The sequence below is a fragment of the Chloroflexus sp. genome, assembly GCF_034434295.1.
GTDB lineage: Bacteria > Chloroflexota > Chloroflexia > Chloroflexales > Chloroflexaceae > Chloroflexus.
The window spans coordinates 1-57,671 of the sequence record NZ_DAOTZQ010000050.1; the positions used below are offsets into that span (position 1 = coordinate 1).

The following is a 57,671-nucleotide window of genomic DNA, read 5'->3' on the forward strand; positions in this document are numbered from 1 at the left end:
CATCGATGAAGAGGATACAGCGCGACTCCTTGATCTCATCGATCACGCGCTTGAGCCGCTCTTCAAATTGACCACGGTACTTGGTACCGGCAACCAGCGCACCCATGTCGAGGGTAACAACGCGCTTGCCCTTAATGCTATCGGGCACATCACCCTGAACAATGCGTTGGGCGAGACCCTCGACGATGGCCGTCTTACCGACACCTGGCTCGCCAATCAGGGCCGGATTATTCTTCGTCCGGCGTGAGAGAATCTGAATGACGCGCTCAATCTCGTGTTGGCGGCCAATGATGGGATCGAGACGACCCTGCTCAGCCATCTCGGTCAGATCGGTACCCAGTGCGTCGAGGTATGGGGTCTTCGATTGCCGCTGCGTCGGCGTCGTACCGGGAGCAGTCCGTCCTTCAGCAGTTGCACCAGCCGTACCGTGGCGCAGGACGCGCATTACCTGGTTGCGCACCTGTTCGAGGGAGACACCGAGAATGTCGAGGACACCGGTTGCCACTCCCTCGCCATTGCGCACTAACCCCAACAGCAGATGCTCGGTGCCGATATAGTGATGGTTGAGGCGATTCGCTTCTTCGATAGCATACTTAATCACCTTCTGCGCCCGTGCCGTCAGCTCCTGGTCGGTAACCATGGTGCTTTCGCCAGGGCCAACGATAAACTCGACCGCACTACGGGCCTGGGGCAGTTTCACGCCCAGCTCATCGAGGACGCGGGCTGCAATCCCTTCACTTTCGCGGATCAGCCCCAGCAAAATATGCTCGGTACCAATGTATGGGTGATTGAACGCACGTGCTTCCTCGGCTGCCAGTTGCAGCACTTGCTTGGCGCGCTTGGTAAATTTGCTATAGAGGTCAGACATATGGTTCTCCGCTTACTCAATAGGAGGAAACGATTATCAGGCTTTGACAGACCGGGGATAGCGAACAATACCCGTTGTTTTATCTGAAACACCGATCAGGAGCGCCACCCTGATCGGTTCGTTGTAGCCGTTAATCGGGATTTTCCTCTTTCTCACTACTCTCAGTTGGTTCGGCGTGCAGGCGCAGACTCAACCCCATCCGTTTACGGGCAGGATCAATCCGAATAATGCGCGCCTGTACGACCTGACCTTCACTCAACACCTCACGCGGGTGCTGAATCCGTTCATCTCCCATTTCAGAGATATGGATAAGCCCCTCGACCCCGTCTTCAATGCGAGCAAAGGCACCGAACGAAGCCAGTTGGGTGATTGTGCCTTCCACAATCTGACCAAGCTGGTAGCGTTCGGCCACTCGCGTCCACGGTTCACTCTGCGTGCGCTTGATCGACAGCGCAATCCGTTTCCGCTCGTGGTCGATGTTGAGAATGGCGACCTTGACTTTATCACCGACTTTCAACACTTCGCCGGGATGCTTGACCCGTGACCACGAGATTTCCGAGAGATGAACCAGACCATCAGCGCCGCCAATGTCAACGAAGACACCAAAGTCGCACACCGAAGAGACGACACCGTCACGCACATCACCTTCGCGCAGCGATGTGAGCAACTCATCCTTCTTCGACTCTCGTGTTTCGACCAGGGCCTGGCGTTCCGACAGGATGAGCCGGTTGCGGTTACGATTAATCTCAATCACCTTCAGCGGTAACTCGACATTCACCAGCCGTGCCATCTCGGATTGTTTTTGCGTCTCCGAGACACGACTAATGCTCGACACCTGGGATGCCGGTACAAAACCGCGCACACCGTCGAGATCGACGAGTAGACCGCCTTTATTATAGTTTTTCACGCGGGCGTAGATAATATCGCCGCGCTCGTAACACTCTTGCAATGCACGCCAGCTCTTTTCCTGACGGGCTTTGTCAATCGAGAGAATTGCCCGACCTTCCTTATCTTCCGATTGCACCACAAAGACCAGGATCGTATCGCCTACTTTAAGTGCGGCCCGATCCTCCTCGCTAAGGGTCTGCATCTCTCGACTTGGAATGACACCTTCGGCCTTGGCACCGATGTCAACCAGTATCTCGTCGCGATTGATCTGCATAATGCGACCATCGACCGTGTCTCCGTGCTTGAGGTTGCGATAGGCGTAGGTCGGATCGCGCAGAATCTGCTCCATTAGTGCCTGATCGCCACGGTCGAGCAGGTCGTTTAGATCAGGTTGGCGAATGTCTTCGTTTGTGTTGTTGCCAGCATGATTAAGCTCTTCCATGAAAAATCCCTGCGCAGAAGCGGCGGTGCGCCATTCGACGGGGCTTGGTCGGAGTGATATGTAAAAATATTATACGTCGGGCTGTTGTAAAACGCAAGGATGCAATCACGATTCTGCGTTGCGTTGCCCGGCGAGTTCAGTGACGGTCAGAGCGTATCCACGGCCAATGGTCGTTGGTTGAAAGGTGCTCAGCGAGGGTAAGCCGAGGCGGCGTAAGTGAAAATAGGCTTCATCATTACAGGTAATCATTCCCGGCGGAGTCTGGCGGATCAGCATGCTTACCTGTTCCAACGGTTCGCCGCTGAAATGTAGACCAAGAACGGGCACGACGCCGATCCGGCCTAGACCACTGCTCAGGCTGAGTGGTGGTAGTGGTAGACCGACAGTTTGCGCGGTATGGACCAGAGCTGAGAGGAACGAGAGCGCATGTTTCATAGGGTCGGTATCGGCTTGCACAACCCCAAAGATCAGAAGGAGATGATCGTGACGCCACTCGATAAGCGCCTGATGTGGCGCGATCTGTTCGCGGATCAGTGCGAAGCGCGCCTGAGCTTCGGCGAGGGGATCGGTGATGGTAAGGCGTCCAATCGCCAGTACTGCGACAGACGTGATCATGCCGGAGACTGGTGGATGCAGGCTGAGCGGATCGATCTGGCGCAGTGCCGGTTGGGTGAGCTGGAGCCGTTGCAGGTGCTGTTCGGTACGCCATTGTTGCAAGAGGCGATTCAACGTATGGCACAATTCGCCCCATATACCGGTGCCTACTTCCAGTTTCGTTTCAATGGGATTGCGGCGCAGGTGGGTGATGAGTGTGTGGGTGGTCTTGACAAAGCGATACCGTTCCCAGATTAGCATGGCGATACAGACCACCAACGCCAGGATGGTGATTGGTGGTGCAACGAAGATGCCTGCGAGTGCAATAACGCAAGTTCCAATGACAATGATTGACGAATCTATCCAACGCATAGGTACGCCTTGCCGATTGCCATCATGCAAACTGGCATGTGCAGCGTACCATATGCGTTGAGGTACGCTTAACGAGCGTAGATTACAGATTGGCGAACGTGGTCTTACAGTGTGTATCGTACCAGTTCGCCGTCACGGCGTTGCAGCAAACCATCGGCAACCATCATTTCGAGGTGGGCGATGGTTTCAGCGATGGCAAAGCGAGCTTCGTGTGGGGTGAAGCGCTCAACATCAAATACCCGCTGCGCCACGGAAAAGGCAGTGTCGGCACCGTTGCGCACTGCGGCGAGCATAGCCGCTAATCGTTCGTGATGATGGGCCTGTAATTCACGAATGCGCGTCTTCCACTCTGTGATCGGTTTCCCATGACCAGGAAGGGCCAGATCGACGTTCAGTGTCGCCAGTTCAGCCAGCGAAGTCAGATATTTCCGTAACGGATCGGGTTCGCTTTCCGGCCAGACGCCGATATGAGGCGTGATTTTGAGTAGTACCTGATCACCGACCAGTGCCAGTCGCTCATCGGCTGCGTAGAAGATTAACTGTCCATCACTATGGCCAGGGGCATGGATAGCGACAAATGAGCGCCCGCCCATCGTCAACTGGCTTCCTGGTAGCAGCGGGGTTAGTGGTGGGTGCGGTCGGGTTGCAGCCCGCAATCCGGCAATGGCGCCGACGACCTTATCGACCAGATCGGCGGGCATACCATGACTGAGAAAATGACGTAAACTAGGGTCGTCGTGATCGGCCCGCTGTACCCAGACTTCCTGCGCCAGTTCGATTTCCCGTGGGGCCAGAAGAACCCGGGCACCGGAATGGTGATGGAGCCAGCCGGCCATCCCAAAGTGATCGGGGTGGAAATGAGTCAAGACAATTGTATGAATGTGAGCCGGGTCGAGGTTGAGCGTAGTCCATGCCTCTTGCCAGGCGGCTTCACCGGCGGGTGTGTGTAAGCCGGTGTCGATGACCGTCCATCCCTGTGGATCACGGAGCAGATATACATTAACATGGTTGAGGGCAAAGGGGAGTGGCAGACGCAACTGGTACACATCGGGTAAAATTGTTGTGAGCATACATAAATCCTGCTGAATGACGCAGCGCGTTGGCGGTATCCTGCTTGCATTATAATACGACAAGAACTAGACAAGGCGATGTTTGACGTATGGATAATTTTGAATCACCAGTAACCAGGCAGGCACCGGCCTGGCAATTACCACTCGTGATCGGTGGTATTGTGGTGCTGGCCGGAATCCTGGCTTTTGTTATCACCGGAAACAGTGCTTCAACGCCAGCAGCCGAGCCAACTATTGTCCCAACGGTAGAGACAGCTCCTGGACACGGCGATCCGGCCAATAGTCCTCCAGCTCCTACAATTTCGGTTGCCGAAGCGTACCAGCGATGGCAGGCCGGTCAGGTCATCTTCGTCGATATGCGGGCCGGCGAGTCATATCAGGCCGGTCATCTGCCCGGTGCATTGAGTCTGGCTACTCCCGATCTCAATCAGCGGCTGGCTGCATTAACTCCAGGTGGGATCATCGTTACCTATGGCGATGCCAGCCGACCAACAGCCGGTCAGCGGGGGGCGCAAATCTTTCGCGATCTCGGTTACGGGCCGGTAGCAGCGCTCGACGGTGGGATTGAAGCGTGGCAGGCAGCTAACTTGCCGATGGAGCAACCATGATCGATTTACACATTCACACAAATGCAACGCCTCATCACGCAACGTGGACACCGGTAGCATTGGCGGTTGCAGCGGCAGCTCAGGGTCTGACCATGATCGCAGTGACCGACCATAACACGACGGCCAATGTCATCACCACGGCAATGGCCGGTATGCATTACGGGGTTCAGGTGGTGAGTGGGGTTGAAATTGATAGTGCCTTCAATGGTAAATTGTGGCATACCCTTGTCTACGCGGTTGATCCAGAGGCACCGTTATTGCTCGATCTGTGCACCGAGGTAGTTCATCGCAATGCTGCCGATGCCGCGCAGTTGTTGCGTGATCTGGCGGCTGCCGGTTTTGTTATGCCTGGGCTGGGTGATCGTGATCGACCACCAACCGTCGCCGATGTGGCATCGGTGCTGGCCCGCCACAATGAATTACCGGGCCGGGTGGCTGGTGAAGGCGATGAAGAGGCTGGTATGCGCTTTATCCTGACTCATTTCGCTGCGGCCTACCGACCACTGAGCGTCCAAGAGGTGATCGGGGTGGCGCACGATTTAGGAGGACTGGCCGTACTGGCGCATCCCGGACGGAGCAAAGGTATTTACGCAATACCGGCGACTGATGAGGATATTGCAGCCATGGCCGCAGTCGGCCTGGATGGGATTGAAGTTTTCTATCCCACGCACGATGCAGCAACCCGTGAGCGCCTGCTAGCTGCGGCGGTGCGTCACGGCTTGCTGGTTTCTGGGGGGAGTGACTCGCATCATCCCCATCAGGCGCTGGCCAACTGGCCGCGAACTGATGTAACGATCATCGATTATCTCAGCAGGTAACCATGAGACACCATTGCAAAGACACACTGGATTGGAGAGAAGCTCTGCCGCGCCTTCCATCCCACCATCAGGCCGAAGTTGTCGATCTCGTTGCGGCGTATGGTGCGCCTCGCTACTGCCATGTATACCTCGATGATGGCAGGTTTGATCCATTGCGCAAGACAGATCGGGTTGGCGAAGTTGGGATGGTCATTCGTCGTCCTGATGGCAACCTGATTGTGGCGCGTAAAACCTTCTACCCACCCAACGTATTTCGGTTGCTAACCGGTGGGATTGGGCCAGATGAGAGTATCAGCGCAGCGCTGGCCCGTGAGGTTGCCGAGGAGACGAGTCTCACGGTGCGTATCAATCGATTTCTGAATATTATCACTTATCAAAGTAATGTTGAGATACCATACTATTTTGTCAGCTATGTCTTCTTGCTCGATGAGCTGGCCGGCACGTTGCAGGCGAGCGATCCCAATGAGCAGGTTGATGAATTTCGCACGATACCGCCTGCGGAGTTGGTGAAGCTGGCACAGCAGTTGCGACAGCTTTCTGATACGTCCGATCCGGCAATCAGGGGGAAGTGGGCAAGCTGGGGCCGGTTTCGGGCGGTCATGCACGAAGAGTGTGCAGTCTGGATGAATGATGGCGTAATTGGGTAATTGCCTGGTGTGCAGCGGCTCTTTCCGGTGAGATGCGTTGTTTCCTGGCTGTGGGCTGGCGTGCCGCATGATCGGATCGAGCTGGGTTTGGTTGGTGGCTTGCTTTTGGGTTGGCCGTAGTCGATACGAGCGTGATCGTGATGGCGGTACAGGGTGTCGTAATACTGCTGTCTATTGATGAAGAGATAAGCTCTGCCTTGTGATGCACCATCAAATCTTGGTGGAGACTGCACACCATTGTTGAGGACACCTTCGCGTCCAGCGCCCTGCGACGTGATCAGCGTAGTGCTGGTGCCGCGCTGCGTGGCACAGGCTTCTAGCCTGCGCTTAAGAATACCTGGCACCAGGCTCACGTACCGGCACGGGGAGACCGCTGCGACGTGCGCCTGCGCGTGAGGGTGGTTGCTGCGGCAGCCACGCTGCCGCACGCTATACTACGCGACACGAGGAATCCGGTCTGGACACAGTATCCCTTTCGGTGTGTGATACGACTGTGCGGGAAGGCTGGTTGGTGCATCCGCACTCAGGTCGCTGGCATGATAGTGCGATCATGAGCAATGATCTCCGTTGAAGCGGACTTGATATTATGGGTAATAGCACCATCCCTGCTCCCGGCTTTTCATTACCCATAACGCTATAGGTGCCATCTGCGCTTCTCATCAGGGGCTATCGCAGCCTGCGTTCCACCGGGCATCACTGCCCGGCACCAGCCCTGTTGTGATGCCGAAGCTATCCGGTTCATCGGTCTGTCGCCGCAGGGATCGCCGACGGCTGCCGGATAGACACCGTGGTGGCGGACGGGGGGGCTTGCTGGATAGGGCAGGACCAGGTGCTCCCCAGAGGGGCGCTCATCCCCGCCATGGGCGCTGCTGCACCCTGATCGGGCATCACCGGGTGTCAGACGGTGACGATTGTTGTCCTGTGGACGGCGGCATCATCCCGTACCGGCAGTGGTAGGGGCGCACGACCGTGCGTCCCTACCGGGCACGGTCAGAACATCCCTGGTGGCCTGTGAAACGACCAATGCATCATACCGGCTACCTGCGACACGTAGGTAATGCATGGCCCGCCGGGGGTTGGGCATCTATGAGAGAACGTCATACCTTGTTGATGGGATTGTTATACCTTTGCAGTATCATGTCGGTGGCAAACTCTTGCAGATTATTTGTGAAAAAACGCACTGCAATCACAAAAGACCCCTCTCCAGATATAGCGTGATGGACAGTTCCGTAAGGGTAACCCCGTCATGTGCTTCGCTTGACATGGTGCATCTTCCATGAGATACTGCGAAAGATTGCTAAGATTTGTGTAGATTTGTGAGGGAATGGTAATGCTACAAACAAGTGGTCTCTGGTTAGCAATCGCAACATTTCTCAGCATCTGGTGGGGGCACGTTGGTGTACGTTGGTTGGAAGCGAAATGTGCCGATATTCGTCCGCCAATGGTCGTCTTGATTATTGCCGGCCTGCTGCTTAACCTGGTGGCCCTTTTCAGCGCGAATGTTACCATCGGTGGCGTATGTAGTGTTGTCGGCATTTCTCTGTGGTGGGATGCGTTCGAGCTGGTGCGTCAGGATCGTCGGGTACGCCATGGCCATGCACCGGCCAATCCTCACAATCCACGCCATGCCCGATACCTGGCCGAAGGCCGGGCGACGATCCACGATCCACTTGACCGTGAGCTGGGTGAAGTATTGATGCTTCCGCAACAACCGGTGCGCGAACGTGAACCGGAGATTGTTTAACCGGTACCATGTGGATGAGATGAGGAGCAAACTATGTATTGGGAAGGTCTGGCCATCGGCCTGTTTAGTCTAGGCATCATCGGTTTTGGTTTCTTTTGGGTTATCAGGATGGAATACTATCTTGGCTATCTCTGGTGGCCGTATCCGTTATTGTTCGGGATCGGGATTGTCGTGTTATCACTGTTTGTCGCTGATGCTGGCTGGTCAGCCTTACTGGGTGTTACCGGTGCTTCATTCATCTGGGGTGCTACTGAGTTGAAAGAACAGGCAGTACGTGCCGAGTTGGGTTGGTTTCCACGTAACCCAAACCCCAAACCACAGCCGCCTTTCGTTGAGATTATCCGGCGGATTAAGGCCCCACACCTGTAGATGAGGTAGACGTGATGATGGAATTTGTTTCCTGAAGCGCGTGCTCTTGAACAGTGTTGTTGTCTGGTGTGTGGAAGTACGTGACTTCCGCACACCAGTTTTGCCGACGACGACCAGGGTGAGGGATGCCGTGGGCAATGGTATAATCCATTGGCAGCAGATTTTCAGGGTATAGGCTGAAGCCGATGCATCAATCGGGCGTCGCATATTCTGTCTGTGTGATAGGCACCATGTGGTGATCAGCGGTTTGTTGTTGTATCGCTGGCGGTACTGCCACTTCAACGATCCGGCTCATTGCATGGCACAATAAGCCGGCGGTTGCGAAGATGCCGTTTCGCAGGAGTAGTCATGACCGACGTTGCCGATCAGAAGGCAACTTTGCGTGCTCTGATGCAAGTGCGTCGCGATACGTTAGCTGATCGCGATCAGCGAAGTGCCCGCATCTGTGCGTTGGTGCAGTCGCTGCCGGTATTTACGGCTGCTCGTGCGATTCACTGCTATGTTCCAATGCGCTCGGAAGTGGATACCCGGCCTCTCATCGCGGCAGCTTTAGCGGCAGGAAAGGCTGTGGCTGTGCCGGTTGTCGAGGGACAACGAGAGCTTCGTCATAGCTGGATCGCCAGTCTGTCTGAAGAGGATTGGGTACCTGGACGATTTGGTACTCGCCGGCCACGCCGGCTCGTACCTGCATACCCTGGTGAATGGTCGCTAACGATTGTACCTTTGCTGGCATTTGATCACGATCTGTACCGCCTGGGGTATGGCGGTGGCTACTACGATGCACTCCTGGCAACAACATCGACCGTTGCTGTTGGTGTAGCCTTTGCCGATCAGGAGATCGCTGAACTTCCCCGTGAAGCCCACGATTACCCGCTTGATCTGGTCGTCTGCGAGGATGGCATTCGTCGCCGAGGTGAGTATCACCGGTAGCGATTTCTTATCTGGCATCGTAAGCTGCTCTGCGGTATCATACATCAGAGAGGGCCTGATTTCCGTTGCCGACCGATGAACAGTTCGTTAACCCCGCTTGTTGCTATACGGAAGCAGTTGCTGCCTCTGGGTCGTATCTGGCAGCGATAGTGTTCGTTTGCCTGTTGTAATGTGTAAGGAGTAGAGATCGATGCGCGCCAGCGATTTGCCGATGATTATTCAGGGTGGTATGGGTGCCGCCGTTTCCGATTGGCAACTGGCACGGGCGGTTGCGGCCTGTGGTCAGCTCGGTGTTGTTTCTGGTACCGGTATCGATACCATTCTGATTCGGCGTTTGCAGGATGGCGATCCTGATGGTGCTATGCGACGAGCAATGGCGCATTTTCCAATTCCTGGCGTGGCCGAACGGGTGTTATCTGCCTATTTCCGGCCTGATGGCCGTGCCCCAGGTGAGCCTTACGATCTGTTGCCAATGTACAATCTGAAGGTGAGTAAGGAACGGCAGCAGATAGCCATTCTGGCGGCATTTGTTGAGGTGTGGCTGGCGAAAGAGGGTCATGATCGCCCAATCGGTATGAATCTGTTGACCAAGATTCAATTACCGAATCTCGCGCTGCTCTACGGTGCACTGCTGGCAGGAGTCGATGTGATCATTATGGGGGCAGGTATTCCTCGCGAGATTCCGGCTGCGCTTGATGCACTGGCTGCTCATCTTCCCGCACGCCTGACTGCTGAGATCGAAGGTGATGAAGCTGCACCTCCTACGTATATAACGTTTGATCCGCGTGAACACTGGTCTAGTGAACCCCCGCCATTACGTCGCCCGCTCTTTCTTCCCATCGTTGCCAGTGTCACGCTGGCAACCATGTTTGCGCGCAAGATCGCCAGTGTTGATGGATTGGTCATCGAGGGGCCAACCGCGGGCGGTCACAATGCGCCGCCACGCGGCGAATTGCAGCTAAACGAACGTGGCGAGCCGTTGTACGGGCCGCGTGATCTGGTTGATCCGACAAAGGTTGCTGCCCTTGGCTTACCCTTCTGGTTGGCCGGTGGTACCGCTTCGCCGGAAGGACTGGCCGCAGCGCGGGCTGCTGGGGCGATGGGTATTCAGGTTGGCACCCTGTTTGCCTTCTGCAATGACTCTGGGCTGGCCGAGCCGCTGCGGCGTTCGGTGCTCGACGCAGCGGCTCGTGGTACGGTTGATGTCTTTACCGACCCGCGTGCATCGCCGACCGGCTACCCATTCAAGGTGGTACGCTGGGATAACGATCCTGCCCAGGGAGTTCCGCGCCAGCGAATTTGTGACCTGGGGTATCTGCGCACGATGTATCGCACGCCAAAAGGGACGATTGGCTATCGCTGTGCCAGCGAACCGATTGCCACCTTTGTGAAGAAGGGTGGTAATCTGTGCGATACCGAGGGTCGGCGGTGCCTGTGTAATGCGTTGATGTCAAACATTGGCGTCGGTCAGGCCCGGGCCGATATTGGTATCGAACCGCCATTGCTTACGAGCGGTGATGATTTGCGGCGGCTACCCACCATCTTCGATGTAACGCAGGGCTATTCGGCAGCCGATGTGATCGCATATCTGCTCGGTCAACGTCCGCCAGTATCTGCCATATCACTGGCAACGAAGCCGGCTGCAACGGTAGCCGATCAGGTCGGTATCTAGCGTGCCCAGGTCAGCCCACCATCGGCATTGATGGCAAAGTCGGTCGAAAGCTGGCGGGGTGTGCCGAGTTGCAGAGTATCGCCAGCGATGGTTATTTCGGCAAGATAGAGATCAAACCCGCGTCCGCCGGGTGGGATTGCCAGAAATGCCAGTGTTTTACCGTCTGGCGCAAAAGTCGGTGATCGCGCAGAACCGATGTCGGTGAGGCGAACCGGCGAACCACCGTTGGCCGGTATTGCGTATAGATCGCTACCGCCATCAATGCCAACGGCAAAAACCAGCCATGTGCCATCGGGACTGAGCGCCGGATCGTATGCCGGGGTCGGTGCCCCCGGTAATGGTGTCGCCTGATTACCGCTAATGCGGAAGAGTTGCTGCTGACCATCACTGCCGAGCGGGGTACGAACAACAATTACATCGCCGGAGGGCAGCATAACTCTTCGGCCTAGATGAGCGTTGGCGTCACTAAACACAACCTGCTGTTGGCCATTCAAATCGTAGCGTACAATGGCGAGGGGCTCGTCGGCTGGCGGATCGCCAACGGGGGGCGCTATTTGGGCGGATACCAGGACGCCACTTCCGTCAGGGAGCCAGGTCGGATAAAATGCCCATTTCGCACTGTACACTCTCTCGATGCTACCGGGCGGTGCTGCTGGCTCGTTGCGGGTTAGTTGCGCGAGAATTGCCCCCGCTGTATCAATAATCACCAGATCACTTGCACCAGCATGCAAGACGATGCAGGCAATCTGGTCGCCAGTTGGATTGAAAGCCGGTTGGGTTACCGGTGGATTGATTAAGCGACGCGCTGTACGATCTTCCCACAACCAGATACCATCGTCACGACTAAAGAGTAGACGACCGCTCAAGGTGTCGCCTTGCAGGGCGGGAGGGGGCGTTGGCGTGCCGGGGCTGGGAGGCGTTGCACACGCGGCAAGCAGGCCAACCAGCAATACAAGGACATAGTGAAGTGGTAGTAGTCGTTGCATAGGTTCGGTTTGTTTTGGTGAATGTAGCGATCAGACATCAATCCGACGACGCAGCCAGGCCAGCAATCGTTGTGGCCAGCGTTTGACCCCAGGTGGTGGCTGCTGTATCAGATCGTCGGGCAAATTGGGTGGTAGGAGTGCACGCAATGCTGATGGAACGACCGTGAAGCGCAGCGGTGTAACCCCAATCGGATCACCATCGACCTGCACCGGCAATGGGCGCTGGGTAATGACTTCGATGGTATGAGCGCGATAATAGGCAATATCGGGATTCAGACTGAACCGACGGCGCAAAATGGCAATCAGGTGGCCAATCGCGTTAATACCGTTATCCCCTTTGATCACGCAGACATCCAGTAATCCATCGTCAATGCTGGCACGATGCGTGATTTTCACCAGCCCACCGTACAATTGGGAATTACCGATCACGATCATCAACACTCGTGCTTTAATCTGGCGACCATCGAGCCAGATACGGGCACGAGTGCCACGAATGCGCATCACCTCTTCAATCCCACGCATCACATACGCCAATGCGCCAAATCGTCGCTTCTCGTCGGGCCGGACATTCGCAGTGATGGCGGCGTCAAACCCAATACCGGCCATGAGCAGAAAATAGCGATCACCGGCACGTCCCAGATCAATCGGACGCGGTGACCATGAGCAGAGTTTCTGGGCTGCGGCGCGTGGTTGAAGGGGTAACCCCAACTCGCGTGCCCACACGTTCATCGTGCCTAGTGGTAGCGTAGCCAGAATTGTCTGGCTACCTGCCAGCCCATTAACTACTTCATTGATGGTGCCGTCACCACCGGCAGCAACCACCAGATCGTAGCCGTTACTGGCTGCCAGGCTGGCTAATCGTCGACCATCACCAGGACCATTGGTCGGTTGTAATTCAACTGTCCAACCTTGTTCGCGCCAGACCTGGGCCGCTGCTTCCAGTTCAGCCTCCAGTTGTTCAGCGTGGCCGGCTGTCGGGTTGAAGACAATCAATGTGCGCATGGACTGTTTCTCTCTCTGTTCAACAAACTATGGTCAGTATAGCAGAATCTGGTATGGTACCATCGTCCTGGATGACGCACGGATAACGCATGGTACAATAGGTGGGCAACGTGAAAGGTATAGGAGGTCACTGATGAGTCAATCGCCGTCGGTACAACCTCGGTTTCAGCAAGAGCAGGTGTCACAGCAGCAGATCTGCCGTCCACAACCTGCCGATGATGATGAACGCGAGTGCCCTGCCTGCCGGGAGCAAATGCAGCGCTGGGCCGGATTTTATCGCTGTCAGCGCTGTGGGTTCAAAGAGAGCTGCTGCTTTTAAATTGACACACCGTCAGCTTTCCATTACCATACACGGTACTCTAAGACCTTCCATTAGCCTTCAATGAGCAGGCAAGACTCATGAACCAGTATGTAGCGCAATTCCTTGCTTATATAGCTGACGAACGCAAAATGTCGGCCAATACGACCATCGCCTATCGTACCGATCTTGACCAGCTTTGTGCGTTTCTCCGCGAGCGCGGGATTGAACACTGGTCAGATGTTGACAGTGAGACGATGATGGCGTTCGTGCTCAATCTCAAAGAGAAGCGGTACGCCAACTCAACGATGGCGCGTCGTTTGGCGGCGATCAAGTCATTCTTCTCGTTCCTGAAAGAGCGTAACGTTATTCATCACGATCCTACCGATCAACTCGATGCACCGCGGGTTGATCGCTTCCCGCCGCGTGCGATTTCTCAGCATCAGGTTGATGAATTGCTGGAGGTGCCGCTACAAAACGGTACACCTGAAGGAATCCGCGACAAGGCAATGCTCGAAGTCTTGTACGCTACCGGTATGCGGGTGAGCGAGTTGGTCGCGTTAAATGTTGATGATGTCGCTTTTGATCACAGAACGGTGCGTTGTCGGGGGCGTCAGGGGCGGGAACGGACAATTCCGCTGAGTGATCCGGCATTGACTGCGCTGGAGGAGTACCTTGACATTGCCCGACCGCAACTGGCACGTCAGGCTCCTGATGATCCGGAAGCACTGTTTTTAAATCATCGTGGTAAACGGTTGACCCGTCAGGGCTTCTGGTTGATTCTTAAGACGTATGCCGAGCAGGTCGGTATGCACGATTTGACGCCGCATATGCTGCGTCATTCATTCGCGGCCCACCAGTTGCGGAACGGTGTTGATCTGCGCGAATTGCAAGAGCGCCTGGGGCACGCTTCGATTGCTACGACGCAGATGTATACACACCTTGCTGAAGAGTCGTCTTGATACAGTGGTTGCGCGTTGCTATTGCCTGTGCTATACTCGCAGCACATCGGCGATGATCCGGAGGAGTACGCCGCGACGGGCGCACAGCGAACCAGGGATGGTGCGAGCCTGGTGGTCCTGAATGGCGGAACGGCGCCGGGGAGCTGGATCGTGATTGAGGTGAGCGGCTACGGTCGCTAACCGGGGTGGAACCGCGCGTCAGAGTGATGCGTCCCCGGGCGCTTCGGCGCCCGGTTTTTTGTTGTCAGACCTTGCGCAAAGGAGGAATATTGTGCCGGCTACATCACTTGATCAGATTGTGGCGCTGGCCAAGCGTCGTGGTTTTATCTTCCCCAGCAGCGAGATTTATGGTGGGTTACAGGGCGTGTACGATTACGGCCCCCTTGGTGTGGAATTGAAGAATAATATCATTGCCGATTGGTGGCGAACAAACGTCTACGAACGCGATGATATGGAAGGTCTTGATGCAGCCATTCTAATGAATCGGCTGGTCTGGAAATATTCCGGTCATGAAGAGACTTTCAACGATCCCCTGGTCGACTGTCGGAGCTGCAAAATGCGTTGGCGGGCCGACCATATTCAGGGTGTTTGTCCGAACTGTGGCTCGTGCGATCTAACCGAACCGCGTCCCTTCAATATGATGTTTCGGACCCAGATCGGGCCGGTAGCTGATAGCGGCTCGTTTGCCTATTTGCGCCCGGAAACGGCGCAGGGGATTTTCGTCAACTTTGCCAACGTCCTGACGACCTCGGCGCGAAAGTTGCCGTTTGGGATTGCGCAGGTTGGGAAAGCCTTCCGTAATGAGATCAATCCACGCAACTTTCTCTTCCGGGTCCGCGAATTTGAGCAAATGGAAATCGAGTATTTCGTGATGCCCGGTACCGATGAAGAGTGGCATCAACGCTGGCTTGAGGCCCGGCTGTCATGGTGGGAGCAGATCGGTATTCCGCGTAGTCGGATTACTATCTACGATGTGCCGACGGCTGAGTTGGCCCATTACTCGAAGCGGACGTTCGATCTGATGTATGAGTATCCCAACATCGGTGTGCAAGAGATTGAGGGAATTGCGAATCGAACTGACTACGATCTCGGCTCCCATAGCAAGGATCAGGCGCAGCTCAATCTGACCGCACGCGTGAATCACAACGAAGATAGCATTGCCCGCCTGACCTATTTCGATCAGGCCAGTGGTCGTCATGTTGTGCCCTACGTCATCGAGCCGTCGGCTGGGGTTGGCCGATGTATGCTGGCCGTGATGTGTGAGGGGTATGCAGAAGAGCTAACGAAAGCGATTCCCGGCGAGAAACTGGCCGCGGTCGGTGAGGCGCTCAATGCCTTTCTCAAGTCGGTTGGTCGTAGTGAGAAGTTGAGCGGTGAAGCTCGCGATGCGATACTGGCCCGTGGCGAAGAGCTTACTCAGGCGTTGGCCGAACGCTTACCTGAAGTTGAGCAGTTGCTGGCGCTGCCCGGTGCCGATCAGATCGAACTGGGCAAGAAATTACGTGGTCAGGCACAGCCATTGATCGACGAGCACTATCGCACAGTTCTGCGCCTTAAGCCACGCCTGGCACCGATCAAGGTTGCCGTCTTTCCGCTGAAGCGCAACCATGAAGAGATTGTCGCTACCGCAAAAGCGGTGCGCCGACAATTGCAAGCCGGCGGTAGGATGCGCACGATCTACGATGATACCGGTGCGATTGGTAAACTCTACCGCCGTCAGGACGAAATCGGGACCCCGTTCTGTATCACGGTTGACTTTGATACGATTGGTCAGGGTAAAGACCCGGCCCTGGCCGGTACCGTTACTGTCCGTGATCGCGACACCATGGCGCAGGAACGGGTACCAATTGCCGAATTAGAGGCGTATTTGCGTGATAGAGTGAGCGCATGACCGTTCATTCGCTAGCCAATCTTGGGTGAAGGTATTCCCCCGGCTTGCAGGTATTCGCGAGCCGGGGGAGTGATGAGAGGCCGATCAGCCTACCCGGGTGCCGCACGGACGGCAGCCTGTGTTCCAACTATGCGGATACGGGGCTTCTGTTCAGTGATAGGCGCAAGAATCACCACACGAATGTTATCACTCGGCTTGAACCGAATGGTATCAACTCTTGCTCAACAATGCGCATTGTTCAGGTGTTATACCTGTGTTGAGGTGCCCTGGAAGTGCCATTAGCGATCAACGCTTGGGGCATTGTGGGTATAGACTCAGAGCAATCTGATTCGGCGACAAGGTGGGGGCATGGCATGCCGTGCCCCTACCTCCCAATCATCTTGACAGCTCTTGTTCACAGACGGGCCTTGTGCAGGCGTGACACCAGGGTAATGATTGGATAGCGTGTCGTGCCTTCTCTGCTATCAGATATGTTATTCATTCGTGGATAATGCTGTCACCCCGTTGCTTCTCACGAACTCCTCACGTCAATCTGCCAGCGTCGTATTGCACTCTGACCACTATTATCACTGACCCGAACAGCAAGCAGATGCGTTCCACTCGAAGCTGACCAGCGAAATGAGAAGCGTCGCCAGGCACGTGGCCCCAGGTTTTGGTCGAGGGTGGCTGCCTGCCAGGGACCTTCGTCGGTGGAAACGTCTACCTGCGCAACACCACGTGCAGCCGACCATGCTGCGCCGCGCAGGGTGGTATATCTGGCAGGCTTGATCACACCATTAGGGAGATTGAAGAGGCAACAATCAATTGCCAGTGATCCATCAACATGGGCTGCTGTCGGTGCCCTTTCTGGTGAAAGGAGCGTAATCTGCGCAATCCATTTCAGCCAGTAAGTGCTGCTCCATCCCGGTACGATCAGACGTACCGGGCCGCCGTGCAAGGGGGGTAATGGCTGACCATTGATCGCATACGCCAGCATGCCATCTTGCCAGAGTTTGCTGAGTGGCAGATAACGCACCATCGGTTGAGGGCCGTAGCTCCAACAGGCGGCGAAACCGGCCTGGGGCTTCATGCCTGCTGCTTCGAGGAACAGTGCTACCGGTGCGCCGATCCATTCGACATTCGCAATCGCGGCATAACCTTCAGTCATCTGAGACCTGCCAATGAGTGCGGCGAAGAAGCTACTGGTTGGTTCCCCGAACAAATCGTTAAAACCAATAGTCAACGGATGCCGCACCAGACCATCGATTGTCAGTTCCCAATGCTGCTCGGATAGCGAGGGAATAGGCTGGTGATTGCGCACAAATAACCGCTCTACCGGTGTCACCGTCTCGTCAAGAATTGCAAGTGGTGGCAAGAGATTTGGCGGCTCTTCGCAGGTGGCCTGCATCCGATAGTCTTTGGGAAGCGTGCTTTCCTTTGGCAAGGGAATCGTGTCAAGTGACATAGCGTATGTCCAGACGTGTATGAAAATTACTTCGGCTGTGCGTAGTATAGTGGCTCAGGGTGGATAAATGATGACAGTTGCGCCCAATCAGGCTACAAAACGTTCAGATAGGCAACCGGTTGCCGGTAATCGCTGATTGTGGTACAGTATTCACATCGTGAATACTCAACATGAGAAGTATTGATGACTCGATGCCGGTAATCCTCTCGGCAACTTGAACACCGGTGGTGCCGATATACGCACAGATATGGCTTCTCAGAAACAGTCACTCACAATTGAACCGGCATTACTTGGTCTGCTGCGTCAACAGCCGATGCATCCGTATGAGCTGTTCCAGCAATTACAGCGGAAAAAGGCCCTTGGTTTTATCTGGCGAGTCAAGCAGAGTCATTTGTACGCATTACTTGACCGGCTGGAAGCTGATGGGTATCTGACCCATCAGCTTGAACTACAGGGGAGCCGGCCACCGCGCAAGATTCTCTCGCTCACCCCTGCGGGTGAAGCGCTCTTTATTGCCTGGGTGACAACGCCGGTAGCGCATGGACGAGATATCCGGCTTGAATTTATGGCGAAGCTCTATTTTGCCTGCCACGAGGGTGCAGCGCAGGCCGGCCAACTGCTTGACCATCAGTTAGCCTGTTGTCGACAGTGGCTGACAGAGAATGAACAGCGGATCGCGAACTTACCTGTCAATTCGTTTGAGCGACTCGTGCTACGCTATCGCTCCGGGCAGTTGCAGGCAACCGTGCTTTGGCTGGAAGAATGCCGGTATGAGTTGAGTCAGCGGGGGAACTGGCAAGCACAAGGAGGTGGTTAATGGTACGCGGGTGGTGTATGTTTTTGCTGGCGATGCTCCTGTTGATCGGTTGTAATGCTGAACAACCCGATACTGCCAGCCTGACGATAGCCGCAGCCTCTGATCTTATGCCGGCCTTCACTGAAATCGGGCCACTCTTTACCACGCAAACCGGGATTCCGGTAGTCTTCAATTTTGGTTCAACCGGTCAACTGGCCCAGCAGATTGAACGTGGCGCCCCCGTTGATCTCTTCTACGCTGCCAATCGCAGTTTTATCGAAGACCTGGCAACGAAGCAGATTGTTGACACCTCCTCGTTGACAGTGTATGCTCAGGGGCGGATTACTATTTGGACCCGCACAGATAGTGGTCTTCGCCCGCAACAGATGAGCGATCTGAGCGATCCGGCCTATCAGCGGATTGCGATTGCCAATCCTGAACACGCACCCTACGGGCAGGCGGCACGCGAAGCGCTCGAGCGAGCCGGTGTTTGGGACGAGGTGCAGGATCGTCTTGTATTTGGGGAAAATGTAGCACAGACACTAACCCTGGCCGATACCGGTAATGTTGAGGTGGCAATTGTCGCGCTCTCGTTAAGTGTGCAGAGTAATGGCTATTGGGTGCTCATTCCAACTGAGTTACATCCCGAACATCCCCTGATCCAGGTGGCGGGTACCGTGCGTAGCAGTCGTTACCCGGCAGCGGCCCGCCAGTTTATGGAGTTCGTGAATGGCCCGCAAGGGCGACCGGTCATGGAAAAATACGGCTTTATTTTACCCGCTGCCTCGCCAACTCCATGAGAGGGTGTATGTCCTGGTCGGCATTCTGGTTATCGTTACAGGTTACAACCATTGCCACGTTGTGTATCGTCCTGATCGGCTTGCCACTGGCACTGTTACTGGTGCGCCGGACGTTTCCCGGTCAGATCGTGGTTGAGACGATGCTGATGTTGCCGTTGGTTCTGCCCCCCAGTGTAGTTGGCTACTATCTGCTGCTGGCGTTGGGCAGCGGTAGTCCGCTGGTAGAATGGTTTCAGATCCGTCTGCTCTTTTCATGGCCGGCGGCAGTGGTTGCTGCGGTGGTGGTTGGTTTACCGCTGATGTTTCAGAGTAGCCGGGCGGCGTTGAGTAATGTAGACCCTCAATTGGAGCAGGCAGCGCGTACATTAGGGCTGAGCGAATGGCGCATCCTCTGGCGAATTACGTTACCCCTGGCCCGGCGCGGGATCATTGCTGGGGTTATCCTCGGTAGTGCCCGTGCGTTGGGCGAGTTCGGGGCGACCTTAATGGTGACCGGGAATATTCCTGGTCGCACGCAAACATTACCGGTGGCGATCTACGATGCAGTGCAGGCGCAGCGCTACACCGACGCGCATCTGATGGTGTTGGTGATGACCGGCATTGCCTTCGTCGGACTGTGGTTGGTACGGCGATTGGAGCAGAGACCTAAACCTCGAACGATGATTGTCCGCGAGGATCTGTATGGCATCCACGTTGAGCGTTGACATTCAGCGTCGGCTTGATACGTTTACGCTGTGCGTACAATTCACGATTGGCGCCGAGATTCTGGTGTTGTTTGGGCCATCGGGTGCCGGCAAAACCCAGACTCTCCAGGCCATCGCTGGTTTGATGACTCCTGATGCCGGTCGGATTACGCTTGACGAGACGGTCTTCTTTCAACGCTACCCCGCTCAACCGCAGATCCATCTGCCGCCACAGCGCCGGCGGATTGGTTACGTCTTCCAGCAGTATGCGTTGTTTCCGCATATGACAGCACTCGACAATGTGGCGTTGCCGATAGGGCGTGGGCGCACAGCGCGGCGGCGTGCATACGAGTTACTGGATCAGATGAAGATTGCCCATCTCGCTCAGCGCATGCCGCATGAGCTGTCAGGTGGACAACAGCAACGAGTAGCGATTGCGCGCGCACTGGCTGCACAGCCCAATGTGCTGCTCTTCGATGAGTCGTTCTCTGCTCTTGATCATGCAGTACGTACTCAATTGCACGCCGATTTACGCGCCCTTCAGGCCGAGCACGGTCTGATTGTGGTTTATGTCACCCACAATCTTGATGATGCATTTGCTGTTGGTCAGCGGATTGCTATTCTGCAGGAAGGAAAGATCGAGCAGATCGGTGCGCTGGCCGAGGTCTGTCGTTTTCCGGCTACCCTGCGGGTCGCGCAGATGCTTGGTTTGAGTAATATCATTAAGGGGCGAGTCGTGGCGGTGGAACTTGATCGTTTGTGGCTGGAATGGGAAGGGTACCAGATTGAAGCCGTCTGTCCATCACCACCGCCTACCCCTGGTTCGTGGGTGGCAGCGTTTATCCGTCCCGAAGAGATTCGGCTCGTCTACCCTGACCGACCACTAACCCGCTTTGCCGGCCATAACCTGCTGGCTGCCCGTATCATCGAGCAGCGGCCTGGCCGCCGACTCAACCATTTGTGGGTTGCAGTTGGGGCAATGACTATCGAGATTGCTCACCCCTACACTGCGTATATCGGCATGGACATAAGTGCCGGCCAGGATGTCCACATTGGCTTTCGGCCTGAAAGTGTTGTGATCATTCCGGAGTACAGCACGCAATCAGTACCGGTGTATTCGCAGGTATCGAATCACCTATGAACGCATTATCGACAGTCTATGATCTCACTCGTCTGCTTACTTCAGGCATGCCGGTCTATCCGGGTGATCCGCCCGTGCAAATCACACCGATGTTTAGCCCACCCTGGCAGGTCAGCTCACTCGCGCTGGGTAGCCATAGCGGGACACACCTCGATGCGCCGCGCCACCGGTTTGCGCACGGCTCTGGCATTGATGACATCCCGCCTGAACGATTTATCGGTCGGGGTGTGGTGATTGATGTGCGTGGCTATCCGGCGAATGCGCCAATTGAGCCGACGGTGTTGGACGGCTATCAGCTCTGGCCGGGTATGATGGTAGTCTTCCGTACAGGTTGGGATAATTTCTGGGGCAGTGAGCACTATTTCCGTCATCCCTACCTCAGTGCGGCGCTGGCTAATACCCTGGTGCAGCAGCAGGTTGGACTGGTCGGAATCGATGCGTTGAGTGTTGACTCAACGGTTGATGGTAGCGATGTGGCGCACGTGCTCTTGTTGGGGGCAGAGTGTTTGATTGTCGAAAATCTCTGCAATCTCGCCGTCCTGACCTGTGGTACACGTTATACCTTTGCCTGTTTGCCCTTGAAACTGGCCGGGGCCGATGGTGCGCCGGCCCGTGTTCTGGCCTGGGCAGATGGGTAGTGATGGGCTGTATATATAGAATCTATTTTAAAAAACATCTCCTGGAAGTTATCTTATTCATTACAGGCAGACGCTATGCTCGTGCCGGGCACACCTAGCAACCCTGTGACCAGCGGGGTGAAGGCGGGACGCACGCCGGATCGTGAGCACGGCTGCTGCGGCAATATGGCTGCCGCACTCCAAATGTTGCGCCACGCGGATGACGAGCGGGAAAGGCAATCAATCCAGTGGGTGATGGCACAAGAGATGGTCGGCAACCCTCCTCGCTTCCGTACCGGCAGACTGAGAGCAGAAGGTACTGTCGTTAGTGATTGGCAACCGTTTACGCGCCTGCGTGACAGTCTGGCAGCACGACGGCACAGTTTTATGAGATGAGTGCTCCGCTGCGAGCAAGCGATGGCATCTTCTCGTGAAGAAATCACCACCTGATTGATGATCGTTGCGGCGGTAGCTTTTTGCTATAATACCTCCTACACGTAAGAGGCAAGAGGTTGACTATGAGTATAGAGCAGATAGTTGCTGGCTGTGTGGTGCAGCTTGAGAGCATTCATGCCGCACGTGAACGGGTAATTGCCGCCGCACGAATACTAGTACGGCAGAGTGCTAACATCATTCGGGCTGCGCATCGTGGTGATTTTGCTACTGCCCGCCACTTGCTGGAGATGGCTGGTGAAGTTGTGGCTGAACTGTACGACGCCACTGCCGGTGCGCCAGAGGTTCGTTATGCGGGATATGCTCAGGATGCCCTGAAAGAGTTTGCCGAAGCGCATCTGGTCGTGGCATTCCTTGCCGGCGATGAGCCGCCAACCGGCGAGATGATTAATGTGGAACCGGCAGCCTATCTCAACGGTTTGGCTGAAGCTGCCAGTGAGCTGCGACGGGCAATTCTTGATGACTTGCGACGGGGAGATGTGTCGCGCGTCGAACAGTTACTAACAGTAATGGACGACATCTACAGTGCCTTGATCACGGTGGATTACCCGGAAGCAATTACCGGGGGCTTACGTCGTTCGACAGATGCCTTACGTGCGGTGCTTGAACGGACTCGTGGTGATGTGACGGCTGCTCTTCGCCAGGAACAGTTGACCGCCGCCATGCAGGCGCTTGAAGCACGTTTGCATGTTGATTGAGTAGGTGATTGTTTTCGCGTGCACTGTTTACAGACAAGCAACGTGGCAGATAGTACCGTGCCCCCTTCCACTACTCCAGGCGATTCGCTGGTACGCGAATCGTAACCGTTGTTCCCTGATCAGACACAATATCCAGTGTTGCACCGAGTTGCCGGCATAGCCCATGCACCAGTTGCATACCCAGACTGCCACTACTGGCGGCCTGGGCCGGTATACCGGTACCGTTATCGGCAACCTCGACTTGAAGTGTATCTGTATCTCTGGCCACTCGCAGTTTGATAATGCCGCCCTGCATACCTTCTGGGAAGGCATGCTTGACACAATTTGAAACCAGCTCGGTAACGATTAGACCAAGTGAAATCGCATGGTCGATGTTGATACTGATACTTTGGCCAATCTCACTCACCAGACGTAATGAACTGCCGCGCATGCTGAGCGAGCGCCAGACGCTGGTCGCGATATTTTGCAAATATTCCCCAATATCGATATGCGCCAGACTTTCGGAGCGGTACAGTTGTTCGTGGACGAGCGCCAATGCCCGAATGCGATTTTGACTGTCGTGGACGGCGGCGCTTACTCGCTCATCGCTGATATTTTCGGCTTGTAGGCGCAAGAGGCTGGAAACGATCTGCAAGTTATTTTTGACCCGGTGGTGCACTTCGCGCAACAGCAAATCTTTCTCGGCCAGAGCAGCACGCAGTTGGGCGGCGACTGCTTGCGGCCCGGAGAGATCGGTGACAACGGCACACATGTCGGCTTCGGTCTCATTTTGCAGTGCGCGTAGTGAGATCTGGGCTGGACGCTGCACGCCATTCACTGCCTGTAACGTAATTGGTCCTTTGCTCGAACCGGTAGCACCGGTTGCCAGCAACTCGGCGCATAGCAAGCGCTCTGTTGGCGTCACCAGATCGAGGAGTGACCGACCAGTAAGCTGATCCTGCGCTAAACCGACCATCTCGGCAAACTTACTGTTACAGTACAAAATCGTACCATCGCTGAGTAAAGTCAGGGCGCCTTCGTTCATGGTCTCGACCAGGACACGGTATGGATGTTCAGCGCCACGTAGCGTATACACCAACGGCCCGCGTGGCCCATCAATGACCAATGCATCGGCCTCACCCATCTGCAATGCACGAACCAGTTCCTCTAGCTCGGCTAAGCGAGCCTGGAGTCGGGCAATGTCAGGCTGACTCATCTGTGGCTCGTTCTCCATACGACACGTTCCTATTCGTCATTGGGAAACAAGTTCAGTGCTGCCGCCACTCGCGGCCAATCTGATGAACGTAGTTCACCAATAAATGCCGTTGGCGGTCCCGGCTCGACGATCAGCAGGGTTGGGGTGGCAATAATGTGATCCTCGCGTGCGCGATCCGGTTGCTGATACACATCTATGATCTCAAGCCGGTAATGACCGGCGAGGTAGCGCTCACAAAATCGCCGTACCGTCGTGATAGCACGGGTCGAGCGACTGGTTGCACCGGCAACGTACAACCGCAGCAGTGGTACAACTGACTGATTCGTGCTATCCATCAATACAACTCCCTGCTGCACGCTGAGGTGCCGATTCGAAATGCGGTTAGTACGAAATGATCACCTCTCATATATGGCGATAAGCTTGGTACAGGTAGGGCGATGTTTACCTGTAACCCATCTCAGACCTGACACCATGTCACATCCTCCAGCAAGATAATACGTCATGATGGTGAGTCGGATGTGAAACGTTGGGCAAAGGCACTTAGCCCCAGACTGACCAGATCGGTCAGGGCAACGGCTACCTGATAGCCATTACCATTGTCCGGCTGTTGATGGTACAAACTCAGCAGACCGACAACAGTATGTTGCTGTTGAACCGGTAAACACATACGTTCACCAAGTAATCCTTGCGGGATAAAATGGCAGATATGGTCATCGTGTGTGCGACTAAGCACCCAGCGGCGCTCTCCCCAGCAAGTACATCGGCGTACAGGGCGGTGTACCAGGGGTTCACCCCAGTGACCGACGGGGTAAACGAGATCTGTTTCGGGATTATAGATAAGGAGTGTACCGCGATAGTCAGGTAAGAGGGTCGCACCTGCATTCACAATTGCGGTATAGAGTTCCGGTAACGACGCTACTTTGCGCAAGGTGTGGGCAAGTATGCCGAGCGTATTGAGCGCCTGTCGTTGTTGTTCAAGTTGCAGTTGCACCTGATGTAACTGACGTTTCGCCTCTTGTAACTGATTGATCGCCCGTTGTCGTTCGCTGACATTGCGAAAGACTATCACAACGCCTTCATTGGTACCATCATCGGCGGTAATTTGGGTGATGGTGTGTTCCACTAACAACTGCTCGCCATTCCGGGTAAGCAGGGTAACCGGTGTCGGCAGGCCGTTAACGGTTTGATTTGTCGTTGTGCTATCAGTTGGCAAACCGGTATGGGTAACGACCAGGGTATAGATGCGAGCCAGTGGCCAGCCGATGGCCTCATCCGGGGTAATGCCGAGCATGCGGGCGGCGACCGGATTGACAAAGGTAATGCGACTTTGCGGATCGGTAACAATCACGCCATCGCCAATACTGGTTAATGTGGTGCGTAGGTGGCGTTCACTCGATCTGAGGCGTCGTTCCAGTCGATGTTTGTAGGCGGCAACGGCGATGGCCACTTCAAGCTCACGCTCATCAAACGGCTTCAGCAGGTAAGCCCACGGCTCGGCCAGTAACGCTTCGCGTACCGTCTGATCATCGGCGTGGGCGGTCAGAAAGACGACCGGAATCCCCCACCGACTGTGAATATGACGGGCAGCCTCAATGCCGTCGACAGCACCACTTAAGCGAATATCCATTAATACCAGGTCGGGTTTATGCTTGCTCGCAGACTGGAGTGCCTCTTCACCGCTGGTCACAATGTCAATCACCGAGTGGCCAATTCGTCGCAAGGTGTGACTAAGGTCTTGGGCAATAATCAGTTCATCTTCGACGATCAGGACTCGCATGTATTTTCTCACAGTACCCTGAGAAGACAATGTTACTTTTAGTATACCGCGTTATTGCATGTTATGTTGCAACGTTAATTTGGGCCAGATTCGTACAATTATGATGAGAACTATCAACGCAACAACTTGTGAAAAGCGAATATTACCCGGCAAAAGTAAACCGGTGGCGCGAAATCCGTCGCCGATTAACGTACCAGCAGCCAGCAACCCACTGATGGTGAGAAACAACACGCCGGGAGTCTGGATGTGACGATAGGATTGTCGCCAGACGATCAGTGCAATCAGGGCGACGCAAGCAGCGTAAAGCTGAGTTGGATGACGTGGTTCACCCCAGAGGTGAATTGCCCACGGCAGATTAGTGGGCAAGCCATAACCGTCACCACTCGCGAATTGAGCCAGCGCGTAGGTGAGGGCTGCCAGCGCTATACCTGGTGCCAAAGCATCGAGTGTGGGCCACAGCGGCCAGCGCTGCCGCCAGATCTGCCAGCCGCCGACGAGTAGGGTGGTCAGTACACCTGCCGGCAAGGAAAATGCCTGAAGATCGCGGGCCACCAGGGCCAGGGGATCGCGGAGATAATAGGGCCACGACATAAGTGCATACCCTAGCCGGGCACCGACAATCCCGGCAAGCAGGGCGATGACAACAATCATCTCCATGCGTTCACCGGGCAGTCTGTAGACACCGGCAGCGCTCCGCACTACCTGTACCATCAGCCAGCCGCCCAACAGAAAGATCAGTCCAGGAGTATACAGAGCAAATGGGCCAATATTAACTGCTGGAAGCATATACGTTTATTACCGGTGATGTAGAAAAGATGATGTTGGTAAACCACCGTTATTCGGTTTCAGTCAGCAGTGGCTCGATCACATTGCGCAGATTCGCTTCGCTTAACGGTCCACCAAACAGCACCCGACGAACGACCCCTTTGCGATCTATGATAAAGGTGGTCGGCAACATCCGTGCCCCATAGCGATTACTGACGGAACCATCGTAGTCGAGCACGATAGGGAAACTAAGCCCAAAATCACGCTGCATATTCGACACATCTGCCGGATTGTCCTGGAAAGTGCTGTTGACTGCCAGCACTGTTAACCCGCGTCTCCGCTCAGCCTGGTATAATTGTTCAAGCATTGGCATTTCAGCCCGACACGGCCCACACCAACTGGCCCAGAAATTAACAATAACCACTTGCCCCTGCAATGTACTCAGGGCCAGCGTCTGACCGTCAAGTTGCGGAAGAACAATAGCCGGTGCTACGAAACCCGGTTGTGGCATCGGCACAGTAGGGTTAATATCCGGCGGGCGACTGATCACAATCCAGGCTACACCGGCGATAATAAGTATGGTGCTGAGCAAGTTGCGGTTCTGGGCATTCATCATAACAATTCCTTTTGTCTCCCACGCTTTTTGTAACTTATGGTATTATATAAGGAGTCTGTGACCGACACAGCGTGTAACTCTCACCAGTATAGTAAGGTCACGCGCAACACGTGGTAGTTCTAAGCTGCCACTTACTGCGCTACAGCGCCGCCGAAAAGGTGCTCTGTAAGCACAGCTTCCCGCTCTCGCTACTGTGGTTGAGTTGATGGAGTCGAAACGCCGTGGGCCGGCGAAACGCACCATGCGTTGGATGTGCGGATTGAGCACAAACGCCACGGGTGCGATCAGAGTTTCGGAGTGTTTTGGAACAGGAATATGGAAACACTTGAATTGTCGTTTATTACCCCTCGCATTACTCTTGTCGCTGCGGCTGAGAATTACGGTCGGTTTGCAATTGCCCCCTTACAGCGTGGTCATGGCTCATCACTAGGGAATGCGCTTCGTCGGGTGTTGATCTCGTCTATTCCCGGTGCTGCGGTAACCCGGATTAAGATATCAGGGGTTATTCACGAATTCAGTAGCATTCCTGGTGTGGTTGAAGATGGCACGCAACTTGTTCTCAACATCAAAGGGATTCGTCTCCGTTCCTACAGTGACCGTGCGGTGGCACTACAGTTGATCAAACAGGGGCCTGGGCCGGTGTTTGCGCGCGACATTGATGCTCCCAGCACGGTAGAAATTGTGAATCCTCAGCACTACATCTGTACCATCGACGACGAGCATACAACGTTTGAAATGCAACTAACTGTAGAGCGCGGGCGGGGAGTGCAACTGGCCGATACGGTGAGTGGCATGCCAATTGGCGAAATTGCGGTGGATGCCCTCTTCAGCCCAATTCCCCGTGTCAACTTTCTGGTTGAAGAGATGGGAGACGATCCACTGACCGGCTATGATCGGCTGATCCTCGAAATCTGGACAGATGGCACTATCAAACCGGGTGATGCATTGAGCCACGCGGCGCAGATTCTGGCCCAATATTTTGGGCGGATCGTGAATCTGAACCAACCGGAAGAGCCAGAGCCATCAGCGCATCTACCACCGCCTATCCCCGAAGAGATTGCCAGTCGGACAATTGACGAACTTGGTTTGAGCACACGCACCTACAATAGTCTGCGACGGGCAGAGATTCATACGATTGGCCAGTTGTTGCGGCTTGATGACCGCGGATTGATGAGTATCCGAAACCTGGGTGCGAAGGGTATTGAAGAGATTCATCAGCGTCTGGAAGCGCTTGGCTATCGTTCAGGTTCATCGAGTCACTTACCGGCTGCTCCATTCGGTGGAACAGCACATCCTGACGAAGCATCTCACAAAGAGGAGTAAAAAACGTACACAATGGAAGAAAAACGTATGACAACAGGAACCAGTGAAACTACAGAGCGAACTCGTCGCCGTCGCCGTCGGGTGAATGGAGATGGCGGAGCACCTGCTGATGGTGAGGCTTTGTCCGCGCCAGTTGTCACGACCGCAGTTGTTGAGGAACCGATTACAACGCAGGGTGCTGGTTTACTGGAGATTGTGCCTGATGGCCATGGGTTTCTGCGCAATGCACGGCTCAGTCCCAGCAACGATGATGTTTATGTTGCTCAATCGCAGATTCGTCGCTTCAATCTGCGTACCGGTGATATGATTGAAGGTCGGGTGCGCCCGCCCAAAGAGGTTGAGCGTTATCCGTCACTGCTCTACGTTGAACGGATCAACGGTTTGCCGGCTGAAATGGCGCAGAAGCGTCCCCTCTTCGAGCAGTTAACCCCCATTCATCCAAATGTGCAGATTGTTCTCTCGACCGAGCCAAATATTCTGCCAACCCGCATTGTTGACGTGATCGCTCCGATTGGCCGTGGGCAGCGCGGGCTGATCGTCGCTCCTCCCAAAGCCGGCAAGACGATGCTGCTGAAGGCGATTGCGAATGGCGTCACGACCAATGCGCCCGACATTCAGCTCATTGTGCTGTTGATCGGCGAACGCCCGGAGGAAGTTACCGACATGCGACGGTCGGTGAAGGGTGAGGTGGTGGCGGCTACCTTCGATGAGCCGGTTGAGCAGCATATCAAGGTTGCTGAACTGGTACTGGAAAAGGCAAAACGCCAGGTTGAGCATGGGCGCCATGTGGTGATCTTGATGGACTCACTGACTCGCCTTACCCGTGCTTATAACATTGCCATGCCACCGAGTGGGCGCACACTCTCCGGTGGTGTTGATCCGGCAGCCCTCTACCCGCCTAAACGCTTCTTCGGCTCGGCACGGAATATTGAGGATGGTGGTTCGCTGACCATCATTGCCACCTGTCTGGTGGATACCGGTTCGCGGATGGACGATGTTATCTACGAAGAGTTCAAGGGCACCGGGAATATGGAACTGCACCTCGACCGCAAACTGGCCGAGAAGCGCATCTTCCCCGCCGTGGATATTCAGCGTTCGGGAACCCGCCGCGAAGACCTCTTGCTCGATCCGGTGACCCTGCGCCAGAGCTGGATGTTGCGCCGGATGGTGAGCATGGTCGGCGAAAACGAGGGTGCAGAGCTGATGCTGACCCGCATGGCTAAGACGAAGAGCAACGCCGAGTTTCTTGCCTCACTCGGTAAAGTTGGCTCGTAAATACCAACTGCTCCTATTTATAAAGTCTTGTTATGTCCAGGCATCTGTTAAGCGGTATTGTGATTGCTGGTGGACGTAGCCGGCGTTTTGGTGCCGATAAACGGCGATTGCGGCTGTGGGGAGAGCATGGGCCGCATCTGCTGGGGCATGCCGTCGCGTTGCTGCAACCACTGTGTGTTGATATTATCGTGGTGATGAACGATGGTGCGGCCTGGCCTGATCTGCCGGCACGCATTGTCGCCGATGAACAGCCGGGAAGCGGTGCCCTGGGTGGTGTGATCAGTGGTCTGCAAGCAATGCAGACCGCTGCTGCACTGGTGATTGCGGCGGATATGCCGCTGATCGTGCCTGAATTGCTCGCGGCGCTGGCAGACTGGCCTTTTACCGGTGATGTGCTGGCACCGACTGCTCCCTCTGCGCCTGATTTGCCCCAACCACTCCTCGCAGTGTATCGCCAAAGCGCATTGGCACCGCTGCGGCAGGTGTTTGCTACCGGTGAACGACGGCTTCAGGTTGCGCTCACGTCGCTGCGTTGGGTTGATCCCGGCCATGAGTTGTGGCAACGGTATGATCCAGCAGCACGTTCGCTGGTGAATCTTAATACGCCAGATGATCTCGCACAAATACAGCACTGGTTAAAAAAATCTTAAACCGACACTGAATAGCGATCTCACCCAGGCCGTTCTGCACGAACAGGGCTATGTGTTATACAGAGGCATCGCTTCCACGTCATCTTCACTCATCACTGCCGGCGCACGGTGTGCATCAGCCTGGCGCATGTCTGGTAGCCGCCAGGCTGACGACCTGAAGCGCGATGGCCGGTATACATCGTGTCTCAGCGGAAGACGGGGCGATACGTCCGGCATCTGATTTTCTGCACTATCTGATTCTAACCTATGCGTTTTACTATATAATGTAGTAACAGAGGGCTAGAGCAGTAGCGTTTTGCCGGCTAGCAGGTCGTGAGGTCATCTGGCGTGATTCTCACCGCTCTCATATCTGATACAGCGGATCGCCGCTGCGATTGTCACCCATTTGAAAGAAATGTTATCTTGTCAAACCGCCACACACAGGATTAGTTTATCTACAGGCTCTATCCTGTGATTACCACGTGGTTGTTGTTCGTGCGTCACAATTGGGTTTAACAATGCAGCAGCGTTCTTCCTCTCATAGTTCATTTGAGCCACCTGCCGACCCCGTACCGTCGGTACTAGATAGCCTGTGGCAAACATTGTTTGTGGCGTATGATGGAGCCTGTGCCATTAGTGGCTGTCAGGTTGGTGCTGTGTTGCGACCAGTATTGATCGATCCGCAGGGACCGGCGGAACCCCACAACGCTCTGTTGTTACGTGCCGATTTGCAGATCCTTTTTCAGTCTGGTCTACTCACCATCGATGCAATGACGCTTGAAGTGTTGATTTCGCCAGAACTGCGTGATAGCGAGTACGGTGCGTTGGCCGGGCGACGCCTGCGCCAGCCATCACGTCTCGCGTTACGTCCGAGCCGACAGATTCTGGCGGCACATCATCGCTTTTTCCGACTCGAGCAGCCTTCGCTGTCTTCGTTAGCGGTTCAGCGCCCCCTGCTGCGTCAGATGATCGCAGTGCAAAGTTGGGTGAATAGCCTGGCATTCAGTCTAGACCGGCAGGTAATGGCCATTGGTTCATGGGATGGTGCTATCCGGTTGTGGCGTCTGCCTGACTATCAGATGTTTCGGGTCATTAGCGGTAATATTGGCGAAATTAATGCTGTGGACTTCAGCCCTGATAGTCAGTTCATCGCGGCAGCCGGTCGTAAACACGGCGTGCGAGTCTGGCGGATCGAAGATGGCGAACTACTGTTTCATCTCGGTGATGAACAGCGTCATGGCGCGTTCTTCAGTGTAGCGTTCCAGCCCAATGGTTGGTTCATCGCTACCGCTGGTTGGGACCCGGTGGTGTATCTCTGGAACGCACAAAACGGCCAGCCGGTTGCTGAATTACCTGGTCACGAAGGGTTGATCAATAGTGTCATCTTTAGCCCAGATAGCTCACTCCTCTTTTCTGCCGGCTATGACCGGGTGATTCGGGTCTGGGATGTGAACAGTCAGACACTGGTGCAGACATTGCGTGGTCATAGCGATGCCATCTTTAGCCTGACAGTGAGTCCTGATGGTCGTTTGCTTGCCAGTGCCGGTAGTGATGGTGCTATTTTTGTCTGGCGATTGGCCGATGGGCAACCACTGCAAATTCTGGCGACGCCTTCAGGGGCATGTTTCGACGTAGCATTCAGTCCTGATGGTCGTTACCTCGCCAGTGCGCATTATGGTAGGATTGTACGTGTCTGGCACGTCAGTGATGGTGGGTTACGCTGGGAGTTGTCTGGACATAACGAGAGTGTTACCTGTGTCGCATTCACCCCAGATGGTGACATGCTGGCCAGCGGTAGCTACGACGCAACCGTGCGTATCTGGTCATTTCAATAACTAACCTATGTTGCTGCCTTTTTCACCACAGAGACACGGAGGACACAGAGAATGTGGATAACGTCGGTTGCTACCGTGAGGCGTGACGTAGCGCGTCGATGGGAACTGGCTGCTCCCCAAACCGTTCATGCGGTTACGCCGCGCGGTGTTGCGTGCGGCGTCGTGCTGTTCTTCCTGGCAGTCAGCCTCCGTGGTCTGCTCACAGCATAGATGGCAATTTAAGTTAACTATGTTTGCTCATCAGGATGCAGTGCGCTCCTTCTACCAGCAGACCGACTGGATGTTTCGTGTCCTGGGTTGGATTCGAGGATCGCAGGCGATGCATGCGGGGTTGTGGCAGCAGGTACGCAGTCACCGTTCTGCGCTCCGTTCTATCGATGAGACGCTGCTGGCGGTTGCCGGTCTGTCGCCTGGTGAGTGTCTGCTCGATGCCGGTTGTGGGGCCGGTGCCAGTGCCAATCGGATCGCCGCTATCCACCAGGGAATGGTGATCGGTTTGACGATTGTGCCTGAACAGGCCAAACGGGCCAGACGGGGCGGGCGAGCTACCTTTCTCTGTGCTGATTACGCAGTAGTGCCACTCCGTAATCATTGTTGTGATGTAGTGTGGATGCTGGAGAGCATCTGTCATGCGCCCGATAAACCGGCGTTGCTGGCCGAGATTGTTCGTCTGCTGCGTCCCGGCGGTCGGTTGATTATTGCCGACCGGTTTGCTGCCCGGCGCGATCTGTCACCTGCTGAGCGGAATCGCTTACGGGCCTGGTTGCGACCCTGGGCTATGCCTGATCTCCTCACCGCCGACGATCTGGTGGAACTGGCAGAGGCGGCTGGTTTCCTCTTTCTCCGCCACGACGATCTGACGTTGAGTGCCAGTCCTTCGCTCCAGTTTCTCGGTGATTTTGCCCGCCTGACGTTACCGGCAGCGCTGATACTCCGTGCCCTTGGTTTGCAAAGTGAACAGCAAATTGCTGCGATGCGCGGTTGTATTGCCCAGAAGAACACCCTTAATGCCGGTCTCTGGCGCTACCATATGTTGCTGTTCGTGAAACCAGGTGATGATTGATAGCGATTAAGTGGTGGGAAACCCAAGTTGCTGCCTTTTTTACCACAGAGACACGGAGGACAGAGAGGATGTGGATAACGTTGGGGGCTAGCGTGAGGCGTGATGTGGCTCGTCGATGGGAACTGGCCGCTCCCCAAACCGTTCATGCAGGTGATCCATATAATGCCGTTGCCAGGAAGTATCTCAGGTACGTATACTTGAAAAACAGGAAAAAACTTTGGTACCTGGAATACGGAGCGATGTATGCATCCCTCTCATGAGCAGCCACAGCCGGAACAATTCCGTACCCTACAGATGACAGTGTTGATGACTCCTGATATGGCCAATTTTGCCGGTAACGTGCATGGCGGCCATATTCTGAAGCTGCTCGATCAGGTGGCGTATGCCTGCGCCTCACGCTATTCCGGTCGCTACGTAGTTACGGTGTCGGTCGACCAGGTGATCTTTCGCGCCCGGATTCACGTTGGCGAGCTGGTGACGTTTCTGGCGTCGATTAACTATACCGGCAATACCTCGATGGAGGTTGGGATTCGCGTCGTCGCCGAAAATATTACCGCCCGTACGCAACGTCACGTTATGACCTGCTATTTTACGATGGTGGCGGTTGATGAAGATTTTCGCCCCTGCCCCGTCCCACCTGTGCGCATCGAAACCGCCGAGCAACGTCGGCGCTGGATGGCCGCTCGTCTGCGCAGAGAGTTGCGCCGCGAGATCGAACAGCGTAGCCTGGAGATTCGTCAACATCCAGAAGATTTTCTCAATGAGCTGGATAGTGAGCCGCATTAGCAGCCATCCCTGGCGCAATCATGCGCTGGACTGGCTACCCGCCACGCTGGTTATGCACAGGTTGTGTCGTTTGGCGTAGGTGGTGTTCGCTACCCCACACGTCTCGCAGCGGTTGGCCTGTCTCGCGGGTACGATGTGCGTTCACAATAGGCCTGGTCTGGTAGTGATGCGGGAAATCACATCTGAAATATATAATGCATGGCTCGCAATTCAGGACACACCCTTTCGCCACCCCCTCGGATAGCAATGTGAACGGGTATAGGCGTCGTCCGTAGGATCGGGTTCTGAACCCGCCCCTACACGTCCATGGGCAATACGCTGCGATCCGCCCCCATCCTAACCCGCCCCCGCTGGGGCGGGTGTACGTTCTCAGGGCGAGCTGGAGGCTCGCGCTCTCAGGAGCGTATCAGCACTTGCGTACCGTGGTGTCGTGCTCAAGGTTGCAGTGTTGTGTTTCACGATGACTATACCAGATGTGATATGAGCCAGTGTGTAAAATTGACGGTTGCGCTTCCTGTTCGTATACTAAAGGCATGACACGTATTTTGGTGATTGAAGACGAAACTGAAATAGCCTCGTTTCTACGCCGTGGTCTGACCCTGGAAGGCTATCAGGTTGATGTGGCCTTCGATGGCGCACGTGGGCTTGAGTTGGCATCGACAGGCACGTATGATCTGATCGTCCTTGACCTCATGTTGCCAGGAGTCGATGGTCTTGAAGTCGCTCGCCGTCTCCGTGCGGACTCGAACGTACCGATCATTATGCTCACGGCGCGTGATGCCGTGCGTGATCGGGTGGCCGGTTTGGAGGCCGGTGCCGATGATTATCTGGTGAAGCCGTTTGCCTTTGAAGAACTACTCGCCCGCATCCGGGCCCAGTTGCGGCGTCGGCAGGCCGGGCAGGCGCAGGATGTGCTGCGTTTCGCCAATTTAACTCTCGATACGCGCTCGCGTGAGTTGCGGGTGGGAGACCGGCGCGTCGAGCTGACGGCGAAAGAGTACGATCTGCTCGAACTCTTTATGCGTCATCCCAATCAGGTGCTGACCCGCGATATTATTTATGATCGGGTCTGGAATTACGACTTCGGCGGCGAGAGTAATATTCTGGAAGTGTACGTGCGCTATTTGCGGCAGAAGCTTGAGGCGAATGGTGAGCCACGCCTGATCCATACTGTCCGCAGTGTGGGGTACATTCTCCGCGAAGATACCTGATCGTTCAGGAGAAGCGAAGGGCCACTCGCCCTTCGCTTCTCGGTTATGGTGTCGGTTGGGGTTGGGTTTCGCCAAGTGCCGCGAAGAGCTGCTGAACGGCACTGACAACCGGCATTGTCCCTTCGACCACTGCCTGTTCGAGGGTCGGTAGTCGGTTGCGTACAGCGGGATGCGCAAAGAAGAGGGTGCGCAACTGTTCGTCGATCAGGGTGTAGAGCCAGTCGCGCGCCTGTTCCCGACGGCGCGCCGTAAAGACGCCACTTGCGGTTAGTTCAGTACGAAAACGCTCGATCTCCTGCCAGATTTCAGCAATGCCATCGCCGGTAAGAGCCGAGCATGTGCGTACCGGGGGTTTCCATCCTGGTGTAGCGGGGGTCAGGTAACGCAACGCATGCCGGTATTCGGCCTGGGCAGCCATTGCGCGTGCCCGGTTATCACCATCGGCCTTGGTAATCACCAGCGCATCGGCCAGTTCGATCACTCCCTTTTTGATCCCTTGCAGTTCATCGCCGGCACCGGCCAGCATTAGCAACAGAAAGAAATCAACCATCCCACGTACAGCCGTTTCACTCTGACCAACCCCAACCGTCTCAACCAGCACGATGTCGAAACCGGCTGCCTCGCAAAGCAGCAACGTTTCGCGGCTCTTGCGGGCTACTCCGCCCAGGCTGCCGCCGCTGGGGGAGGGCCGGATGTAGGCGTTGGGATGGCGGGCCAGCCGCTCCATGCGGGTTTTATCGCCGAGGATACTGCCACGCGAGATGCTGCTGGAAGGGTCGATTGCCAGTACCGCTACCCGATGACCACGCTCGCAGAGCATGGTACCGAGGGCTTCGATGAAGGTGCTCTTGCCGACGCCGGGCACGCCGGTGATACCAACGCGCAGTGAACCACCGGTATACGGTAACAGAGCAGCTAATACTGCCTGCGCCTGGGCCATATGCGCCGGAGCATTACTTTCGATGAGGGTAATCGCACGGGCGAGAATAGCCCGGTCGCCGTTGCGGACACCGGCCACGTACTCCTCGACCGTCAACTGGCGACGGGCTGCCCCGGCAGGTGACGATGGTACAGTCGGAGCGCTACCGGGCAGGCCGTCGTGACGGCTGGCAATCCCGGCCAGTACCGATAGCGCAAATGGTAATTCACCAGAAGATGAAAGCTGCTGCTTATCGGTCATGTTCCCTTTCACCCTCGCTTCATGATGCCGGTGCAGCGACACTGTCACCGTGGAGACGCCGTTGCAACTCACGCAACAGTTTCTCGGCGGCGACCGGAATGATGGTTCCGGGGCCGAAGATCAGGGCTGCACCGTGGGCGCGGAGAAAATCATAGTCTTGTGGTGGGATGATACCACCGATCACGACCATGATGTCTTCCCGGCCCAGTTTGCGCAACTCCTCGACCAGTTGGGGCAAGAGGGTCTTGTGACCGCCGGCCAGTGAGCTGATCCCCACCACGTGTACGTCGTTTTCTACCGCCTGACGCGCCACTTCTTCCGGTGTCTGGAAGAGTGAGCCAATATCAACATCGAAGCCAAGATCGGCAAATGCGGTGGCCACCACCTTGGCCCCCCGGTCATGACCATCCTGGCCGATTTTAGCGACCAGTATCCGCGGGCGCCGCCCTTCCAGGGCGGCGAAGGCGTCGGCCATTGCCCGCACGTGGTGGATCTGTTCCACATCGCTGTATTCGCTGCTGTAGACACCGGAAATCGAGCGAATTTCAGCCTTGAACCGCCCAAACACCTTTTCCATCGCCAGTGAAATCTCGCCGAGCGTGGCGCGCGCACGGGCCGCTTCGATGGCCGCAGCGAGCAGGTTGCCTTCGCCAGAGGCCGCCACGCGGGTCAATTCGTTGAGCGTGGCCTGAACACGGGCTTCGTCGCGTTCGGCGCGCAGACGTTGCAGGCGTTCGATCTGTTTCTGGCGCACGGCAGTGTTATCAACTTCCAGAATCTCGATGGGTTCTTCGTAATCGAGACGATATTTATTCACCCCGACAATCGTCTCTCGCCCAGAGTCGATGTGGGCTTGCCGACGAGCCGCTGCTTCTTCGATCCGTAGTTTGGGTAAGCCGGCCTCTATCGCTTTGGCCATCCCACCAAGCGCCTCGACTTCTTGAATGTGTGTCCAGGCCCGGCGGGCCAATGCGTCGGTGAGCCATTCGAGGTAGTACGAACCGCCCCAGGGATCGACGATCTTGCAGATGCCGGTCTCCTCTTGCAGGTACAACTGGGTGTTGCGGGCGATGCGGGCCGAAAAATCGGTCGGCAAGGCAATCGCTTCGTCGAGTGAATTAGTGTGCAACGATTGGGTGTGACCAAGCGCCGCCGCCATCGCTTCAATGCAAGTGCGGGCCACATTGTTGAAGGGGTCTTGTTCGGTCAGACTCCAGCCGGAGGTCTGACAGTGGGTGCGGAGCGCCAGCGAGCGCGGGTCTTGCGGGTTGAATTGCTTGATGATTTTTGCCCACAGCAGACGTGCCGCCCGCATCTTGGCAATCTCCATGAAGTAGTTCATGCCGATGGCCCAGAAGAAGGAGAGGCGCGGCGCAAAGCTGTCGATTGCCAGGCCAGCCTTCAGCCCGGCGCGCACGTATTCCAGGCCGTCGGCCAGCGTGTAGGCCAGTTCAAGGTCGGCGCTGGCACCGGCCTCTTGCATATGGTAGCCGGAGATGCTGATGCTGTTGAATTTGGGCATGTGCTGCGCCGTGTAGGCGAAGATGTCGGCAATGATGCGCATTGACGGTTCGGGTGGGTAGATGTAGGTGTTGCGCACCATATATTCTTTCAGAATGTCGTTTTGGATTGTGCCGGTCAGTTGTTCCGGGCGCACCCCTTGCTCTTCGGCGGCGACGATGAAGAAGGCCATGATCGGGATTACGGCACCGTTCATCGTCATCGAAACTGACATCTGATCAAGCGGGATGCCATCGAAGAGTATTTTCATGTCGAGCACGGAGTCGATGGCGACACCCGCTTTGCCAACGTCACCAACCACCCGCGGATGGTCGGAGTCATAGCCGCGGTGGGTCGCCAGGTCGAAGGCGACTGATAAGCCCTTCTGACCGGCAGCCAGATTCCGCCGGTAGAAGGCATTACTGGCTTCGGCAGTCGAGAAACCGGCGTACTGGCGGATTGTCCAGGGTTGGGTGACGTACATGGTAGGATACGGCCCTCGCAGATAAGGAGGAATACCGGCGGTAAAGCCAAGGTGCTCAAGACTGGCCAGATCGGCTGCGGTGTAGAGCGGTCGCACCTCGATCTGTTCCATCGTTCGCCAGACCAGATCGGCCAGGGGTTTTCCGGCCTCCTGCTCGGCGCGTTCCTGCCATTGGCCGAGATCGGGTGTGGGCCATAGATCACGGTACGATAGGGTGGTAAAGTCGGGGTTCTTCACGCAGCCACTCCTTTCAAGCCTTGCAGCCGGGCCAGGATGTCGTAGCAATTGGCGCGGAGATGGATGAATTCATCGACCCCGGCAGCGCGGTACATGTCAATCAGATCGGTAGGATAGCCGGCCAGGATGACAGTGGTTGTCGGGCGTTGGGTTTTAATCGCATGGGTCAGGGCCGGCACTACATCGGGGTAGGTGTCATCGGTAGAGCAAATTGTGACGATGTCGGCATCAGCGGCGAGGGCCGCATTGGCTGCTTCCTCAACGCTGGCGAAACCATCGTTGTTGATGACGGCAAATCCACCTGCCTGGAAGAAACCGGTGGCGAAGTCTGAGCGGGCTTTGTGTTGGGCAAGGGGGCCGATATTGGCAAGAAAGACCGTTGGACGCTTGCCAGTGCGGGCTGCATAGGCATCAGCCGCCTCTCGTAATTGTTCAAATTGCTCAGCCGCCCGATGGGCCGGCAGTGGCGCGACCTGGGGGGCTGCCGTATCAGCAGCGGTGAGCGTACAGCTCAGTTCACCCAGGGTTGCACCGGCGCGTACTGCTGCCAGCACTGCCGCCACCGACCGTTGAGCGGCCAGGTTGCTGAGTGCAGTGCGGCACGCTTCGTCGGAACGGTTATCCCGGCTGTGGCGGAGATCGGCGGCACGCGCAGCGTGTAACTGGAGATGATCGATCTGGCGGAACTCTGGTCGTTTTTCGTCGAGATTGGGGTACATGTTGATCCCAATAATCACATCGCGACGCTGGGCAATGGCGGCGAAACGTTCATTGCGGGTCGCGGCAATAGCCTCTTGGGGCATACCAGCCGCCAGGGCCGCAGCCATCCCGCCGTGTCGTTCAATCTCCTGGAAGAAAGCCCATGCCTGAGCGGCGATCTCATCGGTTAGCTTCTCGACCGCCCACGATCCACCCGGCGGATCGATCAGCCGGAAGAAGTTACATTCCTCTTGCAGAATGATGTGGAGGTTACGGGCAATCCGGCGCGAGAATTCATCGGGCAGGCCCCAGGCTTCATCGAAGTGGCTGATATGCAAACTGTGCGCACCACCCATCACGGCAGCCATCGCTTCGCCGGTGGCACGGAGCATATTGTTGTAGACATCGTAGCGGGTCTTCGTCCACGCCGAGGTGCGCACGTGCAGATGGATGCGTTGGGCATGTTCATTCCCATCGAAGGCAGCGACAATCCGTGCCCAAAGCATGCGCATCGCCCGGAGTCGCGCTACTTCCAGAAAGAAGTTTGATCCAACCGAGCAGGCGAACTGTATGCGAGGTGCGACATCGTTGACATCCAGGCCGCGCTCCTGCATGGCCCTCAGATACGCCACCCCGGTCGCCAGGGCACAACCCATCTCTTGCCCGATGCTGGCACCGCTGTTGTGATAGACATAAGAGCTGACCATGATAGTGCGCAGGTGAGGCGCATGCGTCATGGCCCAGCGCGTCCATTCAGCCAGCAGATCGTAGCACCGTTCGAGCGATGCCGGTAGCGAGCCATCGGCGGCCAGATTTCCCAGTGGGTCGGCAGCGAGCGTTCCCTGCCATCGATCAGGCGATAGTCCACGCTCAGCAGCCGCGGCCAGAAGCAAGCCCGCCACCGGCAGGCTCAAGGCACCGGTCTGGATCAATAGCGGGATACGCTCAAGATCGAGCTGATCAAACAGCCGGCGGGCGTCATCGAGGGTTGCCAGCGACATCCCCCCGGCGCCGACCTGAGCGGGTGCGGCGGCATCGGGATCAATACCCTGCCGGGTCGCCTGATCGAGGGGAACGTTCAATGTAGTCAGGCCACGGGGCAGATCGGCCTGAGCGGCCTGATTCACCTCGGTCGCGGTCGGATAGGGCAACTCTTGTGCTACCTGCCAGCGTTCGCGCACCGGCCCCAGGATGCGGGTATCGCGCGCAAACGGTGCAAAGCCGGGGAGCGACCCAAGATGGGGTAGATCGGCAATATCCGAAGCATTGTAGATGGGTTGGAGCAGGATGTTTTCAAAGGTTCTGCTAACGAGGCGCTTCTCGAACGGTGCACCCTTCAACGTCTTTTCGGCAGCAGCACGCCATTCAGCGTAGCTCGCCGGCGTGAACATATCAAACAAGCGTTCCGGTACCGCTGACTCCGTTGTCGTCTCCTGCGCATCGTGCGTCATAGCCATCTCCTTGCCGACAGCATGGTAGCGGGTATTGCTGTCGTCAGTATACCGTAAATGAAAACTGATCCAGTGCAAGATTGATCTACCTGAAGCACTGCATCGGATAGTATGAGTGTATGCTGAGCTACCGGTGATTTCAAGAGTTCATCATACGGGAGCGGGTTACAGGGTGATAACCTGGGCTGAGCAGGATCATGTAAACGGCATATGATTCATACTCCCGACGCATAAGTTTCCAGTCGCTTTACGCTATACTATCCCCCATAATCGCCATCGCCATTTTGAGAGGGAATTATGCTTGACCGTGCAACCATTGCTGCCCACGAAGGCCGTCTGCTCGATCTGATTGCGCATCTCGTCCATATCGAATCGCCCAGTACCGATAAACCACTGCTCGATAGGCTGGCTGACGAGCTGATGACGCTGTTTGCTCATGTGGGAAGCGTTGAACGAATTGCCAATCCGTCGGGGGGTGATCATGTACGGGTGATAGTCACCAATGCGAGTGAGCCATCGCTGCCGCCGACGCTAGTGCTCTGCCATTACGATACTGTCTGGCCGGCAGGGACGGTCGCGCAACGTCCGTTTACCATCACTGATGATCGGGCTTTTGGGCCGGGCGCCTACGATATGAAGGCCAGTATTGCGATGATCTACGCTGCACTGGGTGGGTTTGGGCAACCGGCACCGGTGTTGCGGCGGCCTGTGGTGTTGTTACTGACCTCTGATGAGGAGATCGGCAGTCCGACCTCACGGGCGTTGATTGAAACTACGGCGGCGCAGGCGGCGCATGTGCTCGTCCTTGAGCCACCGACCGAGCCGGATGGTGCCTTGAAGACGGCCCGCAAAGGTGGCGGTGCCTTTCGCGTCACCATCACCGGGCGGGCAGCGCATGCCGGGGTCGAACCCGAAAAGGGGGCGAGTGCCTTAACCGAGCTGGCCCATCAGATTTTAGCCGTGAATGCACTGGCCAACCCGGCGCTAGGGACGACGGTTAATGTGGGGGTAGCCGGTGGTGGTACCCGCCCGAATGTGGTGCCGGCTGAAGCCTGGATGGATGTTGATGTGCGGGTCTGGACTCAGGCAGAGGCTACTCGGATCGAAGCTGGAATGGCTGCATTGCAGCCAGTGACTCCAGGGGTTCACCTCACGGTATGCGGCAGCGTCCGGCGGCCACCGATGGAACGGACGCCGGCCAGTATCGCGCTCTTCGCGAAGGCCCAGGAACTCGGTGCTACACTCGGTTTGACGATCCAGGAAGGTAGTACCGGTGGAGGCAGTGATGGCAATTTCACCGCTGCGCTCGGTATTCCTACTCTCGATGGTTTGGGCTGCCCCGGTGCAGGAGCGCATGCCGAACACGAGCAGATCAGTCGTCAGGGTCTGATTGATCGCACGGCACTGCTCTGTGCACTGCTTGCGACGTTGTAGGTTGGATGTCGGGGGAATGGGCGTGCTCCGGGTGGCTCCCGTAGACCTTATTCTCGCCCCCCTCCCGGCCTCCCCCCGCTGGGGTGAGGAGACGAGCGTGTTGCTCCCGCTGGGGGGAGAAGACGAGCGTGTTGCTCCCGCTGGGGTGAGGAGACGAGCGTGTTACTCCCGCCCCTAGCGCTTTTCATTACCCACATGTTGCGCTGCGTTAGGCCGGGCGGCAAATGCTCCCCGTGGCGCAGGCTTCCAGCCTGCGTGGAGGCATCCTCGCCACCGCTCTCAGGTGCTGGCCGTGGCCGCTGGTGTGCAGACACGAACCTGGTACAACTAAACGTCTACGCGCATGTATCGCATGCATGCCGGACCGACGCGATAATCGGCACGAGCACAGTCAGCACTCCCTTGACCAGGATGGGGAACGGTATGCCCCGCGCCGGATCGTGAGCGCGGCTGCTGCGGCAGCCATGCTGCCGCACGCCAAACCCTGCGCCACGCACATGATGGGCGCGTAAGGCAACCCATTCAACACGTGCTGGCACGGCTGGCGCTGTGCGCTGCCACCGGGCCAGTCGCCCACACCAGCACCGATGGCGATCATACCCGCTGATACAGCCGTGGTTGACAGCAGTTGTGGGTAATGCATAGCCTGGCGGGGGCGGGTTGGGGAGGGGGGTGCGGTCAATCGCATTGGCTCTTCGACATTGACATAAAACTCTCTGGGGAGAGATGGCTGGCGATAAGCTACCGGGGCGGTCGGGATGCGTAGGGAGTGACGAGTCGCCCGGATGCAGGATCAGCCAAAGTCTGTTTCAGATGGTCTGATAGGAATGAGGTCGTATGGTGCGCGATCACGAACTTCCCGTAGCTGTTCGGCAGCTCTTGCAGGGTAGCAGTGTTGACCTGATGACAGATGGTTGTACAGCGGCGCAGGTCTATCGTATCGAGCAGGATGGTCGTTGTATGTACCTGAAGATGCAGTCGCTTGCCGATACGCCGCCGCTGCACGTGGAAGCCCGTATCCTCGATTGGTTGCAGGGTAAACTGCCGGTGCCGGAGGTGCTGGTGTATGTGGCCGATGACCGGTATGAATATCTGGTTTCGACTGAGGTGGCCGGTCAGAATGGGGTCAGGGCGATGGCGACGTTGCGAGCGGAAGCGCTGGTTGAGCTGATGGCGAGTGGCCTGCGCATGATCCACGCGCTCGATCCTGCTACCTGCCCGTTCGATGCCGGTCTTGAGCTGCGGTTGATGCAGGCGCGTGACAATGTATTGAATGGTCTGGTTGATGAGACCGATTTTGATCCGGAGCGGCTCGGTAGCATGACCGCTCAGGATATTCTGGCTGCTCTGGAACGCGAGCGTCCGGCGACAGATGATCTGGTGTTCACCCATGGCGATTACTGTCTGCCGAATATCATTGTGCGCGATGGTATGATCGGTGGCTTTATTGACTGGGGGCGGGCAGGAGTCGCCGACCGTTACAACGATCTGGCGATTGCCTCACGGAGTATTCGTTATAATCTAGGCCCTCAGTACGAGCAGTACTTTTTTGCGTGTTACGGCCTTGAGCAGGTTGATGCCGGTAAAATCGACTATTACCGCATGCTGGACGAATTATTCTAAGTGGCTCCACGGATCGTACCGCTGACCGCACCAAAGCCGATGCGATAGCCGTCACCCTGTGCCCAGCCGCGCATTGTGACGGTATCACCATCTTCGAGCCATCGCCGTTGCGAGCCATCGCGCAGGGTCAATGGCTCGCTGCCGCGCCAGGTGAGTTCGAGCAGGCAACCGCGAGTGTGTTTGTCCGGCCCGCTGATCGTACCAGAGGCCAGCAGGTCACCCGGTCGCAGGCGGCAGCCGTTTACAGTGTGGTGGGCAATTTGTTGCGCACAGCTCCAGTAGAGATAACGGCTGTCGCTTTGACAAATGCGGGTGTCGTTCAGCCAGACTTCCAGGGTGATGGCAAAATGGCCGGGCCGCACGGGTTGCAGATAGGGCAGTGGTGGTGGGTCTTGCGGTTCGCCCTGACAACGGAACGGTTCCAGCGCCGCCAGTGGCACTACCCAGGGGCTGATTGAGGTGGCAAAATTTTTGGCCAGGAATGGGCCGAGCGGCTGGTATTCCCACCCCTGAATATCGCGGGCACTCCAGTCGTTGACCAGCACAAAGCCGAAGATATGGTCTTCAGCCTGGCCGATGGGAATTGGACTGCCCAGATCATTGCCCGGCCCAATGAACATACCCAGCTCTAGCTCAAAATCGAGTGCTCGCGTCGGGCCATAGACTGGTGACGGGCTATCAGCTGGTTTGGTCTGACCATATGGACGATGGATTGGTGTTCCGCTCACCACAACTGTACTCGCCCGTCCATGGTAGGCGACCGGCAGGTGGCGCCAGTTTGGCAAGAGAGGTGAACTGTCGGGACGCAACATCTTGCCGACGTTGCTGGCGTGGTATAGCGACGAATAGAAGTCGGTGTAATCGCCGATACTGGCCGGTAGCAGCAGATCAACGGCGTGTTGCGGCAGCAGTGCGGCGTCACGCAGGACCTGATTATCGCGGAGGGTGGGTTCATCGGCGGCGAGTAGGCGTTGCAGCACCGACCGTACTGCCTGCCACGCTGTCGGGCCGGCAGCCATAAACGCATTCAACGAGTCTTGGGCAAACAGGACACGACCGCCAACCGGGGTCGCCGATAGTAGCCCGGCCTCATCAATCACGGCAAGATCGAGCACATACTCGCCAATGGCGACACCGATTCGGGCCAGGCCACCGACGTGGGGCCGAAAGACCCCGTAGGGTAAGTTTTCCAGTGGAAAGTCGCTATCAGGCGCGACCGGCACAAAACTAGTGAGTGGCATAGGGATGATATCAAATCTGGCTAAACGTCTTGACCCACTATCTACCGTTACCTTCACACTGCGCCCTTAAACGCTCTATCGTGGTTGATATGCCCTGGTATCCTCTGAGAATGGGAACGTGCGCCTCCGGCGCGCACTGTACCTGCCATAATACACTGTGTCTGCGTTCCACGAAGTATCGCCCCTAAACCAGCATACCACAGCAGAAGCCATCCGGCACCGGTGTTCCCCCTTACGCCTGGAAAACATGCCTCGTCTGTCTGGCGTGCGGCAGCATGTCTGCCGCGCCCACCGTCCTGTGGGCCGTGCACGTCTGGCACGTGCCACAAGCCTGGAATCTATTTCAAAAAAACATCTCCTGGCAGGTAGCTCATTCATTCCTGACCGACTCTCTGATCGTACCGCTCTACCCAGTATTCCCGTGACCAGCGGGGTCAACGGCGTGCCACGCGCCGGATCGTGAGCACGGCTGCTGCTGCAGCATGGCTGCCGTACTCCACACTGCGCGACACGCGCATGCCGGGCGGGCAAGCCAACCAATCCGACGAGTGGTGTCACGATCGGAGCTGCGCACAGCCAACGAGCCAGGCGTAGGGAGGCTGTCGGTGGTGATTGACCAGCGTGCATACGTCTGGGCAACAGTCTGGGCGAACGATAGCACAGCTTTCACGAAATAATCACGCCCGCCCATGCCGAAGGCGATACGACTGCCGGTTAAAGACAGCGGGCGGAACCTCTTTGGCGTGCGGCAGCATGGCTGCCGCGCCCACCGTTCTGTGCCACAGACCAGGTTACTCCCGCTTACATCCGGTGGCGATCAGGCTGCCGGTTAAAGATACCGGGCAGCCACACGATTGCACACCAGTCCCTGATAGACTGCCAGATCACCAGATAGACGTAACGTTGCGTTGGGTACCGGTGGTTTGCGATCTGTGGTACAGCCTAACCCTCCGGCCCGCCAACACTCCACGAATCCATATACCCGGCTTTCTCCAGCTCCAGTGCGGCTGCGGTCAGGTGCAGTGGATAGAACGTATCAATCATCACTGCCAGCTCGTGAGTCTCTTTCGCACCGATACTGGCTTCGGTACTCCCCGGTTGAGGGCCATGAGGCAACCCGGCAGGGTGCAACGTAATATCGCAGCGCTCGATACCACGACGTGACATAAAGTTGCCGTCGCAGTAATAGATCACCTCATCGGAGTTCACGTTTGAGTGATTGTACGGCGCTGGAATTGCTTCCGGGTGATAATCGAACAATCGCGGCACAAATGAGCAGACAACAAAATTGTGTCCCTCAAACGTCTGATGTACCGGTGGTGGCTGGTGAATCCGTCCGGTAATCGGCTCAAAATCGTGAATCGAGAAAGCCCAGGGATAGAGATAGCCATCCCAGCCAATCACATCGAAGGGGTGATGATCAAGAATATGGCGGGTGAGCTGATCACGTACCTTGATCCGCACCTCAAACTCACCGGTGTCGGTAAACGTGAGCAATTCACTTGGGCCACGGATGTCGCGCTCGCAGTAGGGGGCGTGCTCGAGCAGTTGCCCAAACTGATTGCGGTAGCGTTTGGGTGGCGCAATCTGGCTGGCCGACTCGATCACCAGGAACCGTGCCGGCTCATGCAGCCGCATTTGCCAGGTAGTGCCGAAGGGAATGACCAGATAGTCGCCGGCGCTGAAGGGCAAGCGGCCAAATTGCGAGAGCAATTCACCACTGCCTTCGTGCGTAAACCAGACCTCATACGCCTGAGCGTTGCGGTAGAAAAAGGTCATGCTTTCCGTTGGCCGGCTAATCCCAATCGTCACATCGTTATTACCGAGCAGGGTAACGCGGGCGCTCACTGCATCACCACCGGCAGGCACATTCGCGGTGGCAAATGCACGGTGACGAATCGGGCCGAAATCGACATACGTTGGTTTAGCTGTACCGATCAGCTCGGTGCGGAGCACCCGTGGTGGTAGAAAGTGGTGATAGAGGATTGACTGAATTCCGTGGAACCCTTCCAGTCCCATCACCTCTTCGCGGTAGAGCTTACCATCGGGTTTACGGAACTGGGTATGGCGTTTGTGAGGAACCTGACCGAGACGCTGATAAAACGGCATCGCACACCTCCTTGTGCCGCGAGTGTCGTTCTGGCCACTAGAGATACACGCCCGACGCTTATGGCGTCGGGCGATCTGGCGACCCGGGAGGGACTCGAACCCCCAACCAACGGTTCCGAAGACCGTTGCTCTATCCATTGAGCTACCGGGCCATCGGCTCTATTAGTGTAGCATAGCTGGCGTAGTTGTGCAACGTTGGTAGGCTGGCGAGAGAATACCCCGCGCTACCACAGTCTAATGATCGGCATTGCAGCCTGGAGCCGGGTGATTATTTGCCTCCAGGTCGAAGGTAACGTTGCCGGATAGTAGAACATATTTCAAAACAACTGTGCTATCGTGCTCCCAGACTGTTGCACAAGTGCGTGCACGCTTGCCAAGCATCGAAGACAGCTTCCCCTGCTCCTGCCCGTTGGCAGAGCACAGCTCCGGTTGTGCAAGCATATGCTGGATTTGGTTGCATTGCACGCCTGTCATGTGCGTATCGCGTCATTTGGAGTACGGTGGCCTGACTGCCGCACCAGCCGCGCTTCGTGCCAGACGTGTGTCACACCGTTTGCCCTGCTCGCAGGGATGCCGTGTGCGCTCGTCACGATTATGTAGTCTGTCTGCAATGAATGATAGTTTCCAGTGTTGCAGATACTGGACAATCACCAAAAGTACCTGTATAATTGCCGAACAAGTGTTCGGTATAAGGAGATGGATGATGAGCGAGCAGCCGGCTGTTGTGCCTGCCATCGTCTACCCCGATAGTGACGGCATGCCAATCGCTGACAATACCAGACAATTCCGGGTAATCGTCACCATTCAGGAGAATCTCGATGCCATCTTCCGTGGGCGGGACGATGTGTTCGTGGCAGGTGATCTGCTCTGGTATCCGGTTGAAGGCCGTCCTGATATTCGGCGAGCGCCCGATGTCACGGTGGTGTTTGGCCGTCCCAAAGGAGATCGCGGGTCGTATCGCCAATGGGAAGAAAACGGGATTGCGCCCCAGGTCGTATTCGAGGTCTTGTCACCGGGGAATACGCTGACCGAATTGGCGGCAAAACAGGAGTTTTACGACATCTACAGGGTAGAAGAGTATTACCTGTACGATCCGGAGCACGGTGATATGAGCGGCTGGCAACGGATTGATGGCCGGCTGCGGGTGATCAACGAACTTGATGGCTGGGTCAGTCCGCGTCTGGGAATCACATTTAAGCGAACGGATCGCGGTATGCAGTTGTACTGGCCGGACGGGCGTCCGTTTCTGAGTTTTGTGGAGTTGCAGGCGCAGGCTGAACAAGAGCGCCAACGAGCCGAAGAGGAGCATCAGCGGGCCGAACAAGAGCGCCAACGTGCTGAGAGGTTAGCGGCACGGTTACGTGCTTTGGGTATTGATCCAGATGCAGAACAGGAGTGAATGTTGCCGGTAGGGTGCGACTTACGGGTCGATGGTGATGAGGTTCATCCTGTCGTCGAGAAGCTGGTAACGAGACAGCGTTCCCCTGGGTTGGTAGTGCAGCACTGGTATCACTTCCTATCAAGCAGACTTCCGGTTCGCGCCGGTGCATCAACGTCACCTGAATCCCATCAGCCTGCCCTACGTATCCCTGCGACCCACGCCACCTCTCACGCACTATATCGCTTGACGGGTGGGCCGGCTGCGTGCGATACAATTGCTCGTCATTGTCATTGTCGGCAGAGGGACTACTGCACCACGTGGCTGAACGCAAGCACGGCGAATGCAGAAGCGTGGCTTCCGCACTCCAAACCAATGCGCCACGGGCGACTACGCCTGGAACCGGTGTCCCCTCCAGTGAGTGATCTCACGGCGGGCACAGCGGGAAGTCTGGTGCCGTACATCCTGGCTCAGGTGTAGTGCCGACGCAATCGGTGGATTGTCTGAGAGGTATGGCCTGGATGATGAAATGCTTCCTTTCCCTTCCCTACTCTCTGAAGACAAGAATGAGCGAACCGGCACAGACAATAGCTACTACATCTTGTGCCTCTATCCACATCTATCCACAAAATGTGGATAGGTCGCAGGTGTGATGCTACGATGACCAATCCTACGACCACTGAGTCTTAGCCTCGTGCCAGGCCAGGAATGATGAAGATGTCGGCGATCATTGCCACAATGCTCAACCCGTGCACCCACACCGCTGCCCAGACGTTGCGTGTGCGTAGCACCAGATATCCCCCGATTACCCCAATGGGGAGGGCCATACCCACCATCAACCAGCGCTCAAACAGTGGTACCGGTGCGACAAACAGATGATTGAGGGCGTACAGCAGGGTGGTCAATCCAACGGTCAGATGTGCATTCCAGCCGGCCTCACGGAGCGCAATCAGCAACACACCCCGCCAAAGTAACTCTTCTGCCAGTACCAGGACGGGGAAGAGGTAGAGCAGCCCCATGCCGACCAGAATGGCTTCCATGGCTGCCATTGGTTCACCGCCGCCGCGGTAGTAGAAAAAGGTATTTACCCAATCGAGGATCATCAAGCCCAGGCCGATTCCAGCCCCCCAAATAGTTGCTGAGCGCAGATTCGTTTTCGTTACCCCGATGGCTGCCCAGCCGAGTGTGCGTCCCAGGGTGAATGCAACGCCTAGTCCACCTATAACATAGAGCACCAGGGCCGGCCACTCACTCAGGCCGGTCAAGCCACCGACGAGACCAATCAGCCAGACTGCTGCGACTAAACCACCACCCCAGCGGATGCGGGGATCATCCAACAATGACCTGGTTGGTTGGACAGATACAGGTACACGCATAATCGCCTCCGCAATCAGAAATACGGTCGTCTCTCATCGTATGCCATTGACGTGCGATTGCGGTGGAAGCGTACACAACAAATGTTGCAGTCTGATCACCAAGTCGCTAAAACCACAATGCCCGCTCTGTACACAGAGCGGGCATTTCCCTTGCTGTGGTGCCAAGAGCCGGACTCGAACCGGCGACCCTCGCATTTTCAGTGCGATGCTCTACCAACTGAGCTATCTTGGCACATTGCTATACCGTATTTGGTGGGCGATGACGGATTTGAACCGCCGACACCCTCGGTGTAAACGAGGTGCTCTACCGCTGAGCTAATCGCCCCAGCTATGGTGCCCAGGAAGGGACTTGAACCCTTACGAGCGTGGTTAGCTCACTAGGCCCTCAACCTAGCGCGTCTGCCAATTCCGCCACCTGGGCGCTCAACGCCTCGTTATTATACGAAATCGTGAGGTAGTTGTCAAATAGTGCCTGGTGCCTCCCTTGCTGACCGCGATCCACCGCGCTGCTGCGTGAAGAGCGCAGCCTGCAAAGTGGCGGCGGTGCGTATGCCGGTAAATGATGCGCCAAGACTCACCAGCGTTTGTGCCACCTCTGGCCGAATGCCAACCAGCGTAGTTTCGGTACCTAACAAACGGGCTGCCGTCGCAGTCTGTACAATTGTCGCTGCGGCCTGAGTGTCGAGTAGCGCAATACCGGTGAGATCGATAATCAACATCCTGGCACCATATCGTTCGATAGATTCCAGGGCTGTATTGTTGAAATGTGCCAGCAGTTCAGTGGTGACGGCACCAACCAGTGGGATCACAATGCTGTCATCACGAACAGGTATTACTGGTACGGATAGAGAGGCTATCGTCTGTTGCAGATGGCGTTGTGCAGCAATGCTCTCTTCAAGACGAGCCAGGGTTGCTTGTTGCTCTTCACTGAGATGTTGTAACGCAGCGGTACGTTCGGCCACTCGTTGTTCCAGTGAATTGTTCAGTTCGGCAAGCTGCTGATTGGCCGCTTCAACCCGATGGCGGGCTTCGTTAGCCTCAGTGAGTGCGGAGGCCAGACTTTGCGCACCGATAAACGCAATAAAAGCGCTTACGAAGAGCAGGACTGTCAGATGTGCCAGTGCCGGATTGAGATGGCCTCCGGTTCTGATTTCTGGTGGTATGAGTTGGCTGATACCGAACATACCGGCCAGACAGATGCCCAATACAATCCAAATCTGGTATGGCTTGAGTAAAATACTGGCAAGTAAGATTGTTGGTACCAGATAAAACATATTAAATGGTGAGGTTGGATTAAGTATTTCACCGCTCAGTGCCCCAATTGTTGTCAGGGTGATGAGCAGATAGCCTCCAATGGTTACCAGCCCCTTTTTGCCGAGGATAAAAGATACCACGAAAACCAGTGTTGCCAGCGTCAGATTGATCAATCGTCCAATCGTAGGCTGAATAAGGGTGAGGGTAAGACCGACGGTTAAAAGCACAACAACCACGCCGGCACTCAGAGAAACCAGAATCTTACCGCGCCGTTGGGTGTCCGGATCAGTTGCGTCAATATGTAGGAGCCAGTTTCGGAAGTTATCCATAACAGCACTCCATATTATGATTCTGGTGGGTTTTTTACGTGATGTAAGAAAACATGTGTTCTGGGAATAATTGCTATTTTAGCAAAAACAACAATTTGCTGCTCAGGCGATAAACGATTCACTTGCAGCAAGAAGGGGTATCGTAAACGATATTTTTCAGTGTACTATACAATGTTGTTCGTTGTCAATCCTTTTTCGGTGGCAAAGCTGTGCACTTTTTCTCGAACTCAGATCATAAAGCGGGAATGAAACCGTCTTCTACACGTTCTGTCGTACTCGTTGTACTTTTCTTATGCAGGGTAGCGCAGTGTGCGGAAACGAGGCTTCCGCACGCTGAATGAGGTTAACTTTTACTCAAAGGTGGGTGTCGTTCAAATGTCATACCCGCCCTTAAGCACCATTGGCAAGCCTCTTGCAGGTTGTCGCAGTTCGGTTGCGCTGGTTCTCCTCATCCGCGCTCAGGTACAATGCCAGGGTGATGTTTGGATGGCCCGTTATAACTTTTAGTACACCAGATTTAATGCAATGTGCTGCGGTGAGATCGATGTGATGGTTTCGGTAGCGTGATGTTCAGTCACGTGAACCCATCTCAAAGATTGCTGACATCCTCAGTGCTGATAAATCACCACACTACGTTCAGGTAGATTTTCAGGATTTCGTATTAGAGGGGTGCTGTGACGGGTCTTCTGCTGAACTAAGTCTCTGATCATCAGACGCGGATGGTTCGGCATACTGCACTGGCAGGACAACCGGTTCCCTATCCGAAGGTGCTACGTCTCCAGACGTTGGGGCTGAAAGATTGGTGGAAGCGATAGGAGGTGTTTTCGTTGTCACTAAATCAGACTGGGTGTCAGTTGATACAGAATGTGTGGGTGTCGAAGACCCGGTAGTCAATGGAGCCTCAGCAACTGCTTCGGATGCAGCATGTTGATTTGTTGTTGCGAGGCTTGCAGGTTTTTGTGTATGGGCAATCGTTTGTTCTGCTAACAAGGGACTTGCAACTATCTGCTGCCCTTGCTGTTGGGCCAGGGAGCAAATGATTCCTATTGTTTCGAGGTATCGTAATTCGGCATAAGCGCGAGAGAAGTAAATTAACGCGAGCAGAACAATGATCCCGATGAGAACAGTTAAGAGCTGGATACCGGCTTCTTCCTCAGCAGGTATGCCCATAAGTTGAGCTATTATCCCCCAAAATTGAGCCTGAAATGCCCGGATTTCTTCGGAAGAGAAGAAAAGTGCGAGGATACTTAAAAAGCCAAACCCGGCAATTCCGAAAGAGAAGGCTTGCAGGCGGCCATTAATACCATCAAATTTCCACTTTGTGATACATTCCACTTGTTGCCAGTCGACGGTTGTGAACTTTTCAATATCTGTCATGATTCTTCTGGTTGCATGACGTGTAATGTGTGTATAACTTGGAATGAGACGACCTTCTTTATTGTTGTTCATGGATGAGAAAATGAGAAATATGATAAGAGGTATGTTGACTGTCACCAGGCACATGGCAAATAATACAAGCCAGCCAAAAAATGATATTATCGAAAATATAATATAATCATTTAGAGTAGAGGTAATATTTTGAGTAGCGATCAAATTCAGTATTATTAAAACAGTAATTGGTATTGCAGGTAGTATGAATGTGTTTCCTGCTAATAAAAGAAATGGTTTTTTGTTGAGATAACGATATATATAATGGCAGATAGAGGCAACAAAAAGCGTCCAGATAACAAAACCGGCAATAGCCACGAGCCAGCGAAATGGTGTGTCTAAATTAAAGTCGTCAATCGAAAAATAGTTGATCAGGTAATCTGCGAGTGGTGTGCTGATGATAAACCAGAAACCAAGTACGGCAGCAAAAACCAGAAAAAAATGCCATTTGATTGATGTTGAAGGATGACGAAATAGTTTACTCGCCTCTTGTCGTAACTCGTCAAAAGATGTTTTGACACAATCGTAGACGTGGTTGAAATGATCGAATGCGCTTTCGGATGAGAGCTGCATAGTATCCCTCCACAGGTTTTAATCTACTTGTGGTAGTCTCAATAATGATAATGGTAACCCAAGTTGCTACCTTTGTCACCACAGAGGACACAGAGGATGGGCATAACCTGCCATCTTGAGGCATAACGTAGCGCATTTATGGGAACTGGCTACTACCCAGATCGTTCATGCAGGTATGCTGCACGATGTTATGCGCAGTATCGTGCCGTTCATCCTGGCAATTAGCTTCACGCGGCCTGTTCACGGCATAGGTGGCAACTTGGGTTAATGATACGATGGCGTATTGACTCGAGTTACATGGGAGCGTTTCTACGATCAGGATAGTTTGCGACTCGCTTCCCTCTCACTTCTCACGCTTCGGCCAGCGAAATCCGATCAGGCTGGGTCGTTCGACGGTAGGAAGGTTAGTAAATTCGGCTTCGCCGGGTCGCAGGTGTGGTTTGCTGGCTAGCCAGGCGTCGCGGGTGGCTTTGGCCTGCTCCAGCATCTGTTCGATAGCCGCTACATCGCCGGCTGCGATCTGTTCGCGAGCGGTTACCAGGAAGCGGATGAGTTCGTCGATCCAGCGCGTCAGGCCGTGCGGGTTGGTGAGCAGGATGTCGCGCTGCATGTGGGGATCGCCTGACGCCAGCCGTGATACATCGCGAAAACCGGTTGCTGCCAGGGGCGCCATCTCTTTCCAGGCCGGGCTGTTGCCGGTAGCGGTTACCAATCCAACCGATAACAGTAGCGGAAGGTGCGAGATACCGGCGACGTAGGCATCATGCTCTTCCGGGTCGATGTAGTACGGTTTTGCGCCCACTGTGCGTACCAGTGCCTCTACCGCTTCGACGGCGTGTGCTGGCGTGGTGCTGGTGGCGGTAAGGCAGTAGATCGCATTACGGAAGAGATCGGGATCGGCAGCCCCCGGCCCCGATTGTTCGCGTCCGGCCATGGGGTGGCCTCCAACGAAGGCGACGGTTCCCGGCAATAGCCCGGCGGCCCACTGACACACCTGCACTTTGGTGCTGGCAACGTCGGTCACAATGGCGCCGGTAGGCAGGTGCGATGCCAGATCGCGTAACACGTCCTGGATTGCACGCACCGGTGTCGCGATCACTACGATCTGTGCGTCCCGTACTGCGTCGGCGAGTGTGCGTGCCTCACGGTCAATCGCCAGTCTTCCCCGCGATTCACGGGTTACTCGTGGCTCGCGATCAAAACCGATCACCTCTAGCGGGCCGAGTGGTGATTCTTTCGGATCGGCATTGCGTAATGCCATGCCCAGTGACGTGCCGATCAGTCCCATGCCGATAATCGCAATACGGATCATAACCTCTTCCTTCGTTTGTTATGCCGGTTCGACGCCAATGAATGATAACAGGAGAATTTCAATCAGTACGATAATCACTGCCAGGGCGACGAATTTAATCGGATCGAGTGTTCGCAATGCTGCTAGTGCCAACACTGCGGCGACGAAGAGACCACATTCGTATGCCTCGCGCCGTACCCGACGGTTGTCAAGTGCCCATGCCCGCAGCGCAAGCCAGCGTCGACTCAACACCGCAATCACCGGTCTGACGATGGCAGCGACGCTGAGGAAGACGGCAATCAGCATCACTATGTAGGTGGGTGCGGCTGATTGATCGAGGAGCGTGCCATCAGGTGCCGGTACCATGGCAAGGGTGATGAGGAACATGCCAGCTCCAAGGGTACCCTCAATGGTCAGACCAGGAAGTTCGAGCCATGTTTCCAGCGGCCGGAACGTCAGAATACCCACTCCCAACGTTAAGACGTAGAAGAGTAGATGCCACGGCGAGAAGAGGTTTGGCTCGCCAATCAGATCGACCTTGAGGATCACGCTGATGACCAGTGCCCAGCACAGGCCGGCCATTAGGGCCAGCAGTGGTAACCAGCGTCTCACCCTTGGAGTTTCGTCCCGATCAGTCATCACTCCTATCCTCCCACGTCACGCGGGCAAGTCGTTGACGGAGCAGGTGATCGGCCAGGACTAACGCCAGCATTGCTTCGGCTACCGGCACCAGCCGGGGCAGGACGGTGGGATCATGCCGGCCATGCACTTCAATGGTGACCGGATTTCCATCGCGATCAACGGTCTGTTGTGGTTGGGCGATGCTGGCCGGTGGCTTGGCGGCCAAGCGTACAACAATCTCTTCACCGGTGGAGATACCACCCAAAATACCGCCGTGATGATTGGATGCAGTTCCGATGGTACCATCATCCCGACGAATAAATGGATCGTTGTTCTGCGAGCCACGTAACATCACGACCCCGAACCCTTCACCAATTTCGACCCCCTTAATGGCCGGGATAGAGAACATCGCCTTGCCAATATCGGCCTGCAATTTGTCAAATACCGGTTCACCGAGACCGGGTGGTACACCACGTGCGCGCACTTCAACGATGCCCCCCAGTGAGTCGAGTTCTCGTCGGGCCTGATCAACTCGCTCGACCATCAGCGCTGCGACACGGGCATCGGGACAGCGCATAATATTGCGCTCGATCTCTGCTTCGTCGAAGACTTCAGCCCGCAGTTCGGCCAGTTGCAGCGTGTAGCCGACAAGCGTGATGCCAAACGTTGCCAGCAGGCGGCGGGCGACAGCTCCCGCTGCAACGCGCCCGATGGTCTCGCGTGCCGATGAGCGTCCACCGCCACGCCAGTCGCGAAATCCGTACTTGGCATCCCACGTGTAATCGGCATGGCCGGGACGGTAGCGGTCTTTGATGTTCTCGTAATGGTGTGATTTAGCGTCTGTGTTGTATACCAGCATCGTGATCGGGGTGCCGGTAGTACGTCCCTCGAAGACGCCAGAAAGTATCTGCACTTCATCAGCTTCCCGGCGCTGCGAGCTAACCCGGCTCTGGCCGACGCGACGGCGATCCAGTTCACGTTGAATATCGGCAACGTCGAGGGGTAGACCGGCCGGGCAGCCATCGACGGTGCAACCAACCGCCGGGCCGTGTGACTCACCCCAGGTGGTTACGCGAAAGACATGACCAAATGTATTGCCTGGCATAACATCTCCATGATTTGATGATATTCAAGTGCGACGCATAATCTCTTTTCCCCACGAGCCGGCTTTCCATTCCGTCCAGACTCGATCGTACACTGCTTTGACTTCGCCGGCAATACGACTCCACGTATAGTAAGCACGGGCGAGGGCTGCGCCACGAGCCGCTCGCAGGCGAGACTCGGCAGGCGAACGCAGGCTGTTGAGCAGGGCATGGGCGAGTGCTCCGACATCACCTGCCGGTACCACGAGGCCGTTCAGTTCGTGCTGAACGACTTCCGCGAGGCCACCTGTATTCGAGACGATCACCGGGCAGCCGGCAGCAAATGCTTCCAGGGCCACAATACCAAATGGTTCGTACAGCGAAGGGAAGACGGCAATGTCACCAACAGCATAGAGGCGATTACGGTCTTCATCACTGATATAGCCGAGAAATTCGACTGTCGCGCCAAGAGTGGTTGCACATGCCTTCAGTTCATCGAGTGCGCTGCCGGTACCGGCAATGACCAGCCGAGCCGGTATTTCGGCTACGACCTGCGGCCACGCCTCTAAGAGAATGTGTACACCCTTCTCGTAGACCAGCCGTCCGACGAAGATCACCAGCGCTTCAGTGTCGGCAGCGAACCGGCGGCGGAAGGCGACCCATTCAGCAGGGGTAGCGAAGGGCGGTGGGGGCAGGTGAACGCCGTTAGAGATGACATCGATCTTGTCAGCAGGCGTCGTGAAGTATTCACGTATCTGGTGGGCCATAAAGTGAGAACAGACGATCACGCGCCAGGCTTCGTAGGTCAGGCGCCATTCCAGATCGTTGATCTGTTGTGTGCGATAGCCATTGAGCGAACCCCTTCCCCTGCCCCGTTCGGTGGCATGGATAGTTGCAATCAGTGGGACGCGCCAGTGGTGCTTGAGAGCAATCCCGGCTTCGGCGGTGAGCCAGTCGTGTACGTGTATCAGATCGGGGCGCCCGCCGGGGAAAAGGGCATGCGCTGCCTGTTCAAGGTGCCGTCCGGTATGAGCAACGAAGTTGGGAAAATCGTCAGTGTCAAATTGAGGCACAGCAACACGACAGATAGTGAGGTTTTCGTGGCGCTCGAAG

The 57,671-nt window shown here is 55.8% G+C and carries 49 protein-coding genes and 4 tRNA genes (1 of these 53 running past the window's edge); 25 read left to right on the forward strand and 28 right to left on the reverse strand.

What is annotated here, in order from left to right; all coding sequences use genetic code 11:
• From VAE57_RS07305 to VAE57_RS07320, 4 genes are all read right to left on the reverse strand, one after another.
• Nucleotides 1-868, reverse strand: an 868-nt coding sequence (locus tag VAE57_RS07305; protein ID WP_322821226.1) for a Clp protease N-terminal domain-containing protein, incomplete at its 3' end; no start/stop codon positions are given.
• A 130-nt stretch (nucleotides 869-998) separates the two neighbouring features.
• Nucleotides 999-2,198 carry a 30S ribosomal protein S1 gene (gene rpsA / locus VAE57_RS07310; RefSeq protein ID WP_322821227.1) on the reverse strand — a complete coding sequence of 400 codons (1,200 nt, stop codon included), beginning with the start codon at nucleotides 2,196-2,198 and terminating at the stop codon, nucleotides 999-1,001.
• 105 nt (nucleotides 2,199-2,303) lie between these two features.
• Nucleotides 2,304-3,164 (reverse strand): phosphate regulon sensor protein PhoR, encoded by an 861-nt coding sequence (locus VAE57_RS07315; RefSeq protein ID WP_322821228.1) that lies wholly within the window; start codon nucleotides 3,162-3,164, stop codon nucleotides 2,304-2,306.
• 104 nt (nucleotides 3,165-3,268) lie between these two features.
• Nucleotides 3,269-4,234, reverse strand: coding sequence for an MBL fold metallo-hydrolase (locus VAE57_RS07320; RefSeq protein ID WP_322821229.1), 966 nt, complete (start codon nucleotides 4,232-4,234; stop codon nucleotides 3,269-3,271).
• A gap of 89 nt (nucleotides 4,235-4,323) precedes the next feature.
• Here VAE57_RS07320 and VAE57_RS07325 point away from each other — a divergent pair, with 89 nt between their 5' ends.
• The 7 genes from VAE57_RS07325 to VAE57_RS07355 all read left to right on the forward strand — a co-directional run bounded on the left by VAE57_RS07325 (nucleotide 4,324) and on the right by VAE57_RS07355 (nucleotide 11,022).
• Nucleotides 4,324-4,842: a rhodanese-like domain-containing protein gene (locus tag VAE57_RS07325; protein ID WP_322821230.1), complete on the forward strand. Its 519-nt coding sequence runs from the start codon at nucleotides 4,324-4,326 to the stop codon at nucleotides 4,840-4,842.
• Nucleotides 4,839-5,660: a PHP domain-containing protein gene (locus VAE57_RS07330; protein ID WP_322821231.1), complete on the forward strand. Its 822-nt coding sequence runs from the start codon at nucleotides 4,839-4,841 to the stop codon at nucleotides 5,658-5,660. Before VAE57_RS07325 ends, VAE57_RS07330 begins: the two co-directional genes overlap by 4 nt.
• A 2-nt stretch (nucleotides 5,661-5,662) precedes the next feature.
• Nucleotides 5,663-6,307: an NUDIX hydrolase gene (locus tag VAE57_RS07335; RefSeq protein ID WP_322821232.1), complete on the forward strand. Its 645-nt coding sequence runs from the start codon at nucleotides 5,663-5,665 to the stop codon at nucleotides 6,305-6,307.
• Nucleotides 6,308-7,637: 1,330 nt separating this feature from the next.
• Nucleotides 7,638-8,051 (forward strand): DUF4491 family protein, encoded by a 414-nt coding sequence (locus VAE57_RS07340; RefSeq protein WP_322821233.1) that lies wholly within the window; start codon nucleotides 7,638-7,640, stop codon nucleotides 8,049-8,051.
• 33 nt (nucleotides 8,052-8,084) lie between these two features.
• Complete coding sequence (locus tag VAE57_RS07345; protein WP_322821234.1) at nucleotides 8,085-8,420, forward strand: DUF4491 family protein; 336 nt, start codon at nucleotides 8,085-8,087, stop codon at nucleotides 8,418-8,420.
• A 348-nt stretch (nucleotides 8,421-8,768) separates the two neighbouring features.
• On the forward strand, nucleotides 8,769-9,350 hold the full coding sequence (locus tag VAE57_RS07350) for a 5-formyltetrahydrofolate cyclo-ligase (RefSeq protein WP_322821235.1): 582 nt from the start codon (nucleotides 8,769-8,771) through the stop codon (nucleotides 9,348-9,350).
• 190 nt (nucleotides 9,351-9,540) lie between these two features.
• The gene (locus VAE57_RS07355) at nucleotides 9,541-11,022 is read left to right on the forward strand and encodes a nitronate monooxygenase (protein ID WP_322821236.1); all 1,482 of its coding nucleotides are present in this window, start codon (nucleotides 9,541-9,543) and stop codon (nucleotides 11,020-11,022) included.
• Here VAE57_RS07355 and VAE57_RS07360 read toward each other — a convergent pair.
• Together VAE57_RS07360 and VAE57_RS07365 are read right to left on the reverse strand one after the other, a co-directional pair.
• Complete coding sequence (locus tag VAE57_RS07360) at nucleotides 11,019-12,008, reverse strand: hypothetical protein (RefSeq protein WP_322821237.1); 990 nt, start codon at nucleotides 12,006-12,008, stop codon at nucleotides 11,019-11,021. The two genes, VAE57_RS07355 and VAE57_RS07360, sit on opposite strands and share 4 nt — an antisense overlap.
• Before the next feature lie 30 nt (nucleotides 12,009-12,038).
• Nucleotides 12,039-13,010 carry a diacylglycerol kinase family protein gene (locus VAE57_RS07365; RefSeq protein ID WP_322821238.1) on the reverse strand — a complete coding sequence of 324 codons (972 nt, stop codon included), beginning with the start codon at nucleotides 13,008-13,010 and terminating at the stop codon, nucleotides 12,039-12,041.
• Nucleotides 13,011-13,409: 399 nt separating this feature from the next.
• On the opposite strand from VAE57_RS07365, the gene VAE57_RS07370 reads away from it, so the two are divergent.
• Both VAE57_RS07370 and VAE57_RS07375 read left to right on the forward strand, forming a co-directional pair.
• On the forward strand, nucleotides 13,410-14,270 hold the full coding sequence (locus tag VAE57_RS07370) for a tyrosine recombinase (protein ID WP_322821239.1): 861 nt from the start codon (nucleotides 13,410-13,412) through the stop codon (nucleotides 14,268-14,270).
• A gap of 271 nt (nucleotides 14,271-14,541) precedes the next feature.
• A complete protein-coding gene (locus tag VAE57_RS07375) occupies nucleotides 14,542-16,161 on the forward strand; it encodes a glycine--tRNA ligase (protein ID WP_322821240.1) in 1,620 nt (539 codons plus the stop codon).
• 511 nt (nucleotides 16,162-16,672) lie between these two features.
• Here VAE57_RS07375 and VAE57_RS07380 read toward each other — a convergent pair.
• Entirely contained in the window at nucleotides 16,673-17,605 is a 933-nt protein-coding gene (locus VAE57_RS07380; RefSeq protein ID WP_322821241.1) for a molybdopterin-dependent oxidoreductase, read from the reverse strand.
• A gap of 247 nt (nucleotides 17,606-17,852) precedes the next feature.
• Here VAE57_RS07380 and VAE57_RS07385 point away from each other — a divergent pair, with 247 nt between their 5' ends.
• From VAE57_RS07385 to VAE57_RS07410, 6 genes are all read left to right on the forward strand, one after another.
• Entirely contained in the window at nucleotides 17,853-18,422 is a 570-nt protein-coding gene (locus tag VAE57_RS07385; protein WP_322821242.1) for a helix-turn-helix transcriptional regulator, read from the forward strand.
• Nucleotides 18,422-19,201: a molybdate ABC transporter substrate-binding protein gene (modA, locus tag VAE57_RS07390; protein WP_322821243.1), complete on the forward strand. Its 780-nt coding sequence runs from the start codon at nucleotides 18,422-18,424 to the stop codon at nucleotides 19,199-19,201. Before VAE57_RS07385 ends, modA begins: the two co-directional genes overlap by 1 nt.
• A gap of 8 nt (nucleotides 19,202-19,209) precedes the next feature.
• Nucleotides 19,210-19,905 (forward strand): molybdate ABC transporter permease subunit, encoded by a 696-nt coding sequence (gene modB, locus VAE57_RS07395; RefSeq protein ID WP_322821244.1) that lies wholly within the window; start codon nucleotides 19,210-19,212, stop codon nucleotides 19,903-19,905.
• On the forward strand, nucleotides 19,883-21,025 hold the full coding sequence (locus tag VAE57_RS07400) for an ABC transporter ATP-binding protein (protein WP_322821245.1): 1,143 nt from the start codon (nucleotides 19,883-19,885) through the stop codon (nucleotides 21,023-21,025). Before modB ends, VAE57_RS07400 begins: the two co-directional genes overlap by 23 nt.
• Entirely contained in the window at nucleotides 21,022-21,663 is a 642-nt protein-coding gene (locus tag VAE57_RS07405) for a cyclase family protein (RefSeq protein WP_322821246.1), read from the forward strand. Before VAE57_RS07400 ends, VAE57_RS07405 begins: the two co-directional genes overlap by 4 nt.
• Before the next feature lie 497 nt (nucleotides 21,664-22,160).
• Nucleotides 22,161-22,793: a haloacid dehalogenase gene (locus VAE57_RS07410; protein WP_322821247.1), complete on the forward strand. Its 633-nt coding sequence runs from the start codon at nucleotides 22,161-22,163 to the stop codon at nucleotides 22,791-22,793.
• A 70-nt stretch (nucleotides 22,794-22,863) separates the two neighbouring features.
• Here VAE57_RS07410 and VAE57_RS07415 read toward each other — a convergent pair whose 3' ends face one another.
• The 5 genes from VAE57_RS07415 to VAE57_RS07435 all read right to left on the reverse strand — a co-directional run bounded on the left by VAE57_RS07415 (nucleotide 22,864) and on the right by VAE57_RS07435 (nucleotide 27,146).
• A complete protein-coding gene (locus tag VAE57_RS07415) occupies nucleotides 22,864-24,006 on the reverse strand; it encodes a histidine kinase dimerization/phosphoacceptor domain -containing protein (protein WP_322821248.1) in 1,143 nt (380 codons plus the stop codon).
• Nucleotides 24,007-24,017: 11 nt separating this feature from the next.
• Complete coding sequence (locus VAE57_RS07420) at nucleotides 24,018-24,323, reverse strand: circadian clock KaiB family protein (RefSeq protein ID WP_322816359.1); 306 nt, start codon at nucleotides 24,321-24,323, stop codon at nucleotides 24,018-24,020.
• Nucleotides 24,324-24,487: 164 nt separating this feature from the next.
• Entirely contained in the window at nucleotides 24,488-25,765 is a 1,278-nt protein-coding gene (locus VAE57_RS07425) for a response regulator (protein ID WP_322821249.1), read from the reverse strand.
• A 51-nt stretch (nucleotides 25,766-25,816) separates the two neighbouring features.
• Nucleotides 25,817-26,551 carry a prolipoprotein diacylglyceryl transferase gene (locus VAE57_RS07430; RefSeq protein ID WP_322821250.1) on the reverse strand — a complete coding sequence of 245 codons (735 nt, stop codon included), beginning with the start codon at nucleotides 26,549-26,551 and terminating at the stop codon, nucleotides 25,817-25,819.
• 49 nt (nucleotides 26,552-26,600) lie between these two features.
• Nucleotides 26,601-27,146, reverse strand: coding sequence for a TlpA disulfide reductase family protein (locus tag VAE57_RS07435; RefSeq protein ID WP_322821251.1), 546 nt, complete (start codon nucleotides 27,144-27,146; stop codon nucleotides 26,601-26,603).
• A 315-nt stretch (nucleotides 27,147-27,461) separates the two neighbouring features.
• Between VAE57_RS07435 and VAE57_RS07440 the strand changes: the two genes are divergently transcribed.
• The 7 genes from VAE57_RS07440 (at nucleotide 27,462) to VAE57_RS07470 (ending at nucleotide 35,268) form a co-directional block, all read left to right on the forward strand.
• The gene (locus VAE57_RS07440; protein WP_322821252.1) at nucleotides 27,462-28,469 is read left to right on the forward strand and encodes a DNA-directed RNA polymerase subunit alpha; all 1,008 of its coding nucleotides are present in this window, start codon (nucleotides 27,462-27,464) and stop codon (nucleotides 28,467-28,469) included.
• Between the two features lie 27 nt (nucleotides 28,470-28,496).
• Nucleotides 28,497-29,744, forward strand: coding sequence for a transcription termination factor Rho (gene rho / locus VAE57_RS07445; protein ID WP_322821253.1), 1,248 nt, complete (start codon nucleotides 28,497-28,499; stop codon nucleotides 29,742-29,744).
• Nucleotides 29,745-29,776: 32 nt separating this feature from the next.
• Nucleotides 29,777-30,394, forward strand: a complete 618-nt coding sequence (gene mobA / locus VAE57_RS07450) for a molybdenum cofactor guanylyltransferase (RefSeq protein ID WP_322821254.1) — start codon at nucleotides 29,777-29,779, stop codon at nucleotides 30,392-30,394.
• A gap of 635 nt (nucleotides 30,395-31,029) precedes the next feature.
• Nucleotides 31,030-32,208: a WD40 repeat domain-containing protein gene (locus VAE57_RS07455; RefSeq protein ID WP_322821255.1), complete on the forward strand. Its 1,179-nt coding sequence runs from the start codon at nucleotides 31,030-31,032 to the stop codon at nucleotides 32,206-32,208.
• A gap of 229 nt (nucleotides 32,209-32,437) precedes the next feature.
• Entirely contained in the window at nucleotides 32,438-33,271 is an 834-nt protein-coding gene (locus VAE57_RS07460) for a class I SAM-dependent methyltransferase (protein ID WP_322821256.1), read from the forward strand.
• Between the two features lie 243 nt (nucleotides 33,272-33,514).
• Entirely contained in the window at nucleotides 33,515-34,057 is a 543-nt protein-coding gene (locus VAE57_RS07465) for an acyl-CoA thioesterase (RefSeq protein ID WP_322821257.1), read from the forward strand.
• Between the two features lie 533 nt (nucleotides 34,058-34,590).
• Nucleotides 34,591-35,268 (forward strand): response regulator transcription factor, encoded by a 678-nt coding sequence (locus VAE57_RS07470; RefSeq protein ID WP_322821258.1) that lies wholly within the window; start codon nucleotides 34,591-34,593, stop codon nucleotides 35,266-35,268.
• A 43-nt stretch (nucleotides 35,269-35,311) separates the two neighbouring features.
• Here VAE57_RS07470 and meaB read toward each other — a convergent pair whose 3' ends face one another.
• From meaB to VAE57_RS07485, 3 genes are read right to left on the reverse strand one after another with little or no spacing between them, the layout of a single operon-like run.
• Complete coding sequence (gene meaB, locus VAE57_RS07475) at nucleotides 35,312-36,448, reverse strand: methylmalonyl Co-A mutase-associated GTPase MeaB (RefSeq protein WP_322821259.1); 1,137 nt, start codon at nucleotides 36,446-36,448, stop codon at nucleotides 35,312-35,314.
• Between the two features lie 19 nt (nucleotides 36,449-36,467).
• On the reverse strand, nucleotides 36,468-38,669 hold the full coding sequence (scpA, locus tag VAE57_RS07480) for a methylmalonyl-CoA mutase (protein WP_322821260.1): 2,202 nt from the start codon (nucleotides 38,667-38,669) through the stop codon (nucleotides 36,468-36,470).
• The gene (locus VAE57_RS07485) at nucleotides 38,666-40,819 is read right to left on the reverse strand and encodes a methylmalonyl-CoA mutase family protein (RefSeq protein ID WP_322821261.1); all 2,154 of its coding nucleotides are present in this window, start codon (nucleotides 40,817-40,819) and stop codon (nucleotides 38,666-38,668) included. The genes scpA and VAE57_RS07485 overlap by 4 nt, the downstream gene beginning before the upstream one ends.
• A gap of 297 nt (nucleotides 40,820-41,116) precedes the next feature.
• Here VAE57_RS07485 and VAE57_RS07490 point away from each other — a divergent pair, with 297 nt between their 5' ends.
• Together VAE57_RS07490 and VAE57_RS07495 are read left to right on the forward strand one after the other, a co-directional pair.
• The gene (locus tag VAE57_RS07490; RefSeq protein ID WP_322821262.1) at nucleotides 41,117-42,253 is read left to right on the forward strand and encodes a M20 family metallopeptidase; all 1,137 of its coding nucleotides are present in this window, start codon (nucleotides 41,117-41,119) and stop codon (nucleotides 42,251-42,253) included.
• A gap of 837 nt (nucleotides 42,254-43,090) precedes the next feature.
• The gene (locus tag VAE57_RS07495; RefSeq protein WP_322821263.1) at nucleotides 43,091-43,876 is read left to right on the forward strand and encodes an APH(3') family aminoglycoside O-phosphotransferase; all 786 of its coding nucleotides are present in this window, start codon (nucleotides 43,091-43,093) and stop codon (nucleotides 43,874-43,876) included.
• Here the strand turns inward: VAE57_RS07495 and fahA are convergent.
• From fahA to VAE57_RS07510, 3 genes are all read right to left on the reverse strand, one after another.
• Nucleotides 43,873-45,117 (reverse strand): fumarylacetoacetase, encoded by a 1,245-nt coding sequence (gene fahA, locus VAE57_RS07500; protein WP_322821264.1) that lies wholly within the window; start codon nucleotides 45,115-45,117, stop codon nucleotides 43,873-43,875. The two genes, VAE57_RS07495 and fahA, sit on opposite strands and share 4 nt — an antisense overlap.
• 942 nt (nucleotides 45,118-46,059) lie before the next feature.
• Nucleotides 46,060-47,226, reverse strand: a complete 1,167-nt coding sequence (locus VAE57_RS07505; protein ID WP_322821265.1) for a homogentisate 1,2-dioxygenase — start codon at nucleotides 47,224-47,226, stop codon at nucleotides 46,060-46,062.
• Between the two features lie 76 nt (nucleotides 47,227-47,302).
• Nucleotides 47,303-47,378 (reverse strand) — tRNA-Arg (locus tag VAE57_RS07510).
• Nucleotides 47,379-47,929: 551 nt separating this feature from the next.
• Here VAE57_RS07510 and VAE57_RS07515 point away from each other — a divergent pair.
• Complete coding sequence (locus VAE57_RS07515) at nucleotides 47,930-48,625, forward strand: Uma2 family endonuclease (protein WP_416208437.1); 696 nt, start codon at nucleotides 47,930-47,932, stop codon at nucleotides 48,623-48,625.
• 665 nt (nucleotides 48,626-49,290) lie between these two features.
• On the opposite strand, the gene VAE57_RS07520 is transcribed toward VAE57_RS07515, so the two are convergent.
• The 10 genes from VAE57_RS07520 to VAE57_RS07565 all read right to left on the reverse strand — a co-directional run.
• Nucleotides 49,291-49,980 carry a CPBP family intramembrane glutamic endopeptidase gene (locus VAE57_RS07520; RefSeq protein ID WP_322821267.1) on the reverse strand — a complete coding sequence of 230 codons (690 nt, stop codon included), beginning with the start codon at nucleotides 49,978-49,980 and terminating at the stop codon, nucleotides 49,291-49,293.
• Between the two features lie 156 nt (nucleotides 49,981-50,136).
• Nucleotides 50,137-50,212: transfer RNA gene (locus tag VAE57_RS07525), tRNA-Phe, on the reverse strand.
• A gap of 18 nt (nucleotides 50,213-50,230) precedes the next feature.
• Nucleotides 50,231-50,305: transfer RNA gene (locus VAE57_RS07530), tRNA-Val, on the reverse strand.
• Nucleotides 50,306-50,311: 6 nt separating this feature from the next.
• Nucleotides 50,312-50,401: transfer RNA gene (locus VAE57_RS07535), tRNA-Leu, on the reverse strand.
• Between the two features lie 40 nt (nucleotides 50,402-50,441).
• Nucleotides 50,442-51,563 (reverse strand): STAS domain-containing protein, encoded by a 1,122-nt coding sequence (locus VAE57_RS07540; RefSeq protein ID WP_322821268.1) that lies wholly within the window; start codon nucleotides 51,561-51,563, stop codon nucleotides 50,442-50,444.
• 648 nt (nucleotides 51,564-52,211) lie between these two features.
• Nucleotides 52,212-53,564: a hypothetical protein gene (locus VAE57_RS07545; RefSeq protein ID WP_322821269.1), complete on the reverse strand. Its 1,353-nt coding sequence runs from the start codon at nucleotides 53,562-53,564 to the stop codon at nucleotides 52,212-52,214.
• A gap of 343 nt (nucleotides 53,565-53,907) precedes the next feature.
• Nucleotides 53,908-54,876, reverse strand: a complete 969-nt coding sequence (locus VAE57_RS07550) for a prephenate dehydrogenase (protein WP_322821270.1) — start codon at nucleotides 54,874-54,876, stop codon at nucleotides 53,908-53,910.
• A gap of 18 nt (nucleotides 54,877-54,894) precedes the next feature.
• Entirely contained in the window at nucleotides 54,895-55,494 is a 600-nt protein-coding gene (locus VAE57_RS07555) for a hypothetical protein (RefSeq protein WP_322821271.1), read from the reverse strand.
• Nucleotides 55,487-56,581, reverse strand: coding sequence for a chorismate synthase (gene aroC / locus VAE57_RS07560; RefSeq protein WP_322821272.1), 1,095 nt, complete (start codon nucleotides 56,579-56,581; stop codon nucleotides 55,487-55,489). Before aroC ends, VAE57_RS07555 begins: the two co-directional genes overlap by 8 nt.
• 24 nt (nucleotides 56,582-56,605) lie before the next feature.
• Nucleotides 56,606-57,671 carry the 3' portion of a glycosyltransferase family 4 protein gene (locus VAE57_RS07565; protein ID WP_322821273.1) on the reverse strand. It continues 143 nt past the right edge of the window, so 1,066 of the gene's 1,209 nt are visible here — the last part of the coding sequence; the start codon falls outside the window, past its right edge — the gene reads right to left on this strand; the stop codon is at nucleotides 56,606-56,608.

Bases quoted from the DNA above. Each gene is read 5' to 3' on its own strand.
- rho (WP_322821253.1), top strand. From the start codon at position 28,497: ATGACAACAGGAACCAGTGAAACTACAGAGCGAACTCGTCGCCGTCGC.
- VAE57_RS07380 (WP_322821241.1), bottom strand. From the start codon at position 17,605: ATGTCACTTGACACGATTCCCTTGCCAAAGGAAAGCACGCTTCCCAAA.
- rpsA (WP_322821227.1), bottom strand. From the start codon at position 2,198: ATGGAAGAGCTTAATCATGCTGGCAACAACACAAACGAAGACATTCGC.
- VAE57_RS07365 (WP_322821238.1), bottom strand. From the start codon at position 13,010: ATGCGCACATTGATTGTCTTCAACCCGACAGCCGGCCACGCTGAACAA.
- VAE57_RS07350 (WP_322821235.1), top strand. From the start codon at position 8,769: ATGACCGACGTTGCCGATCAGAAGGCAACTTTGCGTGCTCTGATGCAA.
- VAE57_RS07335 (WP_322821232.1), top strand. From the start codon at position 5,663: ATGAGACACCATTGCAAAGACACACTGGATTGGAGAGAAGCTCTGCCG.
- VAE57_RS07320 (WP_322821229.1), bottom strand. From the start codon at position 4,234: ATGCTCACAACAATTTTACCCGATGTGTACCAGTTGCGTCTGCCACTC.
- modB (WP_322821244.1), top strand. From the start codon at position 19,210: ATGTCCTGGTCGGCATTCTGGTTATCGTTACAGGTTACAACCATTGCC.
- VAE57_RS07515 (WP_416208437.1), top strand. From the start codon at position 47,930: ATGAGCGAGCAGCCGGCTGTTGTGCCTGCCATCGTCTACCCCGATAGT.
- VAE57_RS07425 (WP_322821249.1), bottom strand. From the start codon at position 25,765: ATGCGAGTCCTGATCGTCGAAGATGAACTGATTATTGCCCAAGACCTT.
- VAE57_RS07470 (WP_322821258.1), top strand. From the start codon at position 34,591: ATGACACGTATTTTGGTGATTGAAGACGAAACTGAAATAGCCTCGTTT.
- VAE57_RS07420 (WP_322816359.1), bottom strand. From the start codon at position 24,323: ATGGATAGCACGAATCAGTCAGTTGTACCACTGCTGCGGTTGTACGTT.
- VAE57_RS07330 (WP_322821231.1), top strand. From the start codon at position 4,839: ATGATCGATTTACACATTCACACAAATGCAACGCCTCATCACGCAACG.
- VAE57_RS07415 (WP_322821248.1), bottom strand. From the start codon at position 24,006: ATGGAGAACGAGCCACAGATGAGTCAGCCTGACATTGCCCGACTCCAG.
- VAE57_RS07505 (WP_322821265.1), bottom strand. From the start codon at position 47,226: ATGCCGTTTTATCAGCGTCTCGGTCAGGTTCCTCACAAACGCCATACC.
- VAE57_RS07340 (WP_322821233.1), top strand. From the start codon at position 7,638: ATGCTACAAACAAGTGGTCTCTGGTTAGCAATCGCAACATTTCTCAGC.
- VAE57_RS07400 (WP_322821245.1), top strand. From the start codon at position 19,883: ATGGCATCCACGTTGAGCGTTGACATTCAGCGTCGGCTTGATACGTTT.
- VAE57_RS07385 (WP_322821242.1), top strand. From the start codon at position 17,853: ATGGCTTCTCAGAAACAGTCACTCACAATTGAACCGGCATTACTTGGT.
- VAE57_RS07550 (WP_322821270.1), bottom strand. From the start codon at position 54,876: ATGATCCGTATTGCGATTATCGGCATGGGACTGATCGGCACGTCACTG.
- VAE57_RS07485 (WP_322821261.1), bottom strand. From the start codon at position 40,819: ATGACGCACGATGCGCAGGAGACGACAACGGAGTCAGCGGTACCGGAA.
- VAE57_RS07545 (WP_322821269.1), bottom strand. From the start codon at position 53,564: ATGCAGCTCTCATCCGAAAGCGCATTCGATCATTTCAACCACGTCTAC.
- VAE57_RS07460 (WP_322821256.1), top strand. From the start codon at position 32,438: ATGTTTGCTCATCAGGATGCAGTGCGCTCCTTCTACCAGCAGACCGAC.
- VAE57_RS07435 (WP_322821251.1), bottom strand. From the start codon at position 27,146: ATGATGAATGCCCAGAACCGCAACTTGCTCAGCACCATACTTATTATC.
- VAE57_RS07370 (WP_322821239.1), top strand. From the start codon at position 13,410: ATGAACCAGTATGTAGCGCAATTCCTTGCTTATATAGCTGACGAACGC.
- aroC (WP_322821272.1), bottom strand. From the start codon at position 56,581: ATGCCAGGCAATACATTTGGTCATGTCTTTCGCGTAACCACCTGGGGT.
- VAE57_RS07325 (WP_322821230.1), top strand. From the start codon at position 4,324: ATGGATAATTTTGAATCACCAGTAACCAGGCAGGCACCGGCCTGGCAA.
- VAE57_RS07355 (WP_322821236.1), top strand. From the start codon at position 9,541: ATGCGCGCCAGCGATTTGCCGATGATTATTCAGGGTGGTATGGGTGCC.
- VAE57_RS07345 (WP_322821234.1), top strand. From the start codon at position 8,085: ATGTATTGGGAAGGTCTGGCCATCGGCCTGTTTAGTCTAGGCATCATC.
- VAE57_RS07495 (WP_322821263.1), top strand. From the start codon at position 43,091: ATGGTGCGCGATCACGAACTTCCCGTAGCTGTTCGGCAGCTCTTGCAG.
- VAE57_RS07315 (WP_322821228.1), bottom strand. From the start codon at position 3,164: ATGCGTTGGATAGATTCGTCAATCATTGTCATTGGAACTTGCGTTATT.
- VAE57_RS07520 (WP_322821267.1), bottom strand. From the start codon at position 49,980: ATGCGTGTACCTGTATCTGTCCAACCAACCAGGTCATTGTTGGATGAT.
- VAE57_RS07410 (WP_322821247.1), top strand. From the start codon at position 22,161: ATGAGTATAGAGCAGATAGTTGCTGGCTGTGTGGTGCAGCTTGAGAGC.
- VAE57_RS07490 (WP_322821262.1), top strand. From the start codon at position 41,117: ATGCTTGACCGTGCAACCATTGCTGCCCACGAAGGCCGTCTGCTCGAT.
- fahA (WP_322821264.1), bottom strand. From the start codon at position 45,117: ATGCCACTCACTAGTTTTGTGCCGGTCGCGCCTGATAGCGACTTTCCA.
- VAE57_RS07360 (WP_322821237.1), bottom strand. From the start codon at position 12,008: ATGCAACGACTACTACCACTTCACTATGTCCTTGTATTGCTGGTTGGC.
- VAE57_RS07405 (WP_322821246.1), top strand. From the start codon at position 21,022: ATGAACGCATTATCGACAGTCTATGATCTCACTCGTCTGCTTACTTCA.
- VAE57_RS07540 (WP_322821268.1), bottom strand. From the start codon at position 51,563: ATGGATAACTTCCGAAACTGGCTCCTACATATTGACGCAACTGATCCG.
- mobA (WP_322821254.1), top strand. From the start codon at position 29,777: ATGTCCAGGCATCTGTTAAGCGGTATTGTGATTGCTGGTGGACGTAGC.
- VAE57_RS07440 (WP_322821252.1), top strand. From the start codon at position 27,462: ATGGAAACACTTGAATTGTCGTTTATTACCCCTCGCATTACTCTTGTC.
- VAE57_RS07465 (WP_322821257.1), top strand. From the start codon at position 33,515: ATGCATCCCTCTCATGAGCAGCCACAGCCGGAACAATTCCGTACCCTA.
- modA (WP_322821243.1), top strand. From the start codon at position 18,422: ATGGTACGCGGGTGGTGTATGTTTTTGCTGGCGATGCTCCTGTTGATC.
- VAE57_RS07555 (WP_322821271.1), bottom strand. From the start codon at position 55,494: ATGACTGATCGGGACGAAACTCCAAGGGTGAGACGCTGGTTACCACTG.
- meaB (WP_322821259.1), bottom strand. From the start codon at position 36,448: ATGACCGATAAGCAGCAGCTTTCATCTTCTGGTGAATTACCATTTGCG.
- VAE57_RS07430 (WP_322821250.1), bottom strand. From the start codon at position 26,551: ATGCTTCCAGCAGTTAATATTGGCCCATTTGCTCTGTATACTCCTGGA.